Raw genomic sequence first — 55033 nt, forward strand, 5'->3', positions numbered from 1 at the left:
TCTGCCCATGACCGCGTTCACCAGGGTCCGACCCGCGGCCGGCCAGTTACCCAAGATCGCGGAGCTCGCCGGCACCCTGCCCCAGGTCACCGAGTGCCATCGCGTCACCGGTGAGGACTGCTTTCTCATCAAGGTGCACGCGGCCACGCTGGAGGAGCTCGAGGAGGTTCTCGACCGGTTCCTCCTCTACGGCCAGACCACCACGTCCATCGTGGTCTCCACCCCGGTGCTGCCCCGGCCGCTACCCGTCGACCGAGGCACCGGCCGGTGACGTGACCTTCGCCCGGTCTAGGGCCGCGATGGCCACCATTGCCACCGCCGCGATGCCGAGAATCGCCGCCCACAGCGAGGTGTAGTCCGCCTCCGGCAGCTGGCTCGGAATCCGCGAGTAGGAGAGGAACGGCTGGATCAGCTCGCGGAAGCCCAGCAGAAAGCCGATGAGCAACGGGCCGAGCGCGACCGGGAGCGCGCGGAGTTCGATGAGCGCAGGTGCGGCGGTGGCAGCGGCAGACGTCGCCGCCAGCACGCCGAGCACGATCATCAACGACGCCAGCCCTCCCTGCTTCAGGTCGGCGTAGGACCCGGTGAGCTCGGTCGATGTCAGGGTCACGACGGCCAGCACGGCACAGGCCCCGGCCGCGAGCAGCATCGACCGGCCCGCGTGGCCTGCCAGCATCCCGGCCGCCAGCCCGATGACCGCGGCCGGCCCGTACACCTGCGGGGAGCTGGCCGAGAAGTAGAGCGCCAGTGTCAGCGGCGCGGCCACGGCGAGCAGGACGAGACCTGCGGTCGCCGTCCTGAGCAACGCTCCCTTGCCCAGCGCGATGGCCAGGACGGTGACGAAGAGCAGCACCGTCACCCCGGCGCCCGCCGCCGCCACCAGGGCCGGCAGCTCCAGTTTGATCAGGTACCCGGTCACGGTCAGCACGGTCGGCACCAACGCCGCCAGCGTGCCCACGATCACCGCGCGACGGCCGATCGGTTCCGCACGCGGTATCTCGCCGGTGCGCGTGCCGTATACAGCCAGTGCACCGCCGACCACACCGATCACGGCCAGCAGCAGGTCAACGGCCATCGGCCGATACGGGCTGCTCAGCCAGTCAAGTCCGAGGAACAGCGCGGCGACCAGCTGCACGCCGACCACCGCCGCGGCCATGGCGGCGTCGCGGACGGCGGCCAGCACGCCGATGACGATCAGCACGAAGCCGGCGTCACCCACGCCCGAGATCAGGAACGTGAGGCCCGGCCGCCCGCTGAAGAAGTACACGTGCGACTCGATCACCGCGACCAGCTTGGCCAGCGTCCCCACGACCAGCAGCCACTGCCACCGCTTGGCGTTCCACACCCCGGCGATCACCGCGAGGGCCGGCAACCCCAGCGACGTGACGGCGTACTTGCTCAGCCCGAAGCCCGCGCTGTGCGTGGAGAGCAGGGGACCGCCGAGGGGCGTGTTGAACAGCGCGATCAGAGCCAGCGCAGGCGGGCCCCAGAGCCGGCCGAGTTCACGACGGGTGTTCTGCACAGCGCGGAAAGTAGCCCAGCGGCGGCCTGGTCATGGGCGGAATCAGAACCTTCAGCGGGCGAGCGCGTCGAGCAGGTCCAGATAGCCCGTCGTGGTGCGCCACAACGCGTCGGCGTACGGGGTGAGCTTGCCGGGACTCCAGCGGCGGTCGGTGTAGACCTGGTTGTCGTGGCGCAGCGCGGCGAGGCTCAGCGCGAGCTCGTCGTCCAGGCGTTTGCGCAGCTCGTCCGGTTCCGGCGCGGGCAGGCGGACCAGCTCACCGGTGCCGTCACCGACCGCGACCAGCGTCTCCTCCGCGATGCCGTCGGCCTTGCTCCACGCCAGCGCGGGCCGCTCGATGCGGTGGTTCCACACGGGTGCCTGCGCCGACCGCCAGAACGGCATCACGGGGTTGCGGGACACGCGGGAAGCGTTCGCCCAGTGCTCCGCACCCAGGGGTTCGGTGAGCCACGGCACCTCGTCCACCGGCAGGTCGACCACGAGCGCGACGTCGATGTGCTCGAGGTCGCGTGGCGCGCCAAGAAGATCGCCGAACACCCACAGCTCGACCACCTCGAACCGGAAGTGCGTGCCCGGCATCTCGCTGACCTTTTCGACGAGATCGGTCAGGTGGTGCACCGCGCGTGTCCATTTCACGGGGCCATTGTGGCCGACAATCGTGATCATGCTGACCGCCGCCGAGATCGCCGCCGCCGTGACCGCGCGCGACACGACAGCCGTGGAGCAGGTCTCCGCCGCCCTCGCCCGGCTGGAGCGAGTGGAACCCGCACTGTGCGCGTTCCACTCGGTGTTCCGCGAAACCGCGCTGCGCCAAGCATTCGAGGTCGACCGGCGCGTCCGGAGCGGAGCAGCGCTGCCGTTGGCGGGCGTCCCGATCGCGGTGAAGCGCGGCGAACGCCAGAGCCACCGAGCCGCCCTGACAGCTCGGGGATGCGTTGTCATCGGGTTGACCACAACCCCGGACGGCACGACCTCGTGGCAGACGTGGGGCCGCAACTCTCGCGGCGTCACCCGCAACCCGTGGCACCCCGACCGCACCCCCGGCGGTTCGTCAGCGGGCTCCGCGGCAGCCATGGCGGCGGGTGTGGTGCCGTTGGCGACTGGTGTGGACGGCGCCGGCTCGATCCGCATCCCCGCCGCCTGGTGCGGTGTGTTCGGGCTGAAGACCACGTCGATTTCAGATCGGGCGGCCGTCGGCGTGTTCGCACGGCACCCCGACGACCTGGCGCTCTACCTCGGCTCGTCCGAGTCCAGCTCGCCCACCGCGTTGTGGTCCCCCGATCTGGGTTTCGCCTCCGTCGACGCCGAGCAGGCCGCGGTGGCGTTCCGGGCGGCTCGTGCGCTGCGCCCGGAGCCCGTCGGCCTCGTGCTGGAGGATCCCGCGGACGCCTGGTTCGCGGGGCGCTGCGGCCCGAACCCGGCGCTGGACGCGGTGTTCGAGACCGCCGACCTGCTGCTCACCCCGACGACACCGGGGCCGCCGCACGGCCACGACGGACCCGGCGAGCGCGTGAACACGAGCCTGACCTGGGCGTTCAACCTCAGCGGGCACCCGGCGATCAGCATTCCGGCCGGGTTCGACTCCGATGGGCTGCCGGTCGGGTTGCAGGCCGTTGCCCGGCACGGGCGAGAGGTCGACCTCGTCGCGGCGGCGAGCCGGACCGGCTGAGCCGATCGGGTGTTTTGGCCCCAATCCACCTCGCCCGGCCGGTCGGGTGCGGTCTCCTCGTCGTCCGAGGAGGCCACAGATGGCACGACGAATCGGCGGTAAGGGCGGCGGATCGGACCCAGGCGCGGGCAAGGCGGGAACGGTCGTGGTCGCGGCGGCCCTGGCGGTGTCGGTCGCGGCGGGCAGCGGAGGTCTCTCGCTCGGTGGCGGCACCTCGACCAGCATCGACTCCGTCGGCACGAACCTCACGAAGGCCAAGTCCGAAGGCCGGAAGTCCGCGCGCAAAGGTGATGCGGACGGTGCGTGGCGTCAGGTCAGCATGCGCACACTCAAGCGCCGGGCCAAGGCCGAGGTGGAGTGCTTGTCGCACTCGTTCGGCCAGGTGCGGGATCACTTCGCGCGCAACCCGTGCAAGTCGCTCGACCGGGCGTTGCTGGCGATCGGCGACGACCGCGGCAATGTCGCGGTCGTGTCCGTGGCGTGGGTCGGGTTCCGCAGCCGCCGCGATGCCGGCGAGTTCAAGAAGCTGATCGACGTTCACGGCACCGGCGACATCACCCCGCTCGGCACCCCGCTGCTCGACCTGGCCGACATCCGCTTCACGGGCCGGCACTACCAGTCCCGGCCGGACGGCAGCGCCGTCGTGATCGCCGAGACGGAGACGGCGTCCGGGCACGTCAGTGACGAGGTGCTCGACGCGGTGGCCGACATGGCCAGCTGGCTGCCGCGTTAAGAAGACCATGTCGAGAATCCGACGACAGCCGCGACACACAGATATGAACACCGACACGCGCGTTGACGACTACATCGCCGGGCTGGCCGACTGGCAGCAGGACATCTGCCGCGAGGTCCGCAGGCTCGTCCACGAGGCCGACCCCGCCGTCGAGGAGACGATCAAGTTCACCGACCGGCCGTACTTCGTGCTGGACGGCAACATCTGCGCGTTGCTCGGCACCAAGGACCACGTGAACGTGTTCCTCTACGACAGGGCGAGCGTGCCCGATCCCGAGGGCATCATCACGAGCGGCCACGGCAACAAGACGGCGCGCATGATCTCCGTGTACCGCGACCAGCCGATCAACGCGCCGGCGCTCGTCGAGATGTTCCGCCACATCATCGCCGCCAACCGCGCGCGGAGGAGTGTCGGACCGCGTCGGTAGCCTCGTCAGGCATGGAGGTCGAGATCTACACCGACGGCGCGTGCAGTCCCAATCCCGGGCCGGGCGGCTGGGGTGCCGTGTTGCGCTACGGCGAGCACGAGAAGGACATGTACGGCGGTGACATCGGCCCCACGACGAACAACCGCATGGAAATGATGGCGCCCATCATGGCGTTGGAGAGCCTCACGCGCGCGTCCACCGTGAAGCTCTACACAGACAGCACGTACGTCCGCAACGGCATCACCTCGTGGGTGCACGGGTGGAAGGCGAACGGCTGGCTCACGAAGGCCCGTGAGCCGGTCAAGAACGCCGACCTGTGGCGCCGCCTGGAGGAAGCCGCAGCCAGGCACGAGGTCGAGTGGCACTGGGTGAAGGGCCATGCGGGCCATCCGGAGAACGAGCGCGCCGACCGGCTGGCCGTGCGCGGTGTCGAGGAGGTGACGGGGCGGGAGATCACGCAGCCCCAAGCAAAACCGAAGAAGGCTGCGAAGCCGAAGCAAGCGCGGGAGCTGACCGGCGAACCGTGCGGCGCGCCCACCAAGAAGGGCACGCCGTGTCCGATCACCGCCGGGCCGAACGGGCTGTGTCACGTGCACGACCCCGAGGTGCAGTGCGGTGCCGTCACGAAGAAGGGCACGCCCTGCACCGTGGCGACCGGCGGCGGCCGGTGTCAGTACCACCAGGACGCGCTCGAGCTCTTCACGTGACGGCCAGGGAAGCCAGCAGCCGCAAGGCTTCCTCCGACGGGCTGCCCGGCGCGGCCACGTAGGTCAGCAGCACCTGCCCGCCGTCCGAGGTCAGCGTTTCCGCGGCCAGTTCGAGCGGTCCGAGCTGCGGGTGGTTCATGCGCTTGAACGTGGGCTCGCGCTCGCGCACCGGATGCTCCGCCCACAGCGCGCGGAACAACGGCGAGGCCTCGGACATCTCCTCGACCAGCGCGTGCAGCGCCGGGTCGTCCGGATGCCTGCCGTAGTCCGCGCGCAGGTAGCCGACGTTCTCCCGCGCGCAGTCCGTCCAGCCGGGGAACAGGTCCCGCGCGGCCGGGTCGGTGAACAGGTAGCGCACCATGTTCGGCTGCTCGCGGAAGTCCGTCACGAGGGCCGCGGCCAGCGGGTTCCACGCCAGCACGTCGAGCCGCCGGCCGAGCACCATCGCGGGCACGCCGTGCAGCGCGTCGAGCAGCCACCGCAACGCCGGGCGCACCTCCTCCGACGGCGTGTCCACGCGCGTGGGCCGCGCCAGCCGGTACAAGTGCGCGCGCCCGGCGCCGTCCAAGCCCAGTGCCTGGGCCAAGGCGTCCAGGATCGAGTCGGACGCGTTCGTCGCGCGCCCCTGTTCCATGCGCGTGTAGTAGTCGACGCTGATCCCCGCCAGCTGCGCCAACTCCTCCCGGCGCAGCCCGGGCACGCGCCGCCGCGTCGCCCGTTCCGGCGGATCCAGCGTCGCGCGGCGGGCGCGCAGAAACTCCCCCAGTTCGCTCACAGCCCCCATCATGCCGGGATCGCCTCCACCAGACCGCCGTCCACGACGAAGTCCTGCCCCGTCACGTACGCCGCGCGCTCGGACAGCAAGAACGCCACCACGTGCGCGACGTCCTCCGGCGTGCCCAGCCGGCCCATCGGCACCTGCCGGCGGTACGGCTCGTCGTCCGGCGCAGCGGCCCGGAACATGTCCGTCGCGATGTAGCCGGGACTGACCGTGTTGACGCGAACCCCAGGCAACTCAGCACCGAGTGTGCGCGCCAAGCTGTGCACCGCCGCCTTGCTGGCCGTGTAGAGCGACGCACCGGCGAACCCACGATGAACCGTCCAGGACGCGTTGATCACCACCGACGCTCCGGGCTTGAGCCGCGCCCGCTGCACCGTGAAGTACACGCCCTTGAAGTTCGTGGCCAGCACGCTGTCCACGTCCTGCTCGGTGATCGTCCCGAACTCGCGGAACACCCCGACCCCCGCGTTCGCGAACACGCCGTCGACCTCACCGGCTCGCTCCGCCAACGCCTCGACATCGGCGACCCGCGACACGTCCGCCACCACGGTCTCGACGCCGAGCTCCTTGCGCGCCAACGCCAACCGCTCCTCGGAACGCCCGGCCACCACGACCCGCGCGCCTTCCTCGACCAGCACCCGCGCCGTCGCCAGCCCGATGCCACTACCGCCACCCGTGATCAGAAACGTCTTCATGGCCACCACGTTCCGCGTGTCCGCGGCCCCGGACCAGACCCGGCGTTTCCTGGGTCTGGCAAGACCAGGCTGAACCGCCGGAACCGGCGTAGCGTCCCCGGCATGCTTCCCGAATCCGCCAGGACCGTGCTGGAGTCCAACGCGCTCGGCCACCTCGTGACACTCGGCCACGACGGCTCCCCGCAGGTGACGGTCGTCTGGGTCGGCCTGGACGGCGACGAGATCGTCCTGGGCCACCTGAGCGAGCACCAGAAGGTCCGCAACATCCGCAACGACGGCCGCGTCGTGCTGTCCCTCGAAACGTCCCACATCAACGAGATCGGCCTGCAGGAGTACCTCGTCATCTACGGCACCGCGCACATCACCGAGGGCGGGGCGCCGGAGCTGCTCCAGCGCCTCGCACACGTCTACCTCGGCCCGGAGGTGAAGTTCCCGCCGATGGACAACCCTCCGCCCGGCTTCGTCACGCGCATCAAGGTCGACCGCGTGACCGGCGTCGGGCCCTGGGTGTCCTAGTCCTCGTCCTCGTAGCGGGAGTGGACGGCGGGCTGGCCCGTGTAGTTCGGGCCGGCCTTGTCGTCGGCGCCCAGGTAGACGAACGGCAGCCGGGGCTGTCCATGGCCAAGGAAGCCGATGCGGCGTTTGCGGTTGTCGTAGGTGAAGCCCGCGTCGCGCAAGGCTTTGGTGAGCGTGGCGCCGAACGGTGTGCCGTCAGCGCGTCGCACCCCGGCGACGTCGAAGTTCGCCACCAACCGGCCGCCTGGCGCGAGCCACGACGCGGCGCGCACCAGCAGGCCCAGTTTGTCGCCCACGTAGTGCAATCCGTGGACGCAGGTGACGAGATCGACGGGCGCGTCGGGTTCCCAGCGGTCGACCGGCGCCACGACAAAACTCAGGCCGGGGCGTGCCGGCACGTGATGATCGACGAGGTCCACGCCGATGATCGTCGCGTCTTCGCGGGCAGCCTCAGCCAGAGCTTTGCCTGAGCCGCAACACAAATCCACCCAGCGGGTGCCTGCGGTGAGCGGGAGGTCGATGCCCAGCTCGCGGCGGTAGCTCGCCAGGCCTCGTTCGCGGTTCATCGCGCAGTTCGCGACGACCGAGGAACTCCACAGCGACTCGTCGTCGAGCAGGCTCATCGAAGCACCTTCGCCAGCCGCGCCATCCCCTCCACGATCTCCTCAGGGGTGTTGGTGGTGAAGGACATCCGGAACGTCGCATGATCCGGCTCGGTAGCGAAGAACGGCGCCCCAGGCACAAAAGCGACATCGTGCCGCAACGCCTCCTTCAGCAACACAGCGCTGTCCACATCACCAGGCAGCCGCAGCCACACGAACATGCCACCATCCGGATCACTCCACACAGTGCCGGAGGGAACTGTGCCAGGCAGCGCCGCGATCATCGCCTCGCGCCGCCGCCCGTACTCGACGCACAGCCGGGCAACGTGCGCGTCGAGGTCGTTGTGCGTCAGGTAGGCCGCCGCGGCGGCCTGGTCCACTGTGGACGTGTGGAGATCAGCGGCCTGCTTCACGATCACCAGCGTGCGGAGCAGGTCCGCGGGCGCGCGCAGCCAGCCGAGTCGCATGCCGGGCGCGCCGATCTTCGAGAAACTGTCCAGGTAGATGGTCTTCTCGCTGATCGAGGCGAGCGAGGCGACGGCCGAACCCCGGTAGCGCAGCTCGCCGTACGGATCGTCCTCGACCACCCAGAGGTCGTGCACCGCGGCGATCGAGGCGATCTCCGCTCGGCGTGCGGCGGACAGAGTGCGGCCGGTCGGGTTCGCGAACGTCGGCACCAGGTACAGCATCGACGGCTGATGAGAAGCCACGACGGCGCGCAGCGACTCGGGATCCAGGCCTTCGGCGTCGCTCGCGACGGGCACGATGCGGGCACCGGCCATCTGGAAGCATTGCAGCGCAGCCAAATACGTCGGTTCCTCGACGGCCACTACCGCGCCCGGTTCCAGCAGGGCCGTCGCCACCAGGGTCAGCGCCTGCTGCGAACCGGTCGTGATCAGGACGTCCGAGGTGGGCAGTCCGCGGCCGGTCAGGCGGGCCGACACGAGCGCGCGCAGGGCCGGGTTTCCTTCCGTGGGCGCGTATTGCAGCACTGACCGGTCCTGCAGGGCGAGGTCGTAGGCGGCGCGCAGACCTTCCAGGTCGAACAGCTCGGGGGCCGGAAGTCCGCCCGCGAACGAAATCACCTCGGGGCGCGAGGTCAGCGCGAGCAGGTCGCGCACCGGGGAGCTGGCCACGGAGAGGGTGCGGTGCATGAACGCACGTTAACCGGGACCAGGTCGTGCAGAACGCTAATTCTCACCCAGTGGCATGTATATGCCGAGTGGGCTATATTGCCCGTATGGCATCAACGTTCGCCGTGCTGGCGGATCCGAGCCGCCGGGAGATCCTCGACCTGCTGCGTGACCGCGAGCGGCCGGTCGGCTACCTCGTCGACCACCTCACGCTCACCCAGCCGACCGTCTCGAAGCACCTCAAGGTGTTGCGCGAGGCCGGTCTGGTCGAGGTGCGCACCGATGCGCAACGCCGCTGGTACCGGCTCTCCCCCGGTCCGCTGGCCGAGATCGACGCCTGGCTCGCGCCGTACCGCTCGATGTGGGAGAAGAGCCTGGACGCGCTCGAACGACGACTCGACGAGATCGGAGGGGACTGACCCGTGGACGCCGAACTGCAGATGATCGAGGGCAAGCCCGTGCTGCGCTTCGAGCGCAGGCTGCGGCACTCACCGGAGAAGGTCTGGCGGGTGGTCACGGAGCCGGCCGAGATGAAGCACTGGTTCCCGGCCGAGGTGACCATCGATGGTCGCAAGATGCGCTTCACGTTCCCGGACGACGCGCCGGTCGACGCCGACGGCGGCGACGGGGAGTTGCTCGAGTCCGACCCGCCGAAGGTGTTCGCCTTCCGGTGGCTCACCGACGTGCTGCGCTTCGAGATCCTGCCGCGCGAGGACGGCTGTCTGCTGGTGTTCACGGCCGTCGTGACCAACAAGCTCACCGTGGGCCGCGACGCTCCCGGCTGGGCCGTCTGCCTGGACGCGCTGGTCGCCCACGCCGACGGCACGACGTTCGAGCCACCGACGGAGTGGCTGCCGCGGATCGAGCACTACATCGCGAGGTTCGGCCTCGACGAGGGCACCGACGAGCCCGGCGGTGTGCGGTTCGTCCGCGACCTGGTCTGGAAACCGCTCGACGAGGTGTGGCAGCTGCTGACCGAGGGCACCGAGGACGCGGTACCGGCCCGCGCCGCGCACCCCGGCCTCACGCCGGGCAAGATCACGCGCTCCGAGGCACCGCACCTGCTGGAGTTCGAATGGCTCCAGGACGGCACGCCGAAGGGCTTGGTGCGCTGGGAGTTCACGCACGAGCGACTGCAGGGCACCACGCTCGAGCTGTTCCAGGAGAACGCACACGGACCCGAGGCCCTCGCCGCGTGGCACGTGCACCTGGAGCTCTTCTTCGCGGCGACGCAGGGCGAGATCCGCTGCCCGTGGCCGGCGGAGCGGGAGGAGGAACTGGCCAAGCGCTACGCCGAGCGCTGACCAGCAGACCCCGAGCCCGCCGGCCGGCAGGCGTCATTCGTGCTGCACGCGGTCGACGAGACACGCCCAGTCCGGCACGCACCGCCGGGTGAGCCGCTTCGACGACCTCAGCTCGTGCTCCAGCACGGCGCGGCGCCGGTCGCGCGGATCGGGGGCGAGGTCTTCGAGGCGGTCGACGTCCGCCGCGGTGAGGCGGAAGTCGACCAGCTTCGTCGAGTCGATCTTCGCGATGGTCCACCAGCACGACGCCGCCGCGTACTCGCACCCGAGCTCGCGGAACAGTTCCTCGGCGACGAGGAGGTCCCGCACGGCCTCGGCCCTGTCCCTGGTGGCGAGCAGCAGGTCGGCGCGCACCTGCCGGGACCTCGCGACCACCTCGGGGAAGTCCGCGGTGGTGATGACGTCCGTGACGAACTCCTTGCCCTCGTTGTACTTCCGCGCCGCGAGGCAGAGCCTGGCCTGGAGCACCGCCAGCCACTGATACGGCTCGGTGCCCGGCGTCAGCAGCCCCTCGGCCACCTGAGCGCGCTCGACCGCCGCCACGAGCAGAGCGCGTTCCCGCGTCATCTCGTACCGCTGCAACTGCTTCTCCGCGTGAAGCGAGGCGCACACCCCGACCTCCTCGCTCGTCGGACCGCAGATGGAGCGGAACAGCGTGGTCGCGAGGATCAGCAGATGCTCGCAGTTGCGCAGGTAGAACTCGCGGTCGTACGGCAGCGCTTCCGTTGCCATGTGGAGGAAGATCCGCGCGTGAGCACGTTGCCCGCGGGCAACCGTGTACAGGTCGCGGTACTTCTTCGCGATCTGCGTCCCCTCCTCGGCCACCGAGGCCGCCTGGCTGAACCGGTGCTCCCGCACCAGATGCCACGTCTTCCCGGAGATGAGGACCTTCGCCATCAACACCCCCTCGCCCTTCAACGGCAGCGTCGAGGACAGCGTCCGCAGGCACATCTCCGAGAGCCGCCGCACCAGCCGCACGTCGCCGTGCGCCTTGGCCACGCCCACCACCGAGTCGAACGCCCTGGCCAGCTCTAGATCTCCGTCGCCGCTCTCCACCAGCTCGTACGCGAGCCGGTAGGCCTGCTCCGACGACAGCGGATGCGCCTCCAGACCGGCCAGCACCGACCGGGTCCTGTGCACCCCTTCGCACTCCGGCTCCGCACGCATCCTGCCACCCCCGTTCCCCACCTCAAGAGCACCGAGACTGCGCACCAGTTCCTCCTCACCGTGACGGGTGCCTGGATCGAAACGGTGGATCACCAGTTGCTGAAGGACGGACGGCAACGCGTTCGCGTCGACCTCCGGCGGCACGACCGGCAGCACCGCGCACCCGTGCGCCCCGCCGTGGTGGTAGATCTTGTGCCGCACCAGCCCCGCCTCGTAGCGCACGCCTCTGCGTTCCACGAAGTCGTTGGACAGCAACGCTCTCAGGTAGTCGTCGGAGACGATGACCAGCACGGTCCGGTCCCGGACGGCTGTCTCCATCCAGGCCGGAATGGACAGTGGGTGGATGATGCTGAGGTCGCCGTCCCAGAGCACGTCGAAACCGCGCTCCCGCAACGCCTCCACCACCGCCGACGCGGCAGGACCTCCATCGCTACTGCTGTAGCTAACGAATATGGCCATCGCAGCAACCTCTCCCGTCGTGAGCCGAGCGGGGGTCGATACGATTTCTGGTGTCGTTGCACATGGTGCGCCTCCTGCAGGTGTGGTCGCGCGCCGATCCGCTGGATCGGTGCGGCGAGGACCAATCACCCGAACGGGACCTGGATGGCGGCACTCATCAGGGTTCGAACGTCATACGCTGACGGACGGCGACATCGCCTCGCCTCATGGGACTGGGGTTCGGTTGTGGTTGCCTTCGGGCGAGTGGCTGTTGGCGCAGCCACCCGCCCGGCCTTGCGAATCAGGACCCTCCTAGCTCTGCAAGTCGGCGATCGATCACGTTCCGCGTCTCGCTGGCGGGCAGAGCGAAGTCCTCCAGCTTGAAGAAGTGGTTCAGGTACTCCTTGAGTTCCGGCCCTGACGTCATCAGCTCGTCGCGAGCCGGATGTTCCAGCAGCAAAGCGAAGTCCTCCTCCCCCTCGGAGAACTCGAGGATCGAGAACGAGCCCTTCATCGCCGGGTGGACACCCGCGGAGAACGGCACGATCTGGATCTTCACGTGATCCATCGCCGCTACTTCCTTGATCCGCAGCAACTGCCTGCGGAGCACACCCTCGTTGCCGATGACGCGGTGCAGCACCGACTCATCGAGGATGATGAAGATCTCAGGACCGTCCGGGTCCAGCACCGCCTGCCGGTGCATGCGGATCTCGACACCTCGTTCGACGACCTCGTCCGGGCTCCCGTAGCTCTTGACCAGCGCGTACGCGTAGTCCGGAGTCTGCAGCAGTCCTGAGACGACGTTGAGCTGAAGCTGCCGGATGCGGATGGCGGCGGTCTCCAGTTCGACGAACTTCGCGAACTGCTCGGTGAACGAGCCCCGGTACTTCTCCATCCACGCCGACTTCGACTGCCGGATCGCCCTGGTCATCCCCACCATCTCGGCGACACGGGCGTCGTCCCGCACGCCGTAGTGGAAGAGCAGCGCCTGCACGTCGGTGACGGAGATCTTGTTCTCCCCCTTTTCAATCCTGATCAGTTTCGAAACGGACCAGTCCATCGCGTCCGCGACAGCCTGCTGACTGAGACCGAGTCCGTCCCGCGTCTGCCTCAGTTCAGCGAGCAGGCGCTTCTGCAGAACGACGGGACTTTCCTTGCGGGGCAACACCCCTCCTCCCTCAATCTGCTAGGTAGCAGAATGATAGTGGCCAATTGGAGGGGTTCCATACTGATGTCAACCAATTGGCCAGATTTCGAAGAGAGAGATAGCAGCCCGAGGCGTTGTTGATCAAACCTTTGACGCCATCCGAGTGGAGGCATCACCCGTTCGGCACACTCACGAACGAGCAAGAGCCAGGAACGCACGCCAGCCGGCTGTCGCAACGCGGAGCTGCGGACCACAGCGGTTCTTGGAGTCTCTGATCCGCACTGCTCGGCTGTCACCGGTGCACTCAACGCATGCAGCAGCTTCACTAGTGCTGTACGAGCTGCGCTTCCACCTGAGCTCCGCCGCCATCGTCGCCCTCCCGGCAAGGTCCCCGACCCGACAAGGCCACACCCGAGACTAGGTCCGGCAAGTTGATCGAGACACCGCCAGAGGTGCGCCTCCCAGTGGACAGAAAGGTGTCATATCAAGGACAAGGGCAGCAGAACTTGTTGGTATGGCATGGAATCAGAGCGTGGCGAGGCGGTCGACGCCCACTCCGCTGATCAACAACCGCTCCTTGCGGTTGCCCATCAGCCGCTGCGTCCAGTCGGTGAAACCACCGTCACCGATTTCCACGCCGTCGCGGAAAACCTTGAAGCACAAGCCCTTGTAGTAGCCGGTGTGCCGCGACGGGTCGGCGGGCAGGTCACCCCGCACCACCTCGAACCGCGGATCCAGCACGGTCACGCGGAACTCGACGTCACCGCACGCGGCACGCAGAAACTCGACGTGCTCGGCGAAGTGCTGCCGCTCGAAGGCAAGCGAGCCGCGATCCCGTCCGGCCGACACGGCAGCGAACAACGTGAAGTGCGCGAACCGCCCGGCTCCGGAGAAACGTTGTGCCCGCACGACACGTTGCACCGCAGCAAGCCGCACGTCGTCCGCACCGGTTTGCCTGCGCACGGCGGCTTCCAGAGCCAGCGCGTTGGTCGGGTCGGCCGCGACCTCGGTGCCACGCACCGTCGAGAGCACGTTGTTCTGGTCCATCTCCGCCACCGCGGAACACGTCCCGAGCGGGGCGACCGGAGCCAGCCCCAGCACGGAGAACGTCTCCGGCAACGCGGCCAGCAACCGGTCCTCCGCCGCCCGCAGAACCTCGAACGGCACGGAGGACGGCGCGACGAAGCGATCGGAACGGTACTGGCGCAACACATCCGCCCCCGACAACCCCGCCGAGCGGCGCCGCACCAATGCGAGCAGCAGCGTGGTGAGGTCGCTGCCGGACAACCGTTCGAGCCCGGTGAGCGCTTCCTCGCCGCCCACCGATCGCAGCACTCGTGACAAGGCACCCATGTGCACCATGGTCCGCGTACCGGCCAGCGGATTTCCGCGAGCGCGCCGGTAGATCACCTGGTTAGGGTCGGGCCATGACCGACGACCCGGACACCAAGGCGATCCGCGAGGGCGAGCTCTGGGGCCGGCAGGCCGGGCAACGGGCCGCGCACAGCGCGCGGATGTCCATGCCCGCCTGGCGGAAGGCGATCGAGCACACCGGTATCGGGAACGGCACCAGCGTGCTCGACCTGGCGTGTGGCAGCGGCGAGTTCTGCGCCGAGGCAACGAAAGCAGGTGCGCGGGCCACCGGGATCGACATCTCGGAGGCCATGATCGCCCTGGCCCGCGGCACCGCCCCTCAGGCCGAGTTCCGCGTGTGGCCGCTGGGGCCGTTGCCTTGGGAGGATGGCACGTTCGACGTCGTGACGGCGTTCAACGCGCTGTTCTTCGCGGCTGATCCCGAAGCGGCGTTCGCGGAGGCGGTCCGGGTCAGCCGGGACCACGTGGTGGTGTGCGACTGGCATCCCGACGACGCGAGCGACATCCTCGTCATCGCGCGGGCGATCCGGGGTCCGAGCGGGCGGCGGCGGGCGCGGACGCCCGAGCCGCACGAGAAACTCACGATCGACATTCCGGTGGAACATCCCGACGAGAACTCGATGTTGCACTCCCTCTTGAGCGCAGGCAGCATCCAGCGCCTGATCGAGAGCGAGGGCGAAGAAAATGTCGCGGAGAAGATCAGGGTGGTCACTGAACCGTTCCGAACCGCGGACGGCGGTTATCGGTTCGCCAACAGGTACCTGATGTCAATCTTCCGCAAGAACGAGATCCCCAGAAAGTGAGAATTCAGGCCGCGTCGAGGATCTCGTAGCCGGCCGAGGTCAGCGCGGCGGGGCCGGGACGGGTGCTGATCAGGCCGGCCGAGGTCAGGCGCAGTCCGGCGAACTGGTCGGCACAGCACAGGCCGTCGACGAGCAGGGCGCTTCCGGAGATCTCGCAGCGGCCGTCGGCGACTGCTCTCAGAACTGCTCGGTCGCGGTGTGTGAGCGATGAGGCGGTCATCTTCTTCTCCTTGCGGTAAAGCGTGTACTTACTAGTACGTCGAAGAAGACGGGGTTGGTTCGACATCATCGGCAGAGAATTCTGCGCGTACCCCCAGAAGACGTACGGCGCGGCCGTGCTCGAAGCGGTCCAGCACCGTCAGCGCGGCCGACGCGAGATCGTCCGCTGACGACGTCGGCGCAGGCAGCTTCATCAGCCGCACCTTCGTGAAGAACGGGACGAAGCGCACCTTCACGCCCACGCGCACGACCGGGCGGCCCTCGGCCACGACGTCCGCGGCGACCTGGTGGGCCAGCGCCACGACCTCGCGCTGGATGTCCTCCATCGAGGTGAGGTCCTGCTGGAACGTCTTCTCGTGGGAGCGTGACTTCACGACCCACGGTGTGGCACTCACGACCGTGTCGCCCGCACCGAGCGCCACCGTCCGGAAGTACGGGCCCATCCGCGGGCCGAACCGGGCGGCCAGCGCGTCCACCGAGGCCGTCGCCAGGTCCGTGACCGTCGAGAGGCCGAGCTCGGCCAGCTTGCGCTCGGTCTTCGTGCCGATGCCCCACAGCGCGGACGTCGGCCGGTGCCCCATCACCTGCACCCAGTTCTCCTGGGTCAGCTGGAACACACCGGCGGGCTTGCCGAACTCGGTCGCGATCTTGGCGCGCAGCTTGTTGTCGCCGATGCCCACAGAGCAGTGCAGGCCGGTCTTCTCGAGTACGCCGGCCTGCAACGACCGTGCCAGCTCGAACGGGTCGTCGACGGAGGCCCCGACGAACGCCTCGTCCCACCCCATCACCTCGACGACCACCGGAAACGACCGCAGCACCGCCATCACGTCCGCCGACGCCGCGTCGTACAACCCGTGATCAGCGGGCAGGAAGATCGCGTCCGGCAGCTTCTTGAACGCGGTCCGCAGCGGCATGCCGGAGTGCACGCCGAACTCGCGCGCCTCGTAGGACGCGGTGGCCACGACGGCGCGCTCGGTCGGATCGCCGTTGCCGCCCACCACCACGGGCTTGCCGCGCAACGACGGATCGCGGAGGACCTCGACGGCCGCGATGAACTGGTCGAGGTCCACGTGCAGGACCCAGTCCGCCATGCTGGTCAGTATGAAACGGTCGGCCGGAATCCTGCTCTTCAGAAGGACCCAGCAGCTGGAAGTGCTGCTCGGGCACATGGGCGGCCCGTTCTGGGCCCGCAAGGACGCCGGCGCGTGGTCCGTGCCGAAGGGCGAGTACACCGACGACGAGACGCCCGAGGACGCGGCACGGCGCGAATTCGAGGAAGAGCTCGGTCTCCCCGTCCCCCAGGGCGAGCTGATTCCCCTCGGCGAGGCCAAGGGCTCCGGCAAGGTCATCACGGTGTGGGCGCTCGAAGGCGACCTCGACCCGGAGACCGTCACGCCGGGCACGTTCGAGATGGAGTGGCCGCCCAAGTCCGGGCAGAAGAAGTCGTTCCCCGAGGTCGACCGCGTTCAGTGGTTCAGCGTGGAAGAGGCGAGCGCGAAGATCGTCTCCGCGCAGCGCCCCTTCCTCGAACGACTCACGGCCAGATAGAGCCGACCCACTCCGGGTGGTCGATGAACGGGTTGCGGTTGTGCTGGTAGCTGTCGTCGATCAGCTGGTTGCGCCGCTGCTCGAACGCGTCCGGCGGGTCCTCGGCGCTCCACTGCTTCAGCACCGAGAGCTTGCCGTGGTACGGCGACGAGCCGTTGGACGTCGAGTTGTTGAGCTCCAGGTCGATGCCGTCGCCGCTTTCGTAGCGCACCGCCATGTAGAACAACATGCGCGCGACGTCACCCTTCACGGCCGCGCGAGGCTGCCACGAGTCGGTGTCGTAGGTGTTGCCGGGAGCTTCGGGGTGCGTCAGGTTGCCGCCGTTGTCGAAGTCCAGGTTGCCGCGGACCGCGTTCACGGTCACGTCCTCGGGCCTCAGGTGGTGCAGGTCGGTGCCGGGGCCCACGGCGGTGCCGAAGCCGCCATGGGACTGAGCCCAGACGTGCTCGCGGTTCCAGTCGTCCGGGTCACCGCCGTTCAGCGACTTCGACCGTGAAGTACCGCTGTACAGCAGGATCACGTTGGAGGAGTTGTTCGGGTCCTGGTCGGTGACCTTCAACGCGTCCCAGACCTGGTCGTAGCTGAGCTTGGTCTGGGTGCGGATGATGCCGTTCAGGGCGGTCTTCAACGCCGAACCTGTCTTGTTGCAGGCCGCCGCGTAGTAGCCGGTGCAGGTCGAAGGCGGTGTTGTCGTCGTCGGCGGCGGTGTTGTGCCGGCGAACGCGAACGCCGTGGACGAGGTCAGACCGGGGTGCGAGAAGTACGCGCTCAACGAGCCCGTCACGTCGATCTGCTTGCCCAGCAACGACGGGTTGGTCTTGAGGCCCCACGACGCGCGGAACGCCGACGGGATCTGCACGTAGACCATGCTCGACGTGCTGGTCGTGGCCGCCGAGTCGGCGAGCGCCAGCGCGAAGTCGTTCGGATAGCCCGAACGTATGACGGTGTTCGTGGCCGTGGGCTGGCCGACGACGTATCCCCGGACGGTCGCCGACGACCCGTTCTGGGTCGCGATCGCCTGAGCGACGGTGAGCGGAGCTGCTGCGACAGCGGCGGTCGACCCGTACAGGCCGACCGCCGCCAACAAACCGATGACCAACGCCAGTGGATGCCACCGCGTCATGAGCACTCCCCGATCGTGTGGATGTTGTGCACACGATCGGTGTACATGGTCAACGAATGGTTAACGCCGGGTCACGGCACCAGGACGACCTTGCCCGTGGTGCGCCGGGACTCGACCAGCTCGTGCGCCTTCGCGGCGTCGGCGAGCGGCACGACGTGGTCCAGCTGCACCTTGAGCTGCGGCAACAGGGCGAGGTCCGCCGCGGAAGGCGCGACGCCGCCGAAGAGCTCGAACCGGACGCCCAGCTCGGCGGCACGCTCGGCGCTGAAGCCGGGATTGCCCGGAATGATCGACACGAGCACGCCGCCCGGCTTGAGCACCGTGGCGGAACGCTCGGCGTACTCCCCGCCGACCGCGTCGAACACGACGTCGACCGGCTCGATCTCGGTGAAGTCCTGGTGCCGGTAGTCGATCACCTCGTCGACGCCGAGGGACCGCAGGAAGTCGTGCTTGGCCGCCGACGCCGTGCCGATCACGTACGCGCCCTGCGCCTTGGCGATCTGCACCGCGACGTGCCCGACCCCGCCGGCCGCGGCGTGGACCAGCACCCGTTGTCCCGCGGTGAGTCCGCCGCGTCCGACCAGCGCCTGCCACGCCGTCAGCGCCACCAGCGGAACCGCGCCCGCCTCCTCGACGCTCAGGTGCGGCGGCCGCAGGGCCAGCTCGGAAGCCTTCGCCACGACGTACTCGGCGTAGGCGTTGCCCGCCTTCGGGAAGGCGAGCAGCCCGTAGACCGCGTCGCCGACCTCGAACTCCGCAGCGCCCTCACCGAGCTGCTCGACGGTGCCCGCCACGTCCCAGCCCAGCGTGAACGGCGGCTCGCCGAGCAGCGCGAACGCGCCGGCGCGGACGTAGGTGTCCACCGGGTTGACCCCGGCCGCACCTACCTTGACCAGCACCTCGCCGTGTCCTGGCGTCGGGCGCTCGACCTCGGCGATCTCCAGCACGGATGCGTCCCCGACGGTCTTCTGCGTAACGACTCGCATCATGATCCCCTTCGATGTTCTCGATGGGACCATCTTGCAGTTAGCGCCAACTTCTAGAAAGTAGGCACTTTGAGGTGACTAGCTCTCCCGGAGATAGAGATCGCGGAGCAGTGAGATCTCGGCGCCGTGATGGATCGCCTCCCGGTTGATGTGCAGCACCAGGTCCGCGAACGGCCAGTCCCCGAACGGCCCCTCCGCCTCGCCGCACGGCTGGGTGAGATCCGCCTTCAACGCACCTTCGTGCCACAACGCGTGGGCGTCGTCCAGCTGCTTCAACGCTTCGTCCGCGCTCACAGCGTAATTCCACGTCACGTAGTCGCACGGCGGCCCACCGAAATGCGACGCCGCACGGAGGCCGAACACGCCCACGATGAGGTGCGCCATCCGCCACGCGATCGTCGTGACCGGCGCGACCTCGGGCGGCGGGTACGCCCAGTCGATCGAGCCGTCGCGATGGACGGTCCACGCGCCCGGCACGGGCTCCCAGAAGTACTCGTCGTCGGTCAGGCCTTCCAGCCGTGGCCGCAACTGGTTCTGCCAGTGCCAGTCGAGCTGGTCTGTCAAGTGCTTGTTCCAGTCCATGCCGATGACGGTAAATCTGTTTGCGGACAACCACTGCCCTGGAAACACTCGGCGGGTGAACATCCGCACCTCACGCCCAGAGGACCTCGACCAGGTCGAGAAGCTCATCGTGGCTCGCATGGATCCCTGCGACGGGGTCGACGCCCGTCTGCTGATGACCGACCCGGACGCGGGCTACGACTGGGTCGCGGTCGCGGAGGACGGCGACCGGATCGTCTCCACCGTCACGCTGATGGACGAGACGGTGACGCTCGCCGGCCTCGACATCCCGGCGGGCCAGGTCGAACAGGTCGCCACCGACGTCGAGTACGAGGGCCGGGGTCTCGTGCGACAGCTCATGGGCTGGGCGCACGACCGCTCCAGCAGCCGCGGTCACCTGGTCCAGGTGATGATCGGCATCCCGTACTTCTACCGCCAGTTCGGCTACACCTACTCGATGCCGGTCAAGCAGACCCGGCCGTTAGTAAGCAAGCCGGAACCCGTTGCGGGACATACGATCCGCCCGGCGACCGAGGCCGACATCCCGGTGCTCGACCAGCTCCAGAACCAGGCGCAGCAGCACGCGGACCTCCGCATGGGCCACACCACGCAGTGCTGGCGCTGGCTGGTCAACCGCACCGGCAGCACCACGTGGATCGTCGAACGCGACGGCGTCCCGGTGGCGACCGGCCGCAGCACGCCGCCCGAGGAGGGCGACGTGACGCTCGGCGAGATCGCCGGTGTCGACGACGACGCCGTGAAAGCGTTGGTGCACCTCGTGAATCCGGACGCCGCGGTCGAACGGTATCCGGTGCTGGAGGAGTACCTCGCCCCGCGCTTCCTCGGCATGGAGCAGTACCAGGTGCGCATCCCGGACGTCCCGAAGCTGTTCGAGCACCTGCGCCCGGTCTTCACGAAACGCCTGCAGGGCCAGGAACCCGCCGACGTGCTGCTCGGCTTCTACCGCACGCACGTCCGCTTCCGCTGGGACGGCACGGAGATGAGCCCGTACGAGTGGGGCGGCGTCATGCTGGGGCCCGGCGACCAGGGCGGGTCGGGCATCGCCCCGGACCTGCTCGCGCCACTGCTGTTCGGCCCGCACGGGATGGACGGACTGCGCCGGATCTTCAGCGACGTCTACCCAGCTCCCGACAACAAGGACCTGGCCTTCGCCCTGTTCCCGCCGGTCACCAGCGACCTGGTGACGTTCTACCTCCCATAAGGCCGATAATAAACCGAGCGCTCGGTCTAGTATTGGGCGCATGACGACTGTGCAGGAGACCGCGGCGGTCCGGTACGGCATGTGGGTGCTGTGCCCCGTGCTGGGCGCCGCCGCGGTGTGGGGGCTCAAGCTGGCGGCCGGCTGGATCACCACGCTGAAGTGGTTCCCGTTCCAGGGCGTGTTCGAGCTGATCACGGACATCCCGGAGCCGTGGGCGACGATCGCGGCGCTCGGTGCCGGAGCGCTCATCGGATTCGTGTTCACGCTGATCTGGGCGGCCGAGATGATGTCGGTCGAGGTCTCCCACGACCAGGTCACGCTCCGCAAGGACGACAAGAGCTTCACCTTCGGGCGTAACGAGGTCGAGTCGGCGTTCGCGGACGGCAAGCAGCTCGTGCTGCTGTCGCCGAGCGGCGCCGAGCTGGCCCGCGAGACTTCAGACCTCAGCGCCGGGAAGCTCGAGGCGGCGTTCACCGGGCAGGGCTACCGGTGGCGGGACGCCGACCCGTTCGCGAACGACTACCGGATGTGGGTCGAGCACACGCCGGAGCTGCCGCCGGACGTGAACGCGCTGTTCGCGGCCCGCAAGAAGGCCTTCTCGCACCACGAGCAGGAAGAGGCCGCAGAATTGGCGCGGGAGATCCGCAAGCGCGGCGTGTTCGTGCGGGACGAGAAGAAGAGGCAGTACTACAGGTGCGAACGGTAGATCCGGTCAAGCACGCGGCGAAGAAGAGGCACATCACCGACACCGCGGCGGGCTTGTTCGCCGAGAAGGGCTTCGACCGGACGACCGTCGCGGACATCTGCAAGGCCGCCGGCATCAGCACTGGCAGCCTGTTCCACTACTTCCCCACCAAGCAGGCGATCTTCCGGGAGGTCTTCGAGCAGGACGGCCAGGACAACGCCGCCGTCTTCGCTCAGGCCCGCGAGATCGACCCGTGGGACGGCGTGCAGCTGGTGATCGATCACCTGTCGGCGCCCGCGCTGGACCGGTCCGTCGCGGGGCTGGTGATGGAGGTCGTCGCCCAGGCAGGCCGCGATCCCGAGCTGTCCGCGCTGATCACCCGCAACGAGCAGGCGCTGCGCGACGAGCTCGCCCACCTGCTGCAACGGGCCGGCGACGCCGGGCGGATCGAGCTGCCGGTGAGCGCGCTGACCGCGGCGAGCTGGGTGCAGGGCCTGGTCGACGTGCTGTTCACCCGGCTGGTCGACCCGGACTTCGACGCGGCCGAACAGGTGACCACCCTGCGGTTGATCCTTTCCCGATTCCTCGGTGCTCCCGCACCATGAGGGCATGGCTTACGACGTCGCCCGAGTCCGCGCCCACTTCCCCGCGTTGCGCGAGGGTGCCGCGCACTTCGACGGACCGGGCGGCTCGCAGGTGCCCGACGTCGTCGGCGAGGCGGTCAAAGAGGCGCTGACCTCGGCGATCGCCAACCGCGGCAGCGTCACCGCGGCCGAACGGCGGGCCGAGGAGATCGTCCAGACCGCCCGCGCCACGATGGCCGGGTTCCTGAACGCGGGCAGCATCGTGTTCGGCCGCAGCATGACCCAGCTGACCTACGACATCTCCCGCACGCTCGCGAAGAACTGGCGGCCGGGCGACGAGATCATCGTGACCAGGATCGACCACGACGCGAACATCCGGCCGTGGGTGCAGGCGGCCGAGGCGGCCAGGGCCACGGTCCGCTGGGCGCCGTTCGACAGGTCGACCGGCGAGTTCCCGACCGAGTCGGTGACGAACCTGCTGTCCGACCGCACCCGCGTCGTGGCGATCACAGCGGCGTCGAACCTGCTCGGCACCCGGCCGGACGTGGCGGCGATCGCGTCGGCGGCGCACGAGATGGCGGCGTTCGTCTACGTCGACGGCGTGCACTACACGCCGCACGTGCCGGTCGACGTCGAGGCGTTGGACGCGGACTTCTTCGTGTGCTCGCCGTACAAGTTCCTCGGCCCGCACCTCGGAGTGCTCGCGGCCGCGCCGGAGCTGCTGGAGACGTTGCGGCCGGACAAGCTGCTGCCCTCGACGAACGCCGTGCCGGAACGGTTCGAGCTCGGCACGCTGCCCTACGAGCTGCTGGCCGGCACCACGGCGGCGGTGGAGTTCATGCGCACGCTGGACGGGCTCGAGGAGTACGAGCAGGGGTTGCGGCACAAGATGGAGAACGGCCTGCGCGAGTTGGGCGTGCGGATCCACAGCAAGGCCGCCTCCCGCACGCCGACCGTCTTGTTCTCGGTGGACGGGCTGGAGCCGGCCGAGGTTTACCGCAGGCTCGGCGCCGAGGGTGTGAACGCCCCGGCCGGCCACTTCTACGCTCTCGAGTGCTCGCGGTGGCTCGGCCTCGGCGACAAGGGGGCGGTGCGGGCGGGCATCGGGCCGTACACCGACGAGTCCGATGTGGAACGTCTGCTGACGGCCGTCGCCCGCCTCAGATGAACAGGATCAGCCCGACGTAGACGAGCCCGAGGAACACGCCGACGTTGAGCTTGCGGGCCACACGTTCGCCACCGTGGTCGGCGATCAACGACCGGGCGCGCGCCCACATCAGCTTCTCGCCGGCCTCCCGGTCCGGCAGCTGCGGAGTGGTGATCACGTCGCCGGCCGGGCCGAACGCCAGCATCAGCTGGTCGCCAGAGCGCCGGACGCCGTGCAGTTGTGCCCACGGCACGCGGTAGGTCCAGACGCCCGTGTAGAGCACGACAGCGCGGTGGTCGAGGCGGAGCAACGGCTGAAACCGCGTCACCGCCGACAGCACGCACTGCACACCGACCAGGCCGAGCACGATCAGGTCCGGGTAGCTCTTCAGCGCGATCAACGCACCCGCGGCGCCGAGCAGCAGCACCACGCCCTCGGCCCGCCGCCGATCGCCCGGCCACATCGCGTGCGGCAGCTCGGCCGGCGTTGCGGCGGTGACCGCCTCACCCGGCAGGTGTGCACTGTGGACGGTGTGCCGCGGCCGCACCCGGCTGAGCGTGCTGGTCGCGACCACCTCGCCCTCGGCCAGCAGCGCGACCTGGCCGCCGTGGTGCCACTCGCCCGCGACGAGCAGCTCCGCCGGGTCGAGCTGCACGGGCGGGTCCTCCTCGCCGCGCCAGACCCGGCCGAACTGCTCGGTGTCGTGGTAGAGCGGCTCCTCGAGCCCCAGGTCGGCGATCGTGACGATCGTCGCGATGTCGTCCTTGTTGTGGCGCAACAGGATCCGGCGCGGGCCGACCGGGTGCGCCTGCAGCCGGACGGCCTTGACCGGCCCCGTCCACAACGAGCGGCGGCGCCGTTCCCGCGCGGCCAGCATGATCGCGAGGAACACCGCGGCACCGCCGAGCGTCAGCCACCACGTGACGTCCTCGGGTTCGTTGGCCATCCGCACCCACGTGCCGTCCGCGAGCACCGGCACCGTGTCGCCGACCTGGTAGGTCTCCGGCGCGAGCGGCTCGAACGCGGTGCGGTGCCGGTCCGGCAGCTCGACCCACACCTGGTAGGTGTCCTTGATCTCCACGACCTCGGCGTCCACGCGGCTGGCCTTCGCGATGTGCTGCTCGAGCTCGTCGTTGCTCAGGCCGTACTGCACGAACGTCAGAAAGCCGAACACCACGAGCAACACGGCGACGATGCGCAGAACTCCGCGCGGTGGCGGCATGTCCGGCAACGTGACCAGCGTGGTGCCCGCCGCGGTGTGCTGGTCCGCACGGGACCTGACTGTCCACGCCGCTACTACCGCACACGCACCCGCGTGCAGGCCGAACGCGACGTTGGCCGCTGCCGAGCCGTCGAGCACGAGGTCCAGCGCTCCGAACACCACACCCATCGCGCACCCGGTGAGCACACGGCCGAACAACAACAGCAGCGGCGTGGCCAGCAACGGAACGACAGCCAGCGAGAACAGCGGATCCGGCAAGCACGGCTGAGCAGCGGTGCACGGCACGTCGTTCGCCGTGGCGGCGAAGTAGAAGGCGACGATCCAGCCACCGACGAGTCCGACCTTGGTCACCCACCACGGAACCGCGGCCGCTTGCCAGCGCTGCACGTCCATGGGGCGGATCATGACACGTTCATTGCTCCGAACGGCGCGGTTCGCCACTAACGAAACGGGTATCCGCAGGTCACGACACAGGAGGTGGACACATGCTGGCCATCATCGCCGCAGTTTCGTTCGGCCTCGCCCTGATCCTCGACCTGGCAAAGGTCGCTCTGGGTGAAGTGATCACCGTCAACACGCTCGTGGTGCTCGGTTTGCTGCTGCTCGCGCTGCACCTGGCGGGCGTCGGCACCGGTACCCGTTCGTTCAGCTGGCGCCGTGCCCGGAGGTAGGACCGTCGACCGCCCCACCAAGTTGCCGAAGCGCGCTTGGTGGGGCGTTCTCAAACGGACAGTCAAAGAGTTCAACGACGACAACCTGACGGACTGGGCGGCAGCGCTCACCTACTACGCGGTGCTGTCGTTGTTCCCCGGACTGATCGTGCTGACATCCGCGCTCGCGCTGCTCGGCGAATCGACCACTCAGGAGCTGCTGAAGTACATCGACCAGGTCGCGCCCGGTCAGGCCGCGGAACTGGTGCGGTCGTCGATCGAGGAGCTCCAGCGCGGCCAGAGTGCCGCCGGGCTGCTCGGGATCATCGGGCTCGTGACCGCGTTCTGGACCGCGTCGGGCTATCTGGGCGCGTTCATCCGGGCGTGCAACGCGATCTACGACGTCAAAGAGGACCGGCCGTTCTGGAAGACCGTGCCGCTGCAACTGGGCCTGACGCTCGGCTCGGTGGTGCTGGTGGCGCTGACTTTGGGCGCGTTGGTGCTGACCGGCGGCATCGCGGACACGGTCGGCAACGCCGTCGGGCTCGGCGACACCGTCGTGACGGTGTGGGACATCGCGAAGTGGCCGGTGATCGTGCTGCTGGTGAGCCTGGCGTTCGCGGTGCTGTACTGGTCCTCGCCGAACGTGCGGCAGCCCGGATTCCGCTGGATCACGCCGGGCAGTGTGCTGGCGATCGTGCTGTGGGGCATCGCGACCGCGGGCTTCACGGTGTACCTGGCGAACTTCGCGTCCTACAACAAGACCTACGGCTCGCTCGGTGGCGTGATCGCGTTCCTGGTGTGGCTGTGGATCTCGAACATCGCGGTGCTGCTGGGCGCCGAGTTCGACGCGGAGCTGCGCCGGTTCAGCCCAGCCGCGTGATCTCCCCAGGTAACTCGTCCTCGGTCGCCGTCCAGATCCCGTCCGGCCCCGGTTCGATGCGCTCGCTCGTGCGGCCACCGGGCACGAGCACCCACAGCTGGTCCTTCTTGGACAGCCACACCACGCCGATGCCGTCGGCCCGGTAGCTGGTGGCGTACTCGTACGACTTCTGGAAGACGTCACCGCCGTTGCGGTCGGTGACCCGCACGGCGCTCGTTCCCTCGGCGTGAGCGACGAACTTCCCGCTCGGCGACGACTTGGGCGCGCCCGGCTGGGCGAAGCGGTCCTCGCGCTCGCCGCCGCAGCCGGCGAGCACCAGCACCAGGGTCATCACCGCTGCCAAGGCGCGCAGGACCTGATGTGTGTTGCCGTGCCTCATGCGCCAAAGGTAGCGAGGGTGATCGTCCGGGCGGGGCCGTTGCTTAGTACGTTTACGAGTCTGTGGCCAGACCGTGTCAGGACCAGTCGTCCGCGTCGCGTGGCATCGGCACCCGGAACAGGCAACCGACACACGGCATTCCGGACGGCTGGGCGAGCAGTTCCGCCTCACCGCGGTGGATGAGTTCGCCGCAATACGCCGTGAGCGCGAGTGGCGTGCGGTCGTCGTCGGGCATAGGTACGAGGTGGCACGTGCGTTGTGTCTCGCCAACAACACCTGCACGCTTGCGGACCAGCAATACAGGCATGCGCGATTCCATTCGTTGTTGAATGCTCATGCCTTCACCTCGGCGTCGTCCACCACACACACGACGGCGTGCGTGGTCGCGTAGAACTCGAGCCGGTGCGGGCCCGAGTTCCGCTGTGCCACTGCCGCGCAGAACCTTTCGGCGTTGACCTGGTCCGAGCGCGGCGTTCGTTCGGCTAGGTCGATCACGCTTAGATCGTGCGTTGTCCAGCGGACAATTGGGAGGGACAAATACCAATTGCGGGTCGCATATGCGGAACGTGCATACGCCGCTCAACGCAGCTGAGTGACCTCGGCGGTGAGTTCGGCGATGGCGGGCGCCTCGTGCCACGGGCCGAGCTTCTCCAGCTCGGTCACGATGAGCTGCGACCCGGTCGAGCGGGCGAGGTCCAGCGCCACGAACCCGAGCTGGACGGCCTGGTCGACGTCACCGCTGGAGGCGTGCGCGTAGGCGAGCCGGGCGGTGTGCACGCCCTGCTCCCACTGACAGACGCCGCCCCACCTGGGCATGATCTCCGCGTAGGTGTCGATGGCCTGCTTGTGGTCGGCCAGGTCGATCAGGCTCGAAGCCCGCTGCAGCTGCACGTGCTGCTCGGTGAAGCAGTAGCCGATGGAGTACTCGTCGGACTCCCGTCGTTCCGCGCTCTGCACCAGTGCACGCGCGAGGTCGAACCGGGGCATGCTGGACTCCAGCCCGGCACGGGCGAGACCGCGGGCCTCCTGCCGCAACGCCATCGCGCGGACGACGTGGCTGCACCCGGTCTCCCGCTGGGCGGCGCGCGCCAGGCCGATCACCCGGTCGTCGTCGCCGTCGACCTCCGCGAGCTGGCTCATCCGCACGTAGCAGTACGCGACGACGTCCCGGTCGTCCGCGGCCTGCCCCTGCTCCAGCGCCCGCGACGTCCACGCGGCCGCGTTCCGCAGGTCGCCGATCTCCTCGTACAGCCAGCCGTAGAACTCCGCGTACATCGCGCCGGTGCCGAGCAACCGCCGACGGACGTCGCCACGCGCGTTGCGACGCAGTGCGTCGATGAAGTCGTACATGCTGCGAACGGCGGGCATCAACGCACCGGTGCCGCGCCAGTTGTGCGCGTCGTTGATGATCCGGCGCAGCACGAGCAGCTGGCTCACCGCGTCCTTGGCCAGCACGCCGTCGTTGCCACCGTGGCCCGCGCCGAAGACCGCGGAGACGCACAACGCCATCAGCGCCTTGCCCTCGATGCCCACGACCAGGTCTTTCGCCACGCCTTCGAGCCCGGCGAACTCCGGCACACCGCCCGCGAGACGGCGCGCCTCGCCCGAGCGGATCGGCACCGTGCGGTCGACCAGGCCGAGCAGGTGGGCGGGGATGCCGAGCAGCCGCTGCAGGGTTCTGAGCACGCGCATGTCGTAGGCGATGTTGCTGCCCGCTTCCAGGCGGGAGATCGCCGACTGGGAGAAGCCGGCCAGCGTGCCGAGCTCGTCCTGCCGCAGTCCGTGCGCCTTGCGCGCGACCGCGACGACGGCGCCGGGCGACTCCGCGGCGACCGCGTCCTGCACCTCCCGCGACTCCCAGAGGGCAGGCGGCAACAACGGCAACGGCCCGTCTGGGACGACGACGGCGTTTCCAGCCGGTGTGCTCAACCTCAACGCCTCCCGCAGTCAGCTCGCATGGTGGCACGTCCTGGCGGGCGGTTCAGCACCCTTCCGGATCTCAAATGGTTCCCGAAACACCCCCACCTAGCACGTTCGAGCGGGCCATCGGGTTCGGAGCGACTAGGCTGCCGCGCGTGATCAAGGACTTCGGTGCCGGCGTCGGACTGCTGCTGCGCGGCTTCAGGCTCGTGTTCAGCTCACCCAAGCGCGTGCTGGTCGGGGCACTGCCCGCGGTGATCACGGCCGCGCTGATGATCACCGGCTGGGTGCTGCTGTTCCTCCACATCGGCTCGATCGCCGGGTGGCTCACCGGCTTCGCGGACTCGTGGAGCGAGACCTGGCGCAACGTCGCCGAGGTCGCCGTCGGAATTTCGGTGGTCGCGGGTCTGCTCGGCCTGAGCGTGCTGCTGTTCACCGCGATCACGATCATGATCGGCGGCCCGTTCTACGAGTACATCGCCGAAGAGGTCGAGGACGAGCTCGGCGGCGTGCCCGGCACCGAGCAGGTCGGCTGGTGGCGCGGGTTCCTGGTGGGGCTGCGCAGCACGATCCTGCTGGTCGGCACGTCGATCCTGTTCGCGATCCCGCTGTTCTTCTGCGGGTTCATCCCGGTCGTCGGGCAGACCGTGGTGCCGGTGCTGGCCGTGTGCATCAACGGGTACCTGCTCGGCATCGAGCTCACCGGCATCCCGTTCACCCGGCGCGGCAGGACGTTCAAGCAGCGCAGGCAGATCCTCGCCACCCGGCGGTCGCTGGTGCTCGGGTTCGCCGTGCCCGCGTATCTGCTGTGCCTGATCCCGCTGGCCGCGATGATCGTGATCCCGGCGGCGATGGCAGGCGGCACGGTGTTGTCGCACCGCCTGCTCAACGGTGATCGCTCAGTCGCCTAGTGGCGTGACTCAGAACGTGGGCGGGTAATTCACGCTCAGCAGGGCGCCTCGCGGCACCGCCCCCACGCCCACATACATCCAGTATGAGGACGTGGGGGCGGCACCACGATGCACCCGTCTGACCGCGAATTCCCCGGCAACGTTCTGAGCCACGCCACTAGAACGGCAGCCACGCCTGCTGGGCCAACCCGTTGCGCGCGTTGATCTGCACGCCGGAGTTGGAGATCGACCACAACTGGTCGCCGATCACGATGGTGCGCCGGGCACCGCCGTAGTTCGGGGAGGACGGTTCGACGATCTTGCCGACCTCGCGCAGCTGGTTGCCCTCGACGCGCAGCACCAGCGAGCTGACCTCCGGGCTCACCCGGTACGTCGACACCGGGATCACCAGCGTGCCGTCAGCCTGCCAGTAGAGGAACGCGTGCGGGTCGAACTGCGCCTCGGAGCTCGAGTCCGGCAGGTGGAACTGCGCGAGCCGTTGCGGTGAGGCGGGGTTGCGCACGTCGAACAACGACACCTGCGTGCCGGTCGTCCTACCCTGCTCCGTCGCCTCCTGGCCGACGCCGATCAGCTTTCCGTCGCCCGCGGGGTGCAGGTAGGCGGAGAAGCCGGTGATCTTCAGCTCGCCCGTCACCTTGGGCTGCCTGGGATCGCTGAGGTCCAATGTGTACAGCGGGTCGGTCTGGCGGAACGTGACCACGTAGCCCGTGGTGCCGATGAACCGGACGCTGTAGATGCGCTCGCCCTTGCCCAGCCCGCCGACCTGACCGACCTTGGCCAGCTGGTTCCCGTCGCGGCGCAACGTCGTGACGAAGCTTTCCGACGGTGCGGATTGCGGTGGCGCGACGTCGGACGGCATCCGCCAGCAGCAACGGGTTTCGGTGCCCGTGGTGGTCGCGACGCGGAGGACACCGTCGTGTTCGGACAGCGAGTACTGGTTCAGCAACGTGCCCCCGACATCACCGGACGCGACGTGCTTCGGCGGGCCGGCCTGGCTGATGTCGAACTGGTGGATCGCCGTGGTGATCGGGCGCTGCACCGGTGGCTTGCCGGGAAGTTCCGGCATCAGGCGGTGGTCGTCGGCGATGTAGAGGTTGCGGTCGGTGCCGTAGACGGTGTCGCCGTCGGCCACGATAGAGACCGGCTGGCCCGTGCCGAGCTGACCGGAGAGGTCGAACGTGAGCACGGTCAGCATCGACGACGCGGCGTGCACGGCCGGGTGGCTGACGTTCGCGCAGTCGACCAGGCTTCCGCTCGTCTTGGCGCCGTTCTGGTTCAGCTCGTAGCGCGGCAGCCAGGACGCGATCGGCTCGCTCTGCAGGATCTCCTTGTTGCGCCGCAACGCTCCCGCTTCGTTGATCCCCATGTCCGGGTAGACCCACGGCATGCGCGGCTGCGAGCGGACGACGACGCGGGCGGTGCCGCCGATCTGGCGGGCGTCGAGGTAGAAGCCGTCGGTCTTGAGGCTGCCGATCTCCTTGAGCGCCTTGAGATCCACGAGCACGAGCTCGGTGCCGGGCTCCGGGAAGTACGGGCGGTCCGGGGGCAGCGCGCGTTCCATGATCGGCACGTTGTTCTCGGTGACCACCAGCGCGCGGTCGCCGGACACCAGCAGCTGACCGGCGTGGCGCTGGCCGAGGTCGACCGTGCCGGTGATCGTCTTGGACGCGACGTCGACCACGCGGAGCTTGCCGTCGGCGATGGAGACGACGCGTTTTCCGTCCGTCTTCACGATGTCCGGCTCGTCGACGCCCTGCTCGTGGACGTTCGTCGTCGAGTGGTCCTGCTGCTGCGTCGGCGGCGTGGCGGACTTCGCGTCGCCGGCGCGCTGTGGAACGCCCGCGCTGTTGTCGGTCGCCATGCCTTCGGCGGTGAGGATGCGTACATCGCCCCCGAGGCCGTACGCGCTGACGTACGGCGCCATGGCGCGCCGCAGCTCGGTCAATGCGTTGTCGCAGGAGTCGAACGCGACAAGACGCACCGGCCCGTAGTCCACGATCGGTGGTGGTGTGGGGGTTTCGTCCCGCACCGCGGAGCTCACACTCACTCCGGCGACGGCCAGCACGGCGGCACCGGCCAACAGCTTTCTGCCGTTCATGCCTCCAGGACGTAAACAAGGCCGGGAAGGGTTGCGTGCCCTTCCCGGCCTTGTTGTCACAGTCTTGTTGCTACAGCTGTGCCTGGATCTGCGTGGCGTACGTGGAGACGCGGGAGTAGACGCCGGGGTAGCCGGCGGCCGCGCATCCCTCACCCCACGACGTGATGCCGATCAGCTTGCCGCCCGCCACGAGCGGGCCACCGGAGTCGCCCTGACAGGTGTCGGTGCCGCCCTGGGCGTAACCGGCGCACACCATGTGCGTGGCGTTGAAGTCGCCGCCGTAGGAGCTGGCGCAGCTGGAGTTGCTGGTCAGCGGCACGGTGGCCCTGAGCAGGTAGCGCGAGGCCGAACCGCCGGACGAGGTGGTGCCCCAGCCGAGGATCGTCGAGCTGGTGCCCGCCGCGTACAGCGCGCTGTCCGCACTCGTCGCGAACTTGATCGGGGTCTGCGACAGGTTGCGGTCGAGCGTGAGCACCGAGACGTCGTAGCCGCGGGTCACGTCGGTGTAGCTCGGGTGGATCCAGATCCTGGTGACGCGGGCGACGGTGCCCGCCGTGGAGTTCTTGTCGTCACGGCCGGCCACGACGCGGACCGCGGACGGCGAGTCGCCCTCGGTGCAGTGCGCGGCGGTGACGACCTTGTTGGGTGCGACGAGCGTGCCACCGCAGTACTGGAACCCGCTGCTCGTCGCCAGGTAGACGACCCAGGGGAAAGTTCCGGTGCTGGCGCGCGTGCCGCCGACGATCTGCGTGCCGAAGCCGCCGTCGTCGGGGGTGGGAGTCGGAGCTGCTTCGGCCACGCTGACGCAGGCCATCGACAGCGTCGCTGCTGCCAATGCCGCGCCGAGCCATGACCGGAGGCGGTGCAGGGTTGCCGCCATGATCATCTCCTTCTTCTGTTGTGACCTCCGGCTGCAGGGCCGGTGGTCATTAAAGAAAGACATGAGTGGATCGGGACCGGCAAGGGCTGGTCCGCGTAGGCCATTCGGCCGCGCCCGCGCACGCGTGATTGGATCGACCGCGAACAATCCCGTTCCGAGAGGAAGTTGTGATGGCCCCCACGAAGCCTGAGGTCGACCCGCACGACGGCGCAGCGCCCGCCGACCTGCTGATCGAGGACATCACCGTCGGCGAAGGCGCGGAGGCCACGGCCGGCCAGTTCGTGTCCGTGCACTACGTCGGTGTCTCGCACTCGACCGGTGAGCAGTTCGACGCGTCCTGGGACCGCGGCGAGGCGTTCCAGTTCCCGCTCGGTGGCGGCCGCGTCATCGCCGGCTGGGACCAGGGTGTCCAGGGCATGAAGGTCGGCGGCCGCCGCAAGCTCGTCATCCCGCCGCACCTGGGTTACGGCGCGCGCGGCGCCGGTGGCGTGATCAAGCCCAACGAGACGCTGATCTTCGTCGTCGACCTGCTGGGCGTGAACTAGACGCATTGACCTCGCGGCGTTCCACTGGTCCGCTCAGTGGAACGCCGCTGGTCTGTGTGGCCGATTTGCCGACCGGGTGGAACTGGATCACCTCCGCCTGCGTCATCCTTTGAGTCCGCCGCCGCTTTGGGAGGAACACCGGTGCCCGAGGACATCGCCGGGTCGGAGCAGATGCTCTCGAACTGGAACCAGAACATCCAGGAACGTGCTGCCCGCTATCAGGACATGGCGACGCGCGTTCAGGGGATGACGATCTCCGAGCGGTCATCGGACGGCGCCGTCGAACTCACCATCGGGTCCAACGGCATCCTGCAGAACCTGGTGATCAACGAGTCCGCTTCCGGCAAGCGGATGGCCGAGGTCAGCGGCGAGATCATGAAGCTGCTGCAGCGCGCGCAGTCCAAGATCCCGCAGCTGCTGCAGGAGGCGATGGCCGAGACCATCGGCACGCAGGACGAGACCGCCAACGTGCTGTTCAACGAGGCGAAGAAGAACTTCCCGGCGCCACCGGCGGAAGAGCCGGCCGCCACCCCGTACGACCGCAACGAGATCAACTTCCGAGTCGAGGACGACGCGCCACCGCCGGCCAGGCCGACGCCGCCGCCTCCCCCGCGCCGTCGTCCGCCGTCGGACGATGACGACGACTTCGGCGGGGAGTCCGTGCTCACCTGATCTTCTTGTCCGTTGCTCGAACTTGAGGGGGTTCGATGACTTCCAGTGGTGGTTTCAACGTCACGTCGGACGTGCTGGAAGCGCACGCCAAGGCCCTGGAGGGCCTGCACGGGCGGTTGCAGGGAGCAGTGGACGCGGCGAACACCGTGTCGATGCCGACTGACGCGTACGGGATCATCTGCCAGCCGTTCCGCATGCTGCTCGATCCCGTTGAGCAGTGGGGCATGAACGCGCTGAAGGGCGTCGCCGACGCAATGGACTCCACGGCCAAGAAGGTCACGGAGACCGCGAAGCACTACCAGCAGGTCGAGGACCAGATCGCCAATGCCATGAAGGGCTTCTGATGTCCACACCGAACCCGTTGGTGGCGAAGGCTCCTGCCGAACCGGGCGGCTTCTTCAACGCCGGCACCGGTGACAACGGCTGGGCGACCGGCTTCTCCATCGCCGACTCCGCTGTGGACGCCTACAAGGGCATCTCCGAGGGCAGCTGGATCGAGGGCGGCCTCGGCGTCGTCGGCCTGGTCGCGGACGCGGCCTCGATGGCGATCGACCCGTTCGGCACGCTGCTGTCGTCCGCGGCGTCGTTCCTGATGGAACACGTGCAGCCGTTGAAGGACGCGCTGGACTGGCTGGCGGGCGACCCGCCGGTGATCCAGTCGTACTCCACGACGTGGGGCAACGTCTCGCAGGAACTCGGCAAGATCACGGCCGACTTCAAGGCCGCCGTCGACGGCACCTCCGAGTGGACGGGCGCCGCCGCGGACGCCTACCGCAAGTCCGCAGGCGAGCAGCTGGACGCGTTGTCCGGCGCCGCTTCCACCGCGGGTTCGGTCGGCACCGTCGTCGGTGTAATGGGCATGGTCGTCGGGTTCGTGCGCGAGATGGTGCGCGACCTGATCGCCGACCTGGTGGCCAAGCTGATCACGTGGGTGCTGGAGGCCGTCTTCACCCTGGGCTTCGGCACGCCGGTGATCGTGGCGCAGGCCGTCACCGCGATCTCGAAGTGGGCGACGCGGATCGGTGAGCTGATCCAGAAGCTCATCAAGACCATCAAGAAGGTCTCCCCGCTGCTCGGGCGCCTGGTCGAGATCTTCACCAAGATCATGAAGGTAGTCGGCAAGCTGGTCGGCAAGGTGACCGGGCTCGACGTGATCTCCACGAAGTCCATCAAGCCGGGCGGCCTGTTCCGCAACACGGACGCCCCGGATCTCACGCCTTCCGGTGGGCACGGCTCGCCTTCGTCGTCTTCGCCGGACGGCTCACCGTCCACTCCGGACAGCTCGCCGTCCTCGCCTTCGTCCTCGCCTTCGTCCACTCCGGACAGTTCGCCTTCGTCTTCCTCGCCTTCGTCTTCTTCACCGTCGTCTTCGTCGCCGTCTTCTACTTCGACGCCGGACGTCCCTTCTCGCACGCCGGACAGCTCGTCGCCGTCGTCCGCGCCTACGCCGTCGCGCACTCCCGACTCGACGCCGGACGCCCCCAGCCCGTCCCGCACGCCCGACAGCGCGTCCACCCCGGACGCCCCCTCGCGCGCCCCGGACAGCTCCCCGTCGTCCGCGACCCCTTCTGCGCCTTCGCGCGCGCCGGACTCGACCCCCGACGCCCCGGCAACCCCGCGCAACACGGGCCAGACGTCCCAGTCCTCGGTGGCAACCCCGGAAGCCCCGACCCGAGCCGACGTCCCCCACGCCCCGTCCCCGTCGCGCACCCCGGACAGCTCCCCGTCGACCCCGACCCAGTCGGGCCCGGCAGGCGGCGCCCCGAACGCCGGCGGCAACGCCCCTGCGGCCCCCGCCGCCCGCCCCACGACCGGCGGCCAGGGCTGGACCGGCACCCCCGGCAGCCGCGGCGACCTGGGTTCCAGCGCCCCGTCGGCGCCGCGCTCCCCCGACTTGTCGACGTCAGCCTCCCGCGCCGACGCCCCCGCCCGCCCAACGTCGATGCCCTCGGCCCCGTCCTCGCCGTCGATGCCTTCGGCGCCTTCCTCGCCGTCGATGCCGTCGTCCCCTGGCGCGCCGTCGGGCGGCATGCCCCACGCGCCTTCAGCGCCAACCGCACCGTCCGGGATGCCGCACGCACCTTCCGCAGGCGCTCCACACGCCGGCGGCCCCTCCGCAGGCGCTCCGCACGCACCTTCTGCGGGCGCTCCGCATGCAGGCAGCCCCTCAGCGGGTAGCCCCTCAGCAGGCGGCCCGTCTGCGGGCGGCCCGTCTGCGGGCGGCCCATCTGCGGGCAGCCCATCTGCGGGCAGCCCTTCCGCAGGCGGGCCCTCCGGGGGCAGCCCGAACGCAGGCCGTCCAGACGCAGGCAGCCCCAACGGAGGCCGCCCGGACGCGACCCCACCAAGCCGCGCAACCGCACCGTCCGCAGCGGCGGCCCCGCACACCCCGTCGGCACCGTCCACTCCGAACATGCCGCCGGCAAGCCCCCCGCACGCCCCACCCATGGGCGCCCCACACGCACCCTCGGCTGGCGCCCCAAACGCGGCGTCCACCCCGAACGCTCCCCGCACCGACGCCCCGATGCGACCGCAGTCGTCCGCACCATCGGCGCCAAACGCACCGCACAGCCCCAACTCCCCGTCGGCACCTTCGGCCCGCACGGACGCCCCGAACGCGCCATCCTCGCGCCCGGACGCCCCCCAAAGCCGCCCCAACACCGGCCCGGCAGGACCGAACACACCGCACAGCAGCCCGTCGACTCCTTCTTCTCGTCCGGACGCACCACACGGCGGACCCAACTCGCCGTCACGACCCGACGCACCGCACAGCGGACCATCGGCACCGTCCCGTCCGGACGCACCGCACGCTCCCTCACGCCCGGACGCACCAAACGGCGGACCCAACTCGCCGTCGCGACCGGACGCTCCCCACGGGCCCAACACCCCGTCACGCCCGGACGCGCCGCACGGCGGTACGACCGCGCCGTCGTCTCGTCCGGACGCACCGCACGGTCCGAACGCTCCCCACAACGGACCCGGTGCACCCTCTCGTCCCGACGCACCGCACGGCGGACCCAACGCGCCATCGCGACCGGACGCACCACACAGCCCCGACGCATCACACGGTCTCAACGCGCCCCACAGTCCCAACGCCCCGCACAGTCCCAACGCGCCGCACGGCCCGAACACGCCGCACAACCCCAACGCACCCCACGGTGGCCCGAACGCGCCGTCACGTCCCGACGCTCCCCACCGCCCCGACGGCCCATCCCGTCCAGACGGCAGCGGCCCCGGCAACCGTCCCGACGGCACCCGCCCGGACGGCTCACGTCCCGACGGCTCGCGTCCCGACGGCTCGCGTCCCGACGGCTCGCGTCCCGACGGCTCACGTCCCGACGGCTCACGTCCCGACGGCTCACGTCCCGACGGCACCCGGCCAGATGGCACCCGCCCAGACGGCTCGCGGCCGCACAGCCCGGACAGCCCCCGCTCCCGCGGCACCGACACGGCCGAGGCCCCGCACCGCACCCCGGACTCCACCGCCGACGCGCCCCGCCGCCCCGACGCGGACGCGCCCCACCACGGCCCGGACGGCGACAAGCCCCACGACAGCACCCCGGACAAACCCCACGACAGCGACCCCAACAAGCCCCACGACGGCGACCCGGACAAGCCCCACGACAGCGACCCGGACGGTCCCAACAGCCAAGACCCGCCCGCAGACCGCCCCTCCCCGGAAGAGGCGCACGCCAGGCACGCGGAGAGCACCCCGGCCGGTGTCTCCCACCACGGCGGCGACCGGGACATGGGCGACCTGCCGCACAGGGTCCCCAACGATCCGCGCTACTTCACGGCGGACGTCCACATCACCCCGGACGGCAGGGCGCGCATCGGCGGCCACGACTACACGCCGGCCGAGTACGCGGACATGTTGCGCCGCAGTGGTTACGACGGCAGCAGGCCCGTCCGCCTGATCGGCTGCGACGCGGCCAGCAACGACTTCGCGCAGCAGCTGTCCCGGCACCTCGACGCGCCGGTCCTCGCCCCCACCAAGCCGGCCTGGACGGACGCCAACGGCCGCGTCTTCACCAGTGACGCCGACATCCGTCCCGACGGCACCCGCGAACCGCGGATCCCGCCGAACGGCGAGTGGGAGACGCACCACCCGGATGGCAGCCGGACCAAGACGGGCGACGACGGCTACGCGCCCGACTCCCAGCGTCACGACGGCACCGACGCGGACGGCGCGCAGGATCGCGCGGCGCGGCCCGGCGACCGGGAGAGCCCGAGCCACCAGGACATCGACTGGCGCGAACCGGAGTTCGACCAGTCCAGGCCGCGGACTGTCAACCCCGGCGAGCCGTTCTACGACCCGCCCCGGCACACCCCGGACCTCGAGCCGCGCACCAGGTACGAGGTCACGGATGCCAACGGGCGGCAGACGCACGTGTACACCGACGGGTCCAACCCGCCGCGGGTCATCGCCATCGACGCCCACACCAGCAACACCCGCACCGGTTACGACGGCCGCGTCGACAACCCGGACGCCAGCTACACGCAGCCGGACGTCGACTACCGCGTGCACGCCGGCGGCGATCCGTTCACGTTCCACACCGACGCCGACGGCAACCCGCGGTTCGACCTCGACAACTTCAACGCACCGAACGGTCCGGAGTTCCAGCCGGGCGGCGCGAACTACCGCACCGAGACGTGGGACCCGTCCGGGCCGCCGTTCAGCCACCGCACGGACCTCGAGCCCGACCGCCGCTACCACGTCACGAACTCGCAGACCGGCGACGTGCACGGCGACTTCTACACGTCGCCGGAGCTGACCCCGGACGGCCGGTCCCAGTTCACCCACATCGACACGTGGACCGACCAGAACCCGGAACTGGGCGACCGCAACACGATGCGCGATGTCACCGTGCGCCCCACGGACGGTCTTCCGCTCGAGAACACCCGCTACCAGGTCGACGACCGCTCGTACCACACCAACTCCGAAGGTGTCGGCTCCATCTCGTACCCGCCGGACCACAGCCCCGGCGGTCACCCCGGCCGCGACAACAAGGTCCAGGGGGACACGGGCAAGTACGGCACCACCGACTACCCGGGTTCCGCCCGCCGCGGTGGCCACACCCAGCCGCACGCCGAGGGTGGCATCAACGAGGCGCTCGGCGTGTTCTCCCAGCGGCACAACGAGAACAACATCCTGAAGCCGACCACCGACCCGACCAGTCCCTACAAGGACAGCTGGGCGTACTCGGAGAAGGACCGCATGGACGCGCACAAGAGCGGCGAGGACATCACGCGCGTGCGGATCTTCCCGACGGAGGCGTCACGGGGGCTCACACCGGATCGTGTTTACTGGCTCGACCAACGCGTCCATCCGGTGACCGGACAGCCCGTCGTCCACTACAGGAGCCACGACAATGTCTGACCCCCGGCCTCCCCAGGCCGAGCGTGAAGAAATCGCCACGGAGATCCTCGGCTGGCTCGGCAACCGCCTGATCAAGGCGGCCGGGCCGGACGGCTGGGCGCGCATCGACCTCAAGGTCTCGATGGCGGCGCACGTGGACGACTACCTCTACGCGGTGCTGAACCAGGACGGTTCGGTGCGGGAGACCGAGTTGCCGGTGGAGGACGTGCGCCGGGCGTTCGCCGACGTCCGGGATCTGCGGTACGAGGAGGAGAAGGGCACCTGGTACTCCGTCCGGTACACCATGGACCCTCCCTCCAAGTTCAACGCCGACTTCAACTTCTCCGTCGACCCGGTGTGGGACCCGCCGCTCTCGCCCGACGTGTGGGCGAAGGACCTGGAGATGTACCCGCGCACGGAGAACTGGCTGCCGCGCTGGCTGCGTCAGGAACTCAACCCCGACGTCGAACTGCCGCCGGAGCCACCGCTCGGACCGCTCGACCACATGATGTACGCCAAGCACGTGGGGATGCAGGTCCGGCAGACCGCCCCGACCGGGTGGACCTACGCCCAGGTGCATTTCCGCGAGGTCGGCAGCCACGTCGAGTGCAACGCGCTGGTGCGTGACCTCGCCGGCCGGATGTTCCAGTGGTCGCCGCCGCGGGCCGTGACCGAGCGGTTCCGGGAGTTCCGCGCGTCGATGGTCCCGCCCAACCACCCCACCTGGTACAGCGCACGACTGGACATCGAGTACAACGGCCGGGAGAACCTGCAGTTCAACCGCCCGGACGAGCCGAAGTGGATCACTCCGCCGCCACCGGAGGCCTACCAGGAGGAGCTGCGGCGGGCGGGGTCGGCCGACGGCATGCCGGACTGGCTCCGCGCCAGGCTCGACGAGTCCACCGGCTGATCGATGGCCTGAGGATCGGGAACCACAAGCCGGACCGGCCCCTCAAATCCGGTGAACGGCCCCGTGTCACCGACCGGGCCGCGCGCGTAGCGGCAGCCCGATAAGATCAGCGGGGTTTGACGGGGAGAGGGGCGAGGACCACATGAGCCAGCCGGCGACACCGCTGAGCGAGCAGGACCAGCAGCAGCTCGTGCGCCAGATCGGCCGTGCCATGCTGCCGGCCGTACCGCAGGGCTGGCAGCGCATCCGGGCCGAGTACCGAGCGGCGGGCAGGCACATCGAGGTCGACCTGGCGTTCGCGGGGCCCGACGGCCAGTTGCGGCCGGTGCGGCCACCGATGGACGTGGTGCAGATGTTCGGCCAGCTGCGCGCGGGGATGTACCACGCCGACCGCGGCACGTGGCTGGGCGCGGTCTACGAGATCGAGGCGCCGGCGGCGTTCACGGTCGACTTCAACGCGGAGGACGAGCCGCGCTGGCGCAACGCGCCGCCGCCCATCGGGTTCCGCGACGAGCTGCAGACGTTCCCGCGGCCGGACCGGCAGATCCCGGACTGGTGGCGTCAGCGCGTCGGCCTGCCGCCGCTGCCCGCTCCGGAACCCGAGCCCCAGCAGGAGTTCCAGGTCCCGCAGAACCAGCCGGAGCAGCAGTCCGGTGAGCTGCGGACGGCCAAGGTCTACGACGGCAAGGACGACGGCGGCCGCATCGTCGTCAACCGCCAACCGATCGACCCGCAGCTGGTGGACAGCCTGCTCACCTACCTCGAGTCGGCGCCGGTCGTGCTGGCCGCGCGCAGCTACGACCTGGACGAGTTCTCGCAGAGCGGCGAGCAGGACGTGCCGCTCAACTTCCGCACCGACGGCACCTGGATCTGGGCCGGCGCCGTGCCGCACTACCTGCGCAAGTACGGCCTCCCGCCGGAGCCGGAGCTGGTGGCGCACGTGGCGGCGCGCGGGTTCGAGATCGGCGAGGTGAGCTCGCAGACGCAGGACCTCGCGGTGTCGATCATCACGGGTCAGGGCTGAGCGAACGCAGGAACGCCTCTCCCCTCGGGGAGAGGCGGTAGCCCACCTCCAGCGACTCGGTGAGCCCCTTCGCCTTGAGCTTGCGCACGTCCGCCTTGAACGGCAGCTTCTCCCGGCCTGTCTGCGAAGCCAGGTCCGCCGCCCGCACACCGGGGTTCGAAGAGATCAGCCGCAGCAACGCCACCGCCGCGTCGGTGAGCACGAGCCCGTCCACATCGGACGACGAACGCAGCTCGATCCGCGGATCCTCACCGGCGAAACGCAGGCGGATCCGATAGAGCGAGCCCTCGCGTCCCTCCACTGAGGACATCACCTCGGCCACGGACGAGAACCCGGCAGCGACAGCCTCAGCGCGAGTCACGCGGGACACGACGTCCACCGCATCGATCGCCAGCACGCCCAGCGACGTCCGCAGAGTCCCGCCGGCGCGCACCGTCGGCCGTTTCCACCGCCGGAACGCGAGCGTGACCTCGCCGGCCCGGATCCGCTCCCAGTCAGCCACTCGGATGAGCACCGAACGAGGGTCTCAGGTTGCCGACCCCCGCGACAGCCGAGACCATCCCGTCCATGCAACGGTGGTGGCTCTTCACGGTGCGCGGAGTGTTCGCTGTCCTGTTCGGCCTGGCCGCGCTGGTCTGGCCCGGACTCACACTCCTGGTCCTGATCCTGCTGTGGGGCGCCTACGCGCTCGTCGACGGCGCGATCCTGCTCTACGCGACCCTCACCCACAAGGAATGGCCCGCTCGCTGGGCGCTCGGCCTCATCGGCGCGCTCGGCCTGGTCACGGGCCTGATCGCGTTGTTCTGGCCGGGCATCACGGCGACCGCGCTGCTGCTGATCATCGCGGCGTGGGCGCTGGTCACCGGTGTGCTGCAGATCGTCAACGCCATCCGGCTGCGCAAGGTGATGACGAACGAGTGGTTCTACATCGTCACCGGTGCGCTGACGGTGCTGCTCGGCATCATCCTGGTCGTGAACCCTGCCGCGGGCGCGCTGGCGTTCGTGATCACCATCGGCGTGTTCGCGATCCTGTGGGGCGTGGTGCTGGTGCTGTTCAGCCTGCGGTTGAAGCAGCTCGACGGCGGTCTCGTACAACGCGCACCGCAAGCGTGACCAGCACGGCGACCCCGACGAACACGTAGAGGTTGCCGATCACCTGCTGCCACCACTCCCAGTTCCGCTCGACGTCGTTGTCGCGCGGGAACAACCAGTGCGGGCCGATCGCGAACACCGCCACGATCGCCCACGACGCCCAGTGCCTGCGCAGCGCCGGCCGTGACAGCAGCACGAGCGCGGGCGCGATCCAGATCCAGTGGTGGCCCCACGACACCGGCGAGATCAGCAGGCCGCCGAGCGCCACGACGAAGAACGCTTCCACGTCGCCGACGCGCGTGGCCAGCCACCACACCAGCGCCACGACCAGCAACGCCAGCACGAGCCACACCGCGACCTGCACGCCGGTGTCCAGGCCGAAGCGCGCCAGCGTGCCGCGCATGGCCTGGTTCGACGCGTAGGTCAGGCGGCCGACGCGGCCCGGGTCGAGCAGGGCGTGCGTCCAGTACTCCTTCGCATCGCCGAACGAGATGAGGAATCCCAGCAGCACGAAGGAGAAGAACGACGCGATCGACACGAACACGGGCTTCCACTGCCGTCGCGCCACGAAGTACAACGCGAAGAACGCTGGCGTCAGCTTGATCGCGGCCGCCAGCCCGATCAGCGCGCCGCGCGGCCACCAGCGGGTGCGTTCGAGCAGGCAGTCGGCCATCACCAGGACGCCGAGCAGCAGGTTGATCTGGCCGAACCAGAGCGTCTCGCGCAGCGGGTCGAAGATCGACGACACCGCCGCGGCGCCCAGGCCCCACTTCACCGCCTCAGGACCCCAGCCGACCACGCGCGACGACGCGATCAGGCACAGCGCGGTCAGCGCGGCGAGGTTCGCGAGCGCCACCGCGAAGATCGCGACGCCCAGCGGCACCAGCGCCAGCAGGCTGAAGATCACCGCGGCGATCGGCGGGTAGGTGAAGGGCAGGTCAGGACCACCGAGCGGCTTCGCGAACCCCTCGACGTAGAGGGGGAGGTCCTTGAGCCACGCGTCGCCGCCGTTGCGGTAGACGCGCAGGTCGAGCGACCAGCCCTGCGGGCGGAGCATCACGTACGTGAGGGTGGCGACCATGACGGCGGCCCACGCCACCACGACCCTCTTGGCGCCCCGGTCCAGCTGCATCGGGGAATGGTATCGATGTGCCAGATGAGGCCCACGTCACCGGTCTGGACCTGGAAATCTGACGTAGCGTCGTTGCGTGAGCGCGCAACGTCGAAGTTCGAGGCTTACCCCGTTGGCGGGGCGCACAAATGCGCACGCACGGGATATTCTGTGCGCATGAGCCCCGCTCTGGAGACGGTGCTGGCCAAGGCCGGCCTGCAGGTTTCCCCCGACGAGTTCCTGGCCCTCGTGACCGACGCGGCACGCAGGCTCGCCCCGCCGCACCCGGAACCGGCCAGCTACTTCACGCCGGACCAGCAGACCGCGCTCGCCGACGTGGGCCTCGACCTGTCCCCGGCGGGCCCCGGCGACGCGAAGCCGCGCACCCGCACGGTCGTGGCGCACGCGGTGCTGCGCGACTCGGCGCTGACCGTGGCCGACGCGGCACGTCAGCTTCAGGTCGACACGAGCCGCATCCGGCACCGGCTCGGCGTCGGCAGGCTCGTGGGCTGGAAGGACAGGGGCAGCTGGCGGCTGCCCGCGTGGCAGTTCGCGGGCACCGGCGTGCTGCCGGGCCTCGAGACCGTGCTGGCCGAGATCCCGTCGGACCAACCGGCACTGGTCGTCGCCGCGTTCATGACCACCCCCCAGGAGGACCTGCTGGTCGAAGGCAAGCCCGCGACCCCGCGCGAGTGGCTCCTCGCCGGAGGGGACCCGCGCCACGTCGCCGACCTGGCCTCGATGCTCGGCACCCCCGCCTGAGCATTCCCGAACACCCGACAGGACCCGAATGTCACGGCTTCCGCCGCCGCCTGCCCCTGCCGTGCTGCAAGCACACCTGCGCCGCACGGAGGACGTGGTGGCGGTACACCGGGCGACGCGCCTGGTGCGTGTGTTCACGGCCAAGGGCTCACACCCCCAGCGCTGGAACACGTTCCGCTACACGGGCCCGCTCCCGCACGCCCGCTTCGACGCGCAACAGCCGGCCGACGACGGCAGCCCGGTGCAGGACCACGAGAACGGCGTCCTCTACTTCGGGCTGTCCGTGCGCACCTCGATCGCCGAGGTCTTCCAGGCCACCTCGATCGTCGACCGGCGCACCCGCAGCCCGTTCCTCGTCGTGCTGCGCCCACGCCGCACCCTGCGCCTGCTGGACCTGGGCGGCCTGTGGCCCACCCGTGTCGGTGCCTCGCAGGAGATCTCGACGGGCCCGAAGCTCGTGACGCAGGCCTGGTCGCGTGCGATCCGGGCGGCGTACCCGGAGCTGGACGGCCTCTGGTACCGCTCCTCCATGGATTCCGGGGACCCGGCCATCTGCCTGTGGGATCCGCCGGGCGCTTCCGGGCTGCCCGCGGCGCCGGATGTGTTGCTGCCATTGGATCATCCGGGGCTCGACCTGCCGCTGGCCCGCGTGTGCGAGGAGCTCAACTACACGCTGCTGGGCTGACCTGGCCATTGCAGGAACTCGCAAGGATTACGAACGAACGGGCTCCCACGATCACTCCAAGCCGCGGCGGACCGCCGTCGTGGCGCGGAGATCGAGGGGAGCACGGATGATCGCGAGGATTCAGGGGGCACGGTCGGTGCGCGCGGTGGCCAGGCTGGCCGTCGCGGTGGCGTTCACCGCCGGTGCGCTGATCATGGGGGCCTCGGGTGCACAAGCGGCACCGGACGCGCAGGCCGCACCGGCCGCAGCGCTGGCGTGCACGCAGGTCGGGCACGCGTCCGGCACGGTCAGCGCGTTCACTCTCTACGACGGCAACAACCACACCGGCGCCTGCATCACGTTCTGGAAGTACGGCAGCTGCACGGCGTCCACCGGCGACATCGAGGGGGCGTGGAACCTCGCGGGCTGGAGCTGGGACAACCGCGCGAACTCGGTTGACACCTACAACAAGTGCGACCTCAGGCTCTACGACGCGCGTGACTGCCCCAGCAGCGGCCTGCGCTCCACGTGGATCGACGAGAGCGCCGACCTGCGGCTGGGTTCCGTGAACTGGCAGAACCGCGCCACCTGCGTCGAGATCAGCTGATCGCACGGGGCTGCTCCGGCCCGTGCCGGAGCAGCCCCGCCGTCAGTCCACTCGGGACTGATGGCCCTGGTATGCCGAACAGCCGCGTGCCTAGCCTGACCGGGTGCGGTTCGCGATCGCCGGGGGTGGTGTCGCCGGGCTGGCTGCCGGCCTGGCGGTGGCGCGTGCCGGGCATTCGGCCGTCGTGGTGGAGCGTGACCAGGTAACCGCGCAGGACGGGCCGGAGAGCGCGTTCGACGTCGTGCGCAAGGGCATCCCGCACTTCCAGCAGCCGCACACCTTCCTGCCGCGCGGCCGCAAGATCCTGCGCGACCTCGCCCCGGACGTCATCGACACCCTGCTCGGCGTCGGCGCAGAGGAACAGGACATCGCCGCGAAGCTGTCGGGCGCGCGGCGGCCGGGCGACGACGATCTGGTCTACCTCTGGGTGCGCCGCCCGGTGATCGAGTGGGCACTGCGCCGCGCGGCGGCAGCCGAACCCGGGGTGCGGCTGATCGCGGGCAGGCAGGTCACCTGCCTGGTGCCAGGCGCGAGCGGGTTGCACCTCGACGACGGTCAGGAGATCGCCGCGGACGTCGTGGTCGACGCGCTCGGCCGGTACCGGTGCCCGCCGGGCTGGCCGCGTGCCTCGGGCCGGCCCAGCGAGTGCGGCGCGATCTACTACTGCCGCTACTTCGCCCTCGCTCCCGGCGCCGAGCACCTCACGGGCCCGTGGCTGCTCAACCCGCGCGGCGACCTCGGGTACATGGGATTCAACACCTTCCGCGGGGACAACCGGACCTTCGCGGTGATCCTGCTGGTGCCCACCGCCGACCACGACCTTCGGGTACTGCGAGACAACGACACGTGGACCGCGGCGGCCAGAACCATCTCACCGCTGGACGTGATGACCGCGCCGGACCACGCGCGGCCCATCACCGATGTGATGCCGATGGGCGGTCTGGCCAACATCGACCGCACCGCCGGGCCCGGCGTGCCGGGACTCATCCCCGTCGGCGACGCGTTGTGCCACACCGATCCCGCGTTCGCCTACGGACTGTCGTTCGCGTTGATGCACGCCCAAGCACTCGGCCGCGCCAGTGCCGCGTACACCACCCCGGAGGACCTCACCGAGGCCTATCTGGCCGAGGTCGGCCCAGAAGCCCGCGAACGCCACACATTCGCGCTGGAGACCGACGCGGCACGTAACGTCGCGTGGAGCGGAACGCCGGTCGACGCCGGCCGCCGCGACGGCTGCTATCCCCTGTTCGCGTTCGGAACGGCGCTGGCCACCGCACCGCACGACGACCACGTGCTGCGCCGGACGGTCGGCCGCGTCGGGTTGCTCGATCGGGTCTCGGTCTTCGACACCGACAGCGACCTGCACGACCGCATCGAACGGATCTGGGCGCGGCTCACCCGCACGCCGGCCGGACCGCCACGTGACCAGCTGCTCCGGGCGATCGCCCCAGATCTGGTCAGGCCTTGAGGTAGCGGCCCCACCACTCCAGCACCGCGTCGAACCGCTGCCGGCGGTGCCGCGGCTGCCCCGACCGGGTCAGCTCGTGGCCCTCACCGGGGAACACCAGCATCTCCGCCTCGACCCCGCGCCGCCGCAGCGCCACGAACATGCGCTGGGCCTGCTCGAGCGGACAACGCCAGTCGTGCTCGGAGTGCACCACGGCGAACGGCAGGTTGATCTTCTCCGCGTAGGTCAGCGGCGACATCGCGCGCTGCGCCTCGGGGTCGGACCCGCAGTAGGCGTCGGTGAAGAAGTAGCCGATGTCCGAGGAACCGGAGAAGGAGTCCCAGGCGTTCACCGCGCGCTCGCTCCACGCCGCGCGGAAGCGTTCGCCGTGGTGCGCGGACAGCCACGACGTCATGAAGCCGCCGTAGGAGCCGCCCATCACGCCGACGCGCTCGGAGTCGGTGTCGTCACGGGCCAGCGCAACGTCCAAAACGGACAGCACGTCGTCGACGTCGACGGTGCCGAACTTGCCGATCACCGACTGGCCGTGGGACTGGCCGTAGCCGGCCGAGCCGCGCGGGTTCGGCAGCACGACCGCGTAGCCGGCGGTGGCGTAGACCTGGGCCTCGTCGAAGAAACCCCAGCTGTGGTACATGAACGGGCCGCCGTGCACTGCCAGCACCACCGGGTGCGGGCCGTCGCCGTCCGGGAGCACCAGCCAGCCGTGCACCGGGTAGCCGTCCGAGGCCGAGCCGGAGAGCTCGACGACCCGGCGCGCCGGCACCGACGAGAACGCCGTGCGCACACCGGTTCCGACGAACTCCACCTGACCGGGACTGTCCGGAGTGGACACGACGGCGACCACAGTGGACCCGTCGGTGGCGAACGACTTGACCGCGGCCGACTCACCGGCGAGCACCTCGCCGGTACCGCCGTCGAACGGAATCCGCCGCAGTTCCAGGGCTCCGCGGTTGCGCACCACGAGCAGCACGCCGGACGCGTCGACCACGGGCGGGCCGGAAAGCCGTTCCACGTCCACGGTCTCGACGTCGGTCAGCCGGACGGGAGCAGCGGAACCGTCCAGCGGCGCGCTCCACAGGCCGTGGTTGCGCGCGACGGCGTCGATCCCGGTGAAGTCGGTGCCCAGCCAGTAGAGCGTGGACCCGGCGACCACCGGCATCGAGCTCTCGCCGGCGCCGCGCACCAGCAGCGAGACCGCGCCACCAGAAGCGGAGACCGAGTACAGGTCGTCGTGCAGCGTCTCGGCCACGCCGAGGTCGCGCGGCGCCACGAACACCAGCGTCGAGTCGTCGATCCAGGCCGGGTCGGAGACGTCGTGCGAGCCGTCCGTCACCTCGGACACCGCACCGTCGAGCGAGACGACGTGCAGGCGCGGGCGGCGGTCGGCGAGGAAGCCGACGTCGTCGATCCGGTAGTCCAGGCGCGTGATGCGGCGCGGCGCCTCGGCCTCGGGGCCGTCGTCGGTCGTGCCGTAGCGGCCGGCCTCCGGCACGCGGGCGACGAACGCGATCCGCGACGAGTCCGGCGACCAGGCCGGCGCACCGGCGCCCAGCGGCAGGTCGGTCAGCCTGCGCGGCTCGCCGCCGTCCACCGGGACGACGTAGAGCTGCGGCTTGCCCTTGCCGGTCACACGCAGGAAAGCGACCAGCTTGCCGTCCGGGGAAATGCGCGGTGCGTTGTCCCGGTCACCGTGGGTCCACGGTGTTGTCGTTCCGTCCGGAAAGACCCGGTGCAGGCCGCCTCGATAGGCGTTGGAGTCGAGATCGGGCGTGGCGATGCTGACCAGCACCAGGTCTCCGGACACGGCGACGGTGCCGGGCGTGGTGAGCAGCGACAGGTCTTCAGGGCGCACGACCTGGACGTTAACAGAACTTGTTAGCAACGCTCAGAACCGTTTGTTGACCGATCACAAAAATTGACTCGCCGCATAGATTTCCGCGTATGACGCGCATCGTGTTCTCTGGGGGCAGGGTCTTCACCGGCTCGACGACGGAGCCCGGCGACGTGGTGGTCGAGGGGGACCGCATCGTCGACGTGGGCATCGGACTCGACGGCGACACCAAGGTCGACGCGACCGGTCACACCATCCTGCCGGGACTGTTCGACTGCCACGTGCACTTCATGTTCAGCAACGCCGACCTGCTGCGGTCGCTGAACACGCCGTTCTCGCTGCCGTTCTACGAGGCGATCGGGAACATGAAAGCGACCCTCCAGTGCGGCATCACCACGGTCCGCGACGCGCTGGGCGCCGACCTCGGTGTCGCGGAGGCGGTCCGGCGCGGCCTGATCCAGGGCCCGCGCATGCAGATCGCGGTCAACATGGTCTCGCAGACCGGCGGCCACAACGACGACTGGATGCAGTGCGGCGCACACATCTCACCGCCGTTGCACCCCGGCATGCCGGACACCGTCGCCGACGGTCCCGAGGAGCTTCGCAAGGTCGTCCGCACGCTCGTGCGCCACGGCGCCGACGTCATCAAGATCGCTTCCAGTGGCGGTGTGATGTCACCGCGCAGCAACCCTCGCCACGCGCACTTCCGCGACGAGGAGATCGCGATGATCGTGCAGGAGGCCAACGCCGCGGGCATCGCTGTCATGTCGCACGCGATGAGCGGCGACGGCATCCTCACGGCCGTGCGCAACGGCGTGCGGTCCATCGAGCACGGCGTCTTCCTCACCGACGAAGGCATCGACGAGATGCTCGCGCGCGGCACGTGGCTCGTGCCGACGCTGATGGCGCCGCGCATGGTGCTCGACCAGGCCGCGGCGGGCGTGGCGATCTCGGACGTCATCCTGGACAAGGCGAAGGCCGTTGTCTCGCAACACTTCCAGGCGTTCCAGAAGGCCCACCAGGCAGGCGTCAAGATCGCGATGGGCACCGACTCCGGCGTGGGTCCGCACGGCGACAACCTCACCGAGCTCACGCTGATGACCGAGTACGGCATGTCGCCCGCCGAGGCGCTCTACGCGAGCACCACGTCCGCCGCCGCGTTGATGCGCCTCGGAAACGAACTCGGCGAGCTCGCACCAGGCAAGCTCGCCGATCTCGTGCTCGTCGAGGGTGACGCCGAACAGCACGTCAAGGCCGGCACCCTCAAGCAGGCCGTCCGCGCCGTCTACCAGAACGGCGCGTCCGTGATCTAGTGGTTCGCACCAACGTGCTTGGCGGCCTCGGGGTCGCGCTTCACCTTGAGGAGGCTGGCGATCGTCGTGATCGCCAGCACGCCGATGATCACCGACAGCGAGACCTCGATGCCGATGGTCGGCACGTGGAACGGCTCGCCGTCGTTGAGGAACGGCAGGTTGTTCGTGTGCAGCGCCTCGAGGATCAGCTTCACGCCGATGAAGCCGAGGATCACCGACAGGCCGATCGAGAGGTAGACCAGCTTCGCCAGCAGGCCACCGAGCAGGAAGTACAGCTGGCGCAGACCCATCAGCGCGAACGCGTTGGCCGTGAACACCAGGAAGGGCTCCTTGGTGAGGCCGAAGATCGCGGGGATCGAGTCGAGCGCGAAGAGCAGGTCGGTGGAGCCGATCGCGACCATCACGATGAACATCGGGGTCACGTAGCGCTTGCCGTCGATCTTGATGAACGACTTGGAGTCGTGGAAGTCGTCGGTCACCGGGAAAACCTTGCGCACCATGCGCAGCATCAGGTTCTCCTTGTACTCCTCGTCCTCGTCGTGGTTCTCCCGCGCCAGCTGCCAGCCGGTGTAGATCAGGAACGCACCGAAGATGAAGAACACCCAGCTGAACTGGCTGATGAGCGCTGCGCCGGCCGCGATGAAGATGCCACGCATGACGAGCGCGAGCAGGATGCCGATCAGCAGCACCTTGTGCTGGTGGATCGCGGGCACCTTGAACGTCGTCATGATGATCAAGAAGATGAAGAGGTTGTCGACGCTCAGCGAGTACTCGGTGATGTACCCCGCGAAGAACTCCGTCGCGTACTGACCACCGGAGAAGTACCAGATGCCGACACCGAAGAGGACGGCCATGGCCACGTAGAAGACCACCCAGCGGGCGGCCTCACCGATCGTCACCTCATGGGGTTTTCGATCGACGATGACGAGGTCGACGGCTAGCAGAACGAGCAGACCTACGATCGTCGCGATCCACATCCATGCGGGGACGTTCACAACCCAACCTCCGGGATCTCAGCGCACGGCAAATGACCCGGAGGTCTCCTCCGCCGTGAGCCGATCTTGCCCGCTCACGACCGACGGCACCGGAAGCTCGACGCTGAGCTCCGTATTGACGACACCGCCGCTTAGGGAGTACTCCCCTCCATCCTGCGTGAATATTGTGCTCTACGAAGTCCGGTTAGCGCCACACAGGGTGAGCAGACCCACGCAACCAGGAGCAACGGGAATACGCAGGGTGTCGTTCGGATCTGAACCTCCGGCACCTGAAGGCGGGCTGAAGATCCACTCTTGCTGAGACCGGCACCGGATCTCGACAGGCCGTTCTCAGCAAAACTCGCATATCGTCATGGCTGTGTCCCGCCTCTCCCGCATTCGCGGCAGGTGGTCAATCCCCGCAGCGATCGTCGTGCTCGCCCTCGTAGCAGGTGGCGTGTACTTCACCCGTTCCAGTGATGACCCCGTGGCCGTCCCCTTCAGAGAAGCGATCATCGATGCACCCGAGGGCCCCGACAGCCCGCAGACGGTGAACATCGAGACGCGGCTCTACCTCCCGCAGCAGACGCCCGCGCCCGCGATCATGCTCGCGCACGGGTTCGGCGGCAGTCTGCGCAGCGTGCACACACAGGCCGAGGAGTTCGCCCGGCGCGGCTTCGTGGTGCTGACGTGGTCCGCGCGCGGTTTCGGCCGCAGCACCGGCCAGATCGCGCTGAACTCGCTCGACCGCGAGGTCCGCGACGCCCAGAAGCTGCTCGACTTCCTCGCCACCAGGGACGAGGTGCAGAAGGACGGCGGCGGCGACCCGCGCGTCGGCGTGACCGGCGCGTCCTACGGTGGCGCGCTGTCGTTGCTGCTCGCCGGGGTCGACAAGCGCGTCGACACACTCGTTCCCGTCATCACCTACAACGACCTCGCGCAGTCGCTGCTGCCGAACTCGGCGCTGGGTTCGCCGCGCTCGGACGCGACACCGGCCGCGAGCGCGTTCGCCGAGGACGGCGTCTTCAAGCGGTCGTGGGCGGGCATCTTCTTCTCGGCGGGCATGACGTCGATCGACCTCGCGTCGCCGACGGGTGACGCACCCGAGATGGGCGAGACGAGCTCGAACCAGCCCGCCGTGCAGCAGCCGCAGCAGCAGCCGGGCGGGAACTCGGGTGCTCAGGGCCAGCAGCCGCCGACGCCGTCGCTGGGCGCGTGCGGACGCTTCCGCCCCGAGGTCTGCACCGCGTACACGGAGGTGGCGACGACGGGCCGCGCCTCGCAGCAGACGCTGGACCTGCTGCGCAAGTCGTCCCCGGTCGCGGTGACCGACCAGATCAAGCAGCCGACGATGCTGGTGCAGGGCGAGCAGGACACCCTGTTCGGCCTCGACCAGTCCGACGCGACCGCGCGCCAGATCGCCGCGGCCGGCGGCAAGGTGAAGATGGTCTGGTACGCGGGCGGCCACGACGGCGGCAACCCCGGCACGACCCTGCGCGGCGAGATCGCCGACTGGATGGTGTTCCACCTGCAGGGCAAGGGAACCGACCCCGGCACCGGCTTCGAGTACTCGGTGCAGGGCGCGTTCCGCTCGAGCGGGCAGCCCTCGATGCGCACCGTCGTCGCGCCGTCCTACCCCGGCCTCGCGTCCGGTTCGTCCACTGAGCGCAAGACGTTGAAGCTGAGCGGACGCGAGCAGGTCGCGGTGAACCCGGCGGGCGGCAACCCGGCGGCGATCAGCAACCTGCCCGGCCTGGGTTCCGCGCTCTCGCGGTCGTCGGCGATCTCGTCACGGCTGTCGCTCGACCTGCCGGGCCAGGCCGCGGTGTTCACGTCGGAACAGCTGACCTCGCAGGTGCTGCTGACGGGTTCGTCGACGGTTCGGCTGCGCGTCGCACGAGGTGACCAGAACACCGGCGAGGCGATCCTCTTCGCCAAGCTCTACGACGTCTCGGCGGACGGCACGCGCGTGCTGCCCGGCTCGGCGGTCGCACCGTTGCGCGTGGCACTGCCCACCGACGGTTCCGCCGCCGAGGTGACCGTGACGCTGCCCGGCGCGGTGCGCCCGGTCGAGAGCGAGCACAAGCTCGCGCTCGTGGTGTCGACGACGGACCAGGCGTTCGCGAACGCCCAACAGCCCGCCGCCTACCGCATCTCGCTGGCCTCGGACGAGATCTCGGTGCCGGTGGTGCCGGGCCGCAACGTGACGACCGGCTTCCCGGTGGGTGCCCTCTGGGGCATCGTGATCGCGCTGCTGGTCCTGATCGGCGCGGGCGTCATCGCACTGTTCCGCCGCCGCCTCGCGCACGACTCCGACCCGGCGCTGGCCGAGGTGCCACTGGTCATCTCCGGGTTGACCAAGGCCTATCCCGGCGGCGTGACCGCGGTGAAGGACCTGTCGTTCCGCGTGGAGCACGGCCAGGTGCTCGGCCTGCTGGGACCCAACGGCGCCGGCAAGACCACGACCCTGCGCATGGTGATGGGCCTGATCCATCCCTCCGACGGTCACATCAGGGTCTTCGGCCACAAGGTGACGCCGGGCGCCCCCGTGCTGTCGCGCCTCGGTTCGTTCGTCGAGGGTTCCGGCTTCCTGCCGCACCTCTCGGGCGCGGCGAACCTGCGGCTCTACTGGGCGGCGACGGGCAGGCCCCTGGACGAGGCGCACATCGAGGAGGCGCTGGAGATCGCCGGCCTCGGCGACGCCGTGCACCGCCGCGTGCGCACGTACAGCCAGGGCATGCGCCAGCGGCTCGCGATCGCCCAGGCCATGCTCGGTCTCCCGGACCTGCTGATCCTGGACGAGCCGACCAACGGCCTCGACCCGCCCCAGATCCACCAGATGCGCGAGGTCCTGCGCCGCTACGCCGCGGCGGGCCGCACGGTGCTGGTGTCCTCGCACCTGCTGGCCGAGGTGGAGCAGACCTGCTCGCACGTGGTCGTGATGCACAAGGGCAAGCTCGTCGCCGCGGGCGAGGTGGCCGACATCGCGGCAGGCGGAGGCGAGGCGACGTTCCGCGTCGACTCCCCCGCGAAGGCAGCCGATGTCCTGCGGGGCCTCGAAGGCGTGCACGAGGTGCACGAGGACGAGGACGCCGTGCACGCCTCGATGAACGGCGTCCCGCGCTCCGTCGCGTTGACCGCTCTTGTGGCGGCCGGTGTGGCGGTGGACCAGGCGGGTCCACGACGCAGGCTGGAAGACGCGTTCTTGGAGCTGGTCGGTGAATGACTTCCTGATGGCAGCGGCGTCCGCCACGGCGGACGCCCAGGCCGAGGCAGAGGTCCCCTTGTCGTGCGAGCGCGCGTCGCTCGCGGGCGAAGGGGGTCCCCTTGACTCAATTATCCCAGGCGACACCGACAGTTTCGGTGGGCAAGAGGAGGTGGACCGGTGAACGCTCCCGCAGGCGTCCCCTCCGCAACCGCGCACACGCCGCCCACCGGGCAAGGGGGACCCCTGATTCCATTCTCCCAGCCGGCACCGACAATTCCGGGTCGACCGCGTCGCGAACGGACCGTTCACGACTGCGTTTCGCGCACGGCCAACTCCGCCCTCACCGCGAACCCGAACCGCACGAAGGCGCCAACCCGGCAGGAGGTGGACCGGTGAACGAGCACGACGTCCACACCGACCCCAGCGCGATCAACGAGCTCACCGACGCAGCCGCCCAGCAGCGCACCGAGGTCGCCCCAGACGGCTCCTCCAAGGGCTACAAGGCACGCAAGACGCTGCGCATCCGCGTGGAGCTGCAACGGCAGATCCGCCGCCGCAGGACCCAGCTCGTGCTGGGCTTCCTGGTGCTGCTGCCGTTCATCCTCGCGCTGAGCTTCGAGATCGGTCAGTCCGACCCGAACCGCCGCTCCGGCGGCTTCGTGGACCTCGCGACCGCCAGCGGCATCAACTTCGTGGTGCTCACGCTGTTCGTGAGCGGCAGCTTCCTGCTGCCGATGATCGTGGCGCTGTTCTTCGGCGACACGATCGCGTCCGAGGCGTCCTGGTCGAGCCTCAAGTACCTGCTGGCGGCACCGATCCCGCGGCACCGGCTCCTGCGCCAGAAGGCGGTGAGCAGTGGCATCCTCAGCGTCTTCGCCCTGGCACTGCTGCCGGCGGTGGCGCTCGCGGTCGGCGTGGTCTGGTACGGCGCCGGCGAGGTCGTGAGCCCGACCGGCGAGGCGGCGCCGTTCGCCGACGGCGTGCTCGGCGTCGCGCTCGCGGTCTGCTACATCGCGATCAACCTGTTCTGGGTCGCGGGACTGGCGCTGTTCCTGTCCGTGTCCACCGACGCGCCGCTCGGCGCGGTCGGCGGCACGGTGCTCGTGTCGATCCTGTCGCAGATCCTCGACCAGATCGAGCCGCTCGCGGACCTGCGCAACTACCTGCCGACGCACTACTCGATGGCGTGGGCCGACCTGCTCTCGACCGATGTGGACTGGTCGGAGATGACGCGCGGGGTGTTCTCCGCGCTCGTCTACGGCGGCATCTTCACGTTGCTCGCGGCGCGCCGGTTCGTCACGAAGGACATCACTAGCTGACGCAGAACTCGTTGCCCTCGGGGTCGAGCATGACGACCCAGTGGCCCGTCTGGTCGTTGTGCTCGCGCACCCGCGTGGCTCCCATCGAAACCAGACGGTCCACGGCGTCGAGGCCCGCACGGATGTCGAGGTGCACGC

General features: G+C 69.4%; 57 protein-coding genes and 1 pseudogene (2 of these 58 cut by a window edge). 31 read left to right on the forward strand and 27 right to left on the reverse strand.

What is annotated here, in order from left to right; genetic code table 11:
• Window positions 1–271, forward strand: partial view of an Lrp/AsnC family transcriptional regulator gene (locus tag ACIA8G_RS43465; RefSeq protein WP_396424694.1) — the 3' portion only. It extends 182 nt beyond the left edge of the window; 271 of the gene's 453 nt are visible here — the last part of the coding sequence; its start codon lies off the left edge, out of view; the stop codon is at window positions 269–271.
• Here the strand turns inward: ACIA8G_RS43465 and ACIA8G_RS43470 are convergent.
• Both ACIA8G_RS43470 and ACIA8G_RS43475 read right to left on the reverse strand, forming a co-directional pair.
• Window positions 242–1522 carry a hypothetical protein gene (locus ACIA8G_RS43470; RefSeq protein WP_396424695.1) on the reverse strand — a complete coding sequence of 427 codons (1281 nt, stop codon included), beginning with the start codon at window positions 1520–1522 and terminating at the stop codon, window positions 242–244. The two genes, ACIA8G_RS43465 and ACIA8G_RS43470, sit on opposite strands and share 30 nt — an antisense overlap.
• Window positions 1523–1573: 51 nt before the next feature.
• Complete coding sequence (locus tag ACIA8G_RS43475) at window positions 1574–2158, reverse strand: hypothetical protein (RefSeq protein ID WP_396424696.1); 585 nt, start codon at window positions 2156–2158, stop codon at window positions 1574–1576.
• Window positions 2159–2186: 28 nt separating this feature from the next.
• On the opposite strand from ACIA8G_RS43475, the gene ACIA8G_RS43480 reads away from it, so the two are divergent.
• The 4 genes and pseudogenes from ACIA8G_RS43480 to rnhA form a co-directional block, all read left to right on the forward strand.
• Window positions 2187–3191 (forward strand): amidase family protein, encoded by a 1005-nt coding sequence (locus tag ACIA8G_RS43480; protein WP_396424697.1) that lies wholly within the window; start codon window positions 2187–2189, stop codon window positions 3189–3191.
• 79 nt (window positions 3192–3270) lie between these two features.
• Complete coding sequence (locus ACIA8G_RS43485; protein WP_396424698.1) at window positions 3271–3924, forward strand: hypothetical protein; 654 nt, start codon at window positions 3271–3273, stop codon at window positions 3922–3924.
• A 43-nt stretch (window positions 3925–3967) separates the two neighbouring features.
• Window positions 3968–4351 (forward strand): DUF1801 domain-containing protein, encoded by a 384-nt coding sequence (locus ACIA8G_RS43490; RefSeq protein WP_396424699.1) that lies wholly within the window; start codon window positions 3968–3970, stop codon window positions 4349–4351.
• 11 nt (window positions 4352–4362) lie between these two features.
• Window positions 4363–4800, forward strand: a pseudogene (rnhA, locus tag ACIA8G_RS43495) (ribonuclease HI); the annotation flags it as partial.
• Window positions 4801–5050: 250 nt separating this feature from the next.
• Here the strand turns inward: rnhA and ACIA8G_RS43500 are convergent.
• Entirely contained in the window at window positions 5051–5842 is a 792-nt protein-coding gene (locus ACIA8G_RS43500; protein WP_396424766.1) for a helix-turn-helix transcriptional regulator, read from the reverse strand.
• Entirely contained in the window at window positions 5842–6534 is a 693-nt protein-coding gene (locus ACIA8G_RS43505; protein ID WP_396424700.1) for an SDR family NAD(P)-dependent oxidoreductase, read from the reverse strand. The genes ACIA8G_RS43500 and ACIA8G_RS43505 overlap by 1 nt, the downstream gene beginning before the upstream one ends.
• A 102-nt stretch (window positions 6535–6636) precedes the next feature.
• On the opposite strand from ACIA8G_RS43505, the gene ACIA8G_RS43510 reads away from it, so the two are divergent.
• Window positions 6637–7050 (forward strand): PPOX class F420-dependent oxidoreductase, encoded by a 414-nt coding sequence (locus ACIA8G_RS43510; protein ID WP_396424701.1) that lies wholly within the window; start codon window positions 6637–6639, stop codon window positions 7048–7050.
• Here the strand turns inward: ACIA8G_RS43510 and ACIA8G_RS43515 are convergent.
• Together ACIA8G_RS43515 and ACIA8G_RS43520 are read right to left on the reverse strand one after the other, a co-directional pair.
• On the reverse strand, window positions 7047–7673 hold the full coding sequence (locus ACIA8G_RS43515; RefSeq protein WP_396424702.1) for a class I SAM-dependent methyltransferase: 627 nt from the start codon (window positions 7671–7673) through the stop codon (window positions 7047–7049). The genes ACIA8G_RS43510 and ACIA8G_RS43515 overlap by 4 nt on opposite strands.
• Window positions 7670–8806 (reverse strand): PLP-dependent aminotransferase family protein, encoded by a 1137-nt coding sequence (locus ACIA8G_RS43520; RefSeq protein WP_396424703.1) that lies wholly within the window; start codon window positions 8804–8806, stop codon window positions 7670–7672. Before ACIA8G_RS43520 ends, ACIA8G_RS43515 begins: the two co-directional genes overlap by 4 nt.
• An 86-nt stretch (window positions 8807–8892) precedes the next feature.
• Here ACIA8G_RS43520 and ACIA8G_RS43525 point away from each other — a divergent pair, with 86 nt between their 5' ends.
• Together ACIA8G_RS43525 and ACIA8G_RS43530 are read left to right on the forward strand one after the other, a co-directional pair.
• On the forward strand, window positions 8893–9204 hold the full coding sequence (locus ACIA8G_RS43525; protein WP_396424704.1) for an ArsR/SmtB family transcription factor: 312 nt from the start codon (window positions 8893–8895) through the stop codon (window positions 9202–9204).
• Window positions 9205–9207: 3 nt separating this feature from the next.
• Window positions 9208–10089, forward strand: a complete 882-nt coding sequence (locus ACIA8G_RS43530; protein WP_396424705.1) for an SRPBCC domain-containing protein — start codon at window positions 9208–9210, stop codon at window positions 10087–10089.
• A 33-nt stretch (window positions 10090–10122) separates the two neighbouring features.
• On the opposite strand, the gene ACIA8G_RS43535 is transcribed toward ACIA8G_RS43530, so the two are convergent.
• The 4 genes from ACIA8G_RS43535 to ACIA8G_RS43550 all read right to left on the reverse strand — a co-directional run bounded on the left by ACIA8G_RS43535 (window position 10123) and on the right by ACIA8G_RS43550 (window position 14194).
• Entirely contained in the window at window positions 10123–11715 is a 1593-nt protein-coding gene (locus ACIA8G_RS43535; protein WP_396424706.1) for a toll/interleukin-1 receptor domain-containing protein, read from the reverse strand.
• Window positions 11716–11995: 280 nt separating this feature from the next.
• On the reverse strand, window positions 11996–12859 hold the full coding sequence (locus ACIA8G_RS43540) for a helix-turn-helix domain-containing protein (RefSeq protein WP_396424707.1): 864 nt from the start codon (window positions 12857–12859) through the stop codon (window positions 11996–11998).
• Between the two features lie 171 nt (window positions 12860–13030).
• Entirely contained in the window at window positions 13031–13210 is a 180-nt protein-coding gene (locus tag ACIA8G_RS43545; protein ID WP_396424708.1) for a DUF397 domain-containing protein, read from the reverse strand.
• A 156-nt stretch (window positions 13211–13366) separates the two neighbouring features.
• The gene (locus tag ACIA8G_RS43550) at window positions 13367–14194 is read right to left on the reverse strand and encodes a hypothetical protein (RefSeq protein ID WP_396424709.1); all 828 of its coding nucleotides are present in this window, start codon (window positions 14192–14194) and stop codon (window positions 13367–13369) included.
• Between the two features lie 74 nt (window positions 14195–14268).
• Between ACIA8G_RS43550 and ACIA8G_RS43555 the strand changes: the two genes are divergently transcribed.
• On the forward strand, window positions 14269–15018 hold the full coding sequence (locus ACIA8G_RS43555; protein WP_396424710.1) for a class I SAM-dependent methyltransferase: 750 nt from the start codon (window positions 14269–14271) through the stop codon (window positions 15016–15018).
• Between the two features lie 4 nt (window positions 15019–15022).
• Here the strand turns inward: ACIA8G_RS43555 and ACIA8G_RS43560 are convergent, their stop codons facing one another.
• A complete protein-coding gene (locus tag ACIA8G_RS43560; protein ID WP_396424711.1) occupies window positions 15023–15238 on the reverse strand; it encodes a hypothetical protein in 216 nt (71 codons plus the stop codon).
• A gap of 31 nt (window positions 15239–15269) precedes the next feature.
• Complete coding sequence (locus ACIA8G_RS43565; RefSeq protein WP_396424712.1) at window positions 15270–16328, reverse strand: DNA polymerase IV; 1059 nt, start codon at window positions 16326–16328, stop codon at window positions 15270–15272.
• 10 nt (window positions 16329–16338) lie between these two features.
• On the opposite strand from ACIA8G_RS43565, the gene ACIA8G_RS43570 reads away from it, so the two are divergent.
• On the forward strand, window positions 16339–16785 hold the full coding sequence (locus tag ACIA8G_RS43570) for an NUDIX domain-containing protein (RefSeq protein WP_396424713.1): 447 nt from the start codon (window positions 16339–16341) through the stop codon (window positions 16783–16785).
• Here ACIA8G_RS43570 and ACIA8G_RS43575 read toward each other — a convergent pair.
• The 3 genes from ACIA8G_RS43575 to ACIA8G_RS43585 all read right to left on the reverse strand — a co-directional run bounded on the left by ACIA8G_RS43575 (window position 16772) and on the right by ACIA8G_RS43585 (window position 19476).
• Entirely contained in the window at window positions 16772–17908 is a 1137-nt protein-coding gene (locus ACIA8G_RS43575; protein ID WP_396424714.1) for an endonuclease, read from the reverse strand. The two genes, ACIA8G_RS43570 and ACIA8G_RS43575, sit on opposite strands and share 14 nt — an antisense overlap.
• Window positions 17909–17979: 71 nt before the next feature.
• The gene (locus ACIA8G_RS43580) at window positions 17980–18897 is read right to left on the reverse strand and encodes an NADP-dependent oxidoreductase (protein ID WP_396424715.1); all 918 of its coding nucleotides are present in this window, start codon (window positions 18895–18897) and stop codon (window positions 17980–17982) included.
• Between the two features lie 75 nt (window positions 18898–18972).
• Window positions 18973–19476 carry a DinB family protein gene (locus ACIA8G_RS43585; RefSeq protein ID WP_396424716.1) on the reverse strand — a complete coding sequence of 168 codons (504 nt, stop codon included), beginning with the start codon at window positions 19474–19476 and terminating at the stop codon, window positions 18973–18975.
• A gap of 55 nt (window positions 19477–19531) precedes the next feature.
• Here ACIA8G_RS43585 and ACIA8G_RS43590 point away from each other — a divergent pair, with 55 nt between their 5' ends.
• From ACIA8G_RS43590 to ACIA8G_RS43605, 4 genes are read left to right on the forward strand one after another with little or no spacing between them, the layout of a single operon-like run.
• Window positions 19532–20677, forward strand: a complete 1146-nt coding sequence (locus ACIA8G_RS43590; RefSeq protein WP_396424717.1) for a GNAT family N-acetyltransferase — start codon at window positions 19532–19534, stop codon at window positions 20675–20677.
• Window positions 20678–20717: 40 nt separating this feature from the next.
• Window positions 20718–21383 (forward strand): hypothetical protein, encoded by a 666-nt coding sequence (locus ACIA8G_RS43595; protein ID WP_396424718.1) that lies wholly within the window; start codon window positions 20718–20720, stop codon window positions 21381–21383.
• On the forward strand, window positions 21371–21967 hold the full coding sequence (locus ACIA8G_RS43600) for a TetR/AcrR family transcriptional regulator (RefSeq protein WP_396424719.1): 597 nt from the start codon (window positions 21371–21373) through the stop codon (window positions 21965–21967). Before ACIA8G_RS43595 ends, ACIA8G_RS43600 begins: the two co-directional genes overlap by 13 nt.
• Window positions 21968–21971: 4 nt before the next feature.
• Window positions 21972–23114, forward strand: coding sequence for a cysteine desulfurase-like protein (locus tag ACIA8G_RS43605; RefSeq protein ID WP_396424720.1), 1143 nt, complete (start codon window positions 21972–21974; stop codon window positions 23112–23114).
• Here the strand turns inward: ACIA8G_RS43605 and ACIA8G_RS43610 are convergent.
• Window positions 23107–24708 (reverse strand): hypothetical protein, encoded by a 1602-nt coding sequence (locus ACIA8G_RS43610; protein ID WP_396424722.1) that lies wholly within the window; start codon window positions 24706–24708, stop codon window positions 23107–23109. The two genes, ACIA8G_RS43605 and ACIA8G_RS43610, sit on opposite strands and share 8 nt — an antisense overlap.
• 92 nt (window positions 24709–24800) lie before the next feature.
• Here ACIA8G_RS43610 and ACIA8G_RS43615 point away from each other — a divergent pair, with 92 nt between their 5' ends.
• Together ACIA8G_RS43615 and ACIA8G_RS43620 are read left to right on the forward strand one after the other, a co-directional pair.
• Window positions 24801–24986, forward strand: a complete 186-nt coding sequence (locus ACIA8G_RS43615) for a hypothetical protein (protein WP_396424723.1) — start codon at window positions 24801–24803, stop codon at window positions 24984–24986.
• Window positions 24973–25848: a YihY/virulence factor BrkB family protein gene (locus ACIA8G_RS43620; RefSeq protein ID WP_396424724.1), complete on the forward strand. Its 876-nt coding sequence runs from the start codon at window positions 24973–24975 to the stop codon at window positions 25846–25848. Before ACIA8G_RS43615 ends, ACIA8G_RS43620 begins: the two co-directional genes overlap by 14 nt.
• Here the strand turns inward: ACIA8G_RS43620 and ACIA8G_RS43625 are convergent.
• The 4 genes from ACIA8G_RS43625 to ACIA8G_RS43640 form a co-directional block, all read right to left on the reverse strand.
• Window positions 25832–26227 carry a hypothetical protein gene (locus ACIA8G_RS43625; protein WP_396424725.1) on the reverse strand — a complete coding sequence of 132 codons (396 nt, stop codon included), beginning with the start codon at window positions 26225–26227 and terminating at the stop codon, window positions 25832–25834. The two genes, ACIA8G_RS43620 and ACIA8G_RS43625, sit on opposite strands and share 17 nt — an antisense overlap.
• A gap of 76 nt (window positions 26228–26303) precedes the next feature.
• Window positions 26304–26462: a hypothetical protein gene (locus tag ACIA8G_RS43630; RefSeq protein ID WP_396424726.1), complete on the reverse strand. Its 159-nt coding sequence runs from the start codon at window positions 26460–26462 to the stop codon at window positions 26304–26306.
• A 98-nt stretch (window positions 26463–26560) separates the two neighbouring features.
• On the reverse strand, window positions 26561–26722 hold the full coding sequence (locus ACIA8G_RS43635) for a hypothetical protein (RefSeq protein ID WP_396424727.1): 162 nt from the start codon (window positions 26720–26722) through the stop codon (window positions 26561–26563).
• An 84-nt stretch (window positions 26723–26806) separates the two neighbouring features.
• A complete protein-coding gene (locus ACIA8G_RS43640; RefSeq protein WP_396424728.1) occupies window positions 26807–28156 on the reverse strand; it encodes a helix-turn-helix domain-containing protein in 1350 nt (449 codons plus the stop codon).
• 146 nt (window positions 28157–28302) lie between these two features.
• Between ACIA8G_RS43640 and ACIA8G_RS43645 the strand changes: the two genes are divergently transcribed.
• Window positions 28303–29058 (forward strand): EI24 domain-containing protein, encoded by a 756-nt coding sequence (locus ACIA8G_RS43645; RefSeq protein ID WP_396424729.1) that lies wholly within the window; start codon window positions 28303–28305, stop codon window positions 29056–29058.
• A 157-nt stretch (window positions 29059–29215) separates the two neighbouring features.
• On the opposite strand, the gene ACIA8G_RS43650 is transcribed toward ACIA8G_RS43645, so the two are convergent.
• Complete coding sequence (locus tag ACIA8G_RS43650; protein WP_396424730.1) at window positions 29216–31156, reverse strand: beta-propeller domain-containing protein; 1941 nt, start codon at window positions 31154–31156, stop codon at window positions 29216–29218.
• Between the two features lie 70 nt (window positions 31157–31226).
• Window positions 31227–32036, reverse strand: a complete 810-nt coding sequence (locus tag ACIA8G_RS43655) for a S1 family peptidase (RefSeq protein ID WP_396424731.1) — start codon at window positions 32034–32036, stop codon at window positions 31227–31229.
• Window positions 32037–32206: 170 nt separating this feature from the next.
• On the opposite strand from ACIA8G_RS43655, the gene ACIA8G_RS43660 reads away from it, so the two are divergent.
• The 6 genes from ACIA8G_RS43660 to ACIA8G_RS43685 all read left to right on the forward strand — a co-directional run bounded on the left by ACIA8G_RS43660 (window position 32207) and on the right by ACIA8G_RS43685 (window position 40546).
• Window positions 32207–32581: an FKBP-type peptidyl-prolyl cis-trans isomerase gene (locus tag ACIA8G_RS43660; RefSeq protein WP_396424732.1), complete on the forward strand. Its 375-nt coding sequence runs from the start codon at window positions 32207–32209 to the stop codon at window positions 32579–32581.
• 141 nt (window positions 32582–32722) lie between these two features.
• Window positions 32723–33253: a YbaB/EbfC family nucleoid-associated protein gene (locus ACIA8G_RS43665; protein ID WP_396424733.1), complete on the forward strand. Its 531-nt coding sequence runs from the start codon at window positions 32723–32725 to the stop codon at window positions 33251–33253.
• Between the two features lie 35 nt (window positions 33254–33288).
• On the forward strand, window positions 33289–33597 hold the full coding sequence (locus tag ACIA8G_RS43670) for a type VII secretion target (protein WP_396424734.1): 309 nt from the start codon (window positions 33289–33291) through the stop codon (window positions 33595–33597).
• Window positions 33597–38633 carry a hypothetical protein gene (locus ACIA8G_RS43675; protein ID WP_396424735.1) on the forward strand — a complete coding sequence of 1679 codons (5037 nt, stop codon included), beginning with the start codon at window positions 33597–33599 and terminating at the stop codon, window positions 38631–38633. The genes ACIA8G_RS43670 and ACIA8G_RS43675 overlap by 1 nt, the downstream gene beginning before the upstream one ends.
• Window positions 38626–39522, forward strand: a complete 897-nt coding sequence (locus ACIA8G_RS43680) for a hypothetical protein (protein WP_396424736.1) — start codon at window positions 38626–38628, stop codon at window positions 39520–39522. Before ACIA8G_RS43675 ends, ACIA8G_RS43680 begins: the two co-directional genes overlap by 8 nt.
• Before the next feature lie 142 nt (window positions 39523–39664).
• Window positions 39665–40546: a hypothetical protein gene (locus ACIA8G_RS43685; protein WP_396424737.1), complete on the forward strand. Its 882-nt coding sequence runs from the start codon at window positions 39665–39667 to the stop codon at window positions 40544–40546.
• Here the strand turns inward: ACIA8G_RS43685 and ACIA8G_RS43690 are convergent.
• A complete protein-coding gene (locus ACIA8G_RS43690; RefSeq protein WP_396424738.1) occupies window positions 40530–41060 on the reverse strand; it encodes a hypothetical protein in 531 nt (176 codons plus the stop codon). The genes ACIA8G_RS43685 and ACIA8G_RS43690 overlap by 17 nt on opposite strands.
• A gap of 53 nt (window positions 41061–41113) precedes the next feature.
• Between ACIA8G_RS43690 and ACIA8G_RS43695 the strand changes: the two genes are divergently transcribed.
• Window positions 41114–41659: an HdeD family acid-resistance protein gene (locus tag ACIA8G_RS43695; protein ID WP_396424739.1), complete on the forward strand. Its 546-nt coding sequence runs from the start codon at window positions 41114–41116 to the stop codon at window positions 41657–41659.
• Here ACIA8G_RS43695 and ACIA8G_RS43700 read toward each other — a convergent pair.
• Window positions 41601–42770: a glycosyltransferase 87 family protein gene (locus ACIA8G_RS43700; protein ID WP_396424740.1), complete on the reverse strand. Its 1170-nt coding sequence runs from the start codon at window positions 42768–42770 to the stop codon at window positions 41601–41603. The genes ACIA8G_RS43695 and ACIA8G_RS43700 overlap by 59 nt on opposite strands.
• A 156-nt stretch (window positions 42771–42926) precedes the next feature.
• On the opposite strand from ACIA8G_RS43700, the gene ACIA8G_RS43705 reads away from it, so the two are divergent.
• The 4 genes from ACIA8G_RS43705 (at window position 42927) to ACIA8G_RS43720 (ending at window position 46250) form a co-directional block, all read left to right on the forward strand.
• Window positions 42927–43511, forward strand: coding sequence for a DNA-binding protein (locus tag ACIA8G_RS43705; RefSeq protein ID WP_396424741.1), 585 nt, complete (start codon window positions 42927–42929; stop codon window positions 43509–43511).
• A 28-nt stretch (window positions 43512–43539) separates the two neighbouring features.
• Window positions 43540–44196 (forward strand): RES family NAD+ phosphorylase, encoded by a 657-nt coding sequence (locus tag ACIA8G_RS43710; protein ID WP_396424742.1) that lies wholly within the window; start codon window positions 43540–43542, stop codon window positions 44194–44196.
• Between the two features lie 106 nt (window positions 44197–44302).
• Complete coding sequence (locus ACIA8G_RS43715; protein WP_396424743.1) at window positions 44303–44782, forward strand: hypothetical protein; 480 nt, start codon at window positions 44303–44305, stop codon at window positions 44780–44782.
• 103 nt (window positions 44783–44885) lie between these two features.
• The gene (locus ACIA8G_RS43720; protein ID WP_396424745.1) at window positions 44886–46250 is read left to right on the forward strand and encodes a hypothetical protein; all 1365 of its coding nucleotides are present in this window, start codon (window positions 44886–44888) and stop codon (window positions 46248–46250) included.
• On the opposite strand, the gene ACIA8G_RS43725 is transcribed toward ACIA8G_RS43720, so the two are convergent.
• Window positions 46240–48102: a S9 family peptidase gene (locus ACIA8G_RS43725; protein WP_396424746.1), complete on the reverse strand. Its 1863-nt coding sequence runs from the start codon at window positions 48100–48102 to the stop codon at window positions 46240–46242. The two genes, ACIA8G_RS43720 and ACIA8G_RS43725, sit on opposite strands and share 11 nt — an antisense overlap.
• 89 nt (window positions 48103–48191) lie before the next feature.
• On the opposite strand from ACIA8G_RS43725, the gene ACIA8G_RS43730 reads away from it, so the two are divergent.
• The gene (locus ACIA8G_RS43730; RefSeq protein ID WP_396424747.1) at window positions 48192–49394 is read left to right on the forward strand and encodes an amidohydrolase family protein; all 1203 of its coding nucleotides are present in this window, start codon (window positions 48192–48194) and stop codon (window positions 49392–49394) included.
• Here ACIA8G_RS43730 and ACIA8G_RS43735 read toward each other — a convergent pair.
• Entirely contained in the window at window positions 49391–50389 is a 999-nt protein-coding gene (locus ACIA8G_RS43735) for a TerC family protein (protein ID WP_396424748.1), read from the reverse strand. The genes ACIA8G_RS43730 and ACIA8G_RS43735 overlap by 4 nt on opposite strands.
• A 352-nt stretch (window positions 50390–50741) precedes the next feature.
• On the opposite strand from ACIA8G_RS43735, the gene ACIA8G_RS43740 reads away from it, so the two are divergent.
• Together ACIA8G_RS43740 and ACIA8G_RS43745 are read left to right on the forward strand one after the other, a co-directional pair.
• On the forward strand, window positions 50742–53594 hold the full coding sequence (locus ACIA8G_RS43740; protein ID WP_396424749.1) for an alpha/beta fold hydrolase: 2853 nt from the start codon (window positions 50742–50744) through the stop codon (window positions 53592–53594).
• 374 nt (window positions 53595–53968) lie between these two features.
• A complete protein-coding gene (locus tag ACIA8G_RS43745) occupies window positions 53969–54895 on the forward strand; it encodes an ABC transporter permease (protein ID WP_396424750.1) in 927 nt (308 codons plus the stop codon).
• Here the strand turns inward: ACIA8G_RS43745 and ACIA8G_RS43750 are convergent.
• A protein-coding gene (locus ACIA8G_RS43750) for a VOC family protein (protein ID WP_396424751.1) crosses the window boundary here: on the reverse strand, window positions 54888–55033 show its 3' end. 247 nt of this gene lie beyond the right edge of the window; only the last 146 of its 393 coding nucleotides appear in the window; the start codon falls outside the window, past its right edge; it ends in the stop codon at window positions 54888–54890. The genes ACIA8G_RS43745 and ACIA8G_RS43750 overlap by 8 nt on opposite strands.

Source organism: Lentzea sp. NPDC051213 (assembly GCF_044455585.1).
Classification (GTDB): Bacteria; Actinomycetota; Actinomycetes; order Mycobacteriales; family Pseudonocardiaceae; genus Lentzea.

Bases quoted from the DNA above. Each gene is read 5' to 3' on its own strand.
- ACIA8G_RS43685 (WP_396424737.1), top strand. From the start codon at position 39,665: ATGAGCCAGCCGGCGACACCGCTGAGCGAGCAGGACCAGCAGCAGCTC.
- ACIA8G_RS43500 (WP_396424766.1), bottom strand. From the start codon at position 5,842: ATGGGGGCTGTGAGCGAACTGGGGGAGTTTCTGCGCGCCCGCCGCGCG.
- ACIA8G_RS43575 (WP_396424714.1), bottom strand. From the start codon at position 17,908: ATGACGCGGTGGCATCCACTGGCGTTGGTCATCGGTTTGTTGGCGGCG.
- ACIA8G_RS43580 (WP_396424715.1), bottom strand. From the start codon at position 18,897: ATGATGCGAGTCGTTACGCAGAAGACCGTCGGGGACGCATCCGTGCTG.
- ACIA8G_RS43560 (WP_396424711.1), bottom strand. From the start codon at position 15,238: ATGACCGCCTCATCGCTCACACACCGCGACCGAGCAGTTCTGAGAGCA.
- ACIA8G_RS43740 (WP_396424749.1), top strand. From the start codon at position 50,742: ATGGCTGTGTCCCGCCTCTCCCGCATTCGCGGCAGGTGGTCAATCCCC.
- ACIA8G_RS43550 (WP_396424709.1), bottom strand. From the start codon at position 14,194: ATGGGTGCCTTGTCACGAGTGCTGCGATCGGTGGGCGGCGAGGAAGCG.
- ACIA8G_RS43585 (WP_396424716.1), bottom strand. From the start codon at position 19,476: ATGGACTGGAACAAGCACTTGACAGACCAGCTCGACTGGCACTGGCAG.
- ACIA8G_RS43615 (WP_396424723.1), top strand. From the start codon at position 24,801: ATGCTGGCCATCATCGCCGCAGTTTCGTTCGGCCTCGCCCTGATCCTC.
- ACIA8G_RS43730 (WP_396424747.1), top strand. From the start codon at position 48,192: ATGACGCGCATCGTGTTCTCTGGGGGCAGGGTCTTCACCGGCTCGACG.
- ACIA8G_RS43570 (WP_396424713.1), top strand. From the start codon at position 16,339: ATGAAACGGTCGGCCGGAATCCTGCTCTTCAGAAGGACCCAGCAGCTG.
- ACIA8G_RS43650 (WP_396424730.1), bottom strand. From the start codon at position 31,156: ATGAACGGCAGAAAGCTGTTGGCCGGTGCCGCCGTGCTGGCCGTCGCC.
- ACIA8G_RS43480 (WP_396424697.1), top strand. From the start codon at position 2,187: ATGCTGACCGCCGCCGAGATCGCCGCCGCCGTGACCGCGCGCGACACG.
- ACIA8G_RS43675 (WP_396424735.1), top strand. From the start codon at position 33,597: ATGTCCACACCGAACCCGTTGGTGGCGAAGGCTCCTGCCGAACCGGGC.
- ACIA8G_RS43555 (WP_396424710.1), top strand. From the start codon at position 14,269: ATGACCGACGACCCGGACACCAAGGCGATCCGCGAGGGCGAGCTCTGG.
- ACIA8G_RS43545 (WP_396424708.1), bottom strand. From the start codon at position 13,210: ATGGCGGCGGAGCTCAGGTGGAAGCGCAGCTCGTACAGCACTAGTGAA.
- ACIA8G_RS43505 (WP_396424700.1), bottom strand. From the start codon at position 6,534: ATGAAGACGTTTCTGATCACGGGTGGCGGTAGTGGCATCGGGCTGGCG.
- ACIA8G_RS43710 (WP_396424742.1), top strand. From the start codon at position 43,540: ATGTCACGGCTTCCGCCGCCGCCTGCCCCTGCCGTGCTGCAAGCACAC.
- ACIA8G_RS43655 (WP_396424731.1), bottom strand. From the start codon at position 32,036: ATGGCGGCAACCCTGCACCGCCTCCGGTCATGGCTCGGCGCGGCATTG.
- ACIA8G_RS43630 (WP_396424726.1), bottom strand. From the start codon at position 26,462: ATGCCCGACGACGACCGCACGCCACTCGCGCTCACGGCGTATTGCGGC.
- ACIA8G_RS43660 (WP_396424732.1), top strand. From the start codon at position 32,207: ATGGCCCCCACGAAGCCTGAGGTCGACCCGCACGACGGCGCAGCGCCC.
- ACIA8G_RS43510 (WP_396424701.1), top strand. From the start codon at position 6,637: ATGCTTCCCGAATCCGCCAGGACCGTGCTGGAGTCCAACGCGCTCGGC.
- ACIA8G_RS43525 (WP_396424704.1), top strand. From the start codon at position 8,893: ATGGCATCAACGTTCGCCGTGCTGGCGGATCCGAGCCGCCGGGAGATC.
- ACIA8G_RS43535 (WP_396424706.1), bottom strand. From the start codon at position 11,715: ATGGCCATATTCGTTAGCTACAGCAGTAGCGATGGAGGTCCTGCCGCG.
- ACIA8G_RS43605 (WP_396424720.1), top strand. From the start codon at position 21,972: ATGGCTTACGACGTCGCCCGAGTCCGCGCCCACTTCCCCGCGTTGCGC.
- ACIA8G_RS43670 (WP_396424734.1), top strand. From the start codon at position 33,289: ATGACTTCCAGTGGTGGTTTCAACGTCACGTCGGACGTGCTGGAAGCG.
- ACIA8G_RS43515 (WP_396424702.1), bottom strand. From the start codon at position 7,673: ATGAGCCTGCTCGACGACGAGTCGCTGTGGAGTTCCTCGGTCGTCGCG.
- ACIA8G_RS43625 (WP_396424725.1), bottom strand. From the start codon at position 26,227: ATGAGGCACGGCAACACACATCAGGTCCTGCGCGCCTTGGCAGCGGTG.
- ACIA8G_RS43715 (WP_396424743.1), top strand. From the start codon at position 44,303: ATGATCGCGAGGATTCAGGGGGCACGGTCGGTGCGCGCGGTGGCCAGG.
- ACIA8G_RS43705 (WP_396424741.1), top strand. From the start codon at position 42,927: ATGAGCCCCGCTCTGGAGACGGTGCTGGCCAAGGCCGGCCTGCAGGTT.
- ACIA8G_RS43610 (WP_396424722.1), bottom strand. From the start codon at position 24,708: ATGGACGTGCAGCGCTGGCAAGCGGCCGCGGTTCCGTGGTGGGTGACC.
- ACIA8G_RS43700 (WP_396424740.1), bottom strand. From the start codon at position 42,770: ATGCAGCTGGACCGGGGCGCCAAGAGGGTCGTGGTGGCGTGGGCCGCC.
- ACIA8G_RS43490 (WP_396424699.1), top strand. From the start codon at position 3,968: ATGAACACCGACACGCGCGTTGACGACTACATCGCCGGGCTGGCCGAC.
- ACIA8G_RS43565 (WP_396424712.1), bottom strand. From the start codon at position 16,328: ATGGCGGACTGGGTCCTGCACGTGGACCTCGACCAGTTCATCGCGGCC.
- ACIA8G_RS43595 (WP_396424718.1), top strand. From the start codon at position 20,718: ATGACGACTGTGCAGGAGACCGCGGCGGTCCGGTACGGCATGTGGGTG.
- ACIA8G_RS43695 (WP_396424739.1), top strand. From the start codon at position 41,114: ATGCAACGGTGGTGGCTCTTCACGGTGCGCGGAGTGTTCGCTGTCCTG.
- ACIA8G_RS43485 (WP_396424698.1), top strand. From the start codon at position 3,271: ATGGCACGACGAATCGGCGGTAAGGGCGGCGGATCGGACCCAGGCGCG.
- ACIA8G_RS43520 (WP_396424703.1), bottom strand. From the start codon at position 8,806: ATGCACCGCACCCTCTCCGTGGCCAGCTCCCCGGTGCGCGACCTGCTC.
- ACIA8G_RS43680 (WP_396424736.1), top strand. From the start codon at position 38,626: ATGTCTGACCCCCGGCCTCCCCAGGCCGAGCGTGAAGAAATCGCCACG.